At 64.2% G+C, this 47,806-nt stretch carries 52 protein-coding genes; 26 read left to right on the forward strand and 26 right to left on the reverse strand.

From position 1 onward, the window contains the following. The first annotated feature begins 258 nt into the window (after positions 1-258). From RFM41_RS31535 to RFM41_RS31545, 3 genes are read left to right on the forward strand one after another with little or no spacing between them, the layout of a single operon-like run. A complete protein-coding gene (locus RFM41_RS31535) occupies positions 259-774 on the forward strand; it encodes a TIGR00645 family protein (protein WP_320253259.1) in 516 nt (171 codons plus the stop codon). A 58-nt stretch (positions 775-832) separates the two neighbouring features. Continuing rightward, positions 833-1,069 (forward strand): type II toxin-antitoxin system ParD family antitoxin, encoded by a 237-nt coding sequence (locus tag RFM41_RS31540; protein ID WP_140541416.1) that lies wholly within the window; start codon positions 833-835, stop codon positions 1,067-1,069. Further along, the gene (locus tag RFM41_RS31545; RefSeq protein ID WP_320253258.1) at positions 1,066-1,359 is read left to right on the forward strand and encodes a type II toxin-antitoxin system RelE/ParE family toxin; all 294 of its coding nucleotides are present in this window, start codon (positions 1,066-1,068) and stop codon (positions 1,357-1,359) included. Before RFM41_RS31540 ends, RFM41_RS31545 begins: the two co-directional genes overlap by 4 nt. Before the next feature lie 98 nt (positions 1,360-1,457). On the opposite strand, the gene RFM41_RS31550 is transcribed toward RFM41_RS31545, so the two are convergent. From RFM41_RS31550 to RFM41_RS31560, 3 genes are all read right to left on the reverse strand, one after another. After that, positions 1,458-2,324, reverse strand: a complete 867-nt coding sequence (locus RFM41_RS31550) for an SDR family oxidoreductase (protein WP_320253257.1) — start codon at positions 2,322-2,324, stop codon at positions 1,458-1,460. Positions 2,325-2,445: 121 nt separating this feature from the next. Next, complete coding sequence (locus RFM41_RS31555; protein WP_320253256.1) at positions 2,446-3,090, reverse strand: response regulator transcription factor; 645 nt, start codon at positions 3,088-3,090, stop codon at positions 2,446-2,448. Between the two features lie 8 nt (positions 3,091-3,098). Continuing rightward, positions 3,099-3,974, reverse strand: a complete 876-nt coding sequence (locus RFM41_RS31560; protein ID WP_320253255.1) for a S1C family serine protease — start codon at positions 3,972-3,974, stop codon at positions 3,099-3,101. 168 nt (positions 3,975-4,142) lie between these two features. On the opposite strand from RFM41_RS31560, the gene RFM41_RS31565 reads away from it, so the two are divergent. Next, a complete protein-coding gene (locus tag RFM41_RS31565; protein ID WP_320253254.1) occupies positions 4,143-5,090 on the forward strand; it encodes a S1C family serine protease in 948 nt (315 codons plus the stop codon). 14 nt (positions 5,091-5,104) lie between these two features. Here RFM41_RS31565 and RFM41_RS31570 read toward each other — a convergent pair whose 3' ends face one another. Next, the gene (locus RFM41_RS31570; RefSeq protein ID WP_320253253.1) at positions 5,105-5,530 is read right to left on the reverse strand and encodes a VOC family protein; all 426 of its coding nucleotides are present in this window, start codon (positions 5,528-5,530) and stop codon (positions 5,105-5,107) included. Positions 5,531-5,595: 65 nt separating this feature from the next. Between RFM41_RS31570 and RFM41_RS31575 the strand changes: the two genes are divergently transcribed. Beyond that, complete coding sequence (locus RFM41_RS31575) at positions 5,596-6,216, forward strand: TetR/AcrR family transcriptional regulator (RefSeq protein ID WP_320253252.1); 621 nt, start codon at positions 5,596-5,598, stop codon at positions 6,214-6,216. On the opposite strand, the gene RFM41_RS31580 is transcribed toward RFM41_RS31575, so the two are convergent. After that, complete coding sequence (locus RFM41_RS31580) at positions 6,155-7,108, reverse strand: LysR family transcriptional regulator (RefSeq protein WP_320253251.1); 954 nt, start codon at positions 7,106-7,108, stop codon at positions 6,155-6,157. The genes RFM41_RS31575 and RFM41_RS31580 overlap by 62 nt on opposite strands. 114 nt (positions 7,109-7,222) lie before the next feature. Between RFM41_RS31580 and RFM41_RS31585 the strand changes: the two genes are divergently transcribed. Continuing rightward, positions 7,223-7,861, forward strand: coding sequence for an FMN-dependent NADH-azoreductase (locus RFM41_RS31585; RefSeq protein ID WP_320253250.1), 639 nt, complete (start codon positions 7,223-7,225; stop codon positions 7,859-7,861). Positions 7,862-7,933: 72 nt separating this feature from the next. Here the strand turns inward: RFM41_RS31585 and RFM41_RS31590 are convergent, their stop codons facing one another. The 3 genes from RFM41_RS31590 to RFM41_RS31600 form a co-directional block, all read right to left on the reverse strand. After that, positions 7,934-9,109 carry an ROK family transcriptional regulator gene (locus tag RFM41_RS31590; protein ID WP_320253249.1) on the reverse strand — a complete coding sequence of 392 codons (1,176 nt, stop codon included), beginning with the start codon at positions 9,107-9,109 and terminating at the stop codon, positions 7,934-7,936. Positions 9,110-9,263: 154 nt separating this feature from the next. After that, the gene (locus tag RFM41_RS31595; RefSeq protein WP_320253248.1) at positions 9,264-10,283 is read right to left on the reverse strand and encodes an SIS domain-containing protein; all 1,020 of its coding nucleotides are present in this window, start codon (positions 10,281-10,283) and stop codon (positions 9,264-9,266) included. A 29-nt stretch (positions 10,284-10,312) separates the two neighbouring features. Next, positions 10,313-11,230: a BadF/BadG/BcrA/BcrD ATPase family protein gene (locus RFM41_RS31600; RefSeq protein ID WP_320253247.1), complete on the reverse strand. Its 918-nt coding sequence runs from the start codon at positions 11,228-11,230 to the stop codon at positions 10,313-10,315. 154 nt (positions 11,231-11,384) lie between these two features. Between RFM41_RS31600 and RFM41_RS31605 the strand changes: the two genes are divergently transcribed. From RFM41_RS31605 to kce, 4 genes are read left to right on the forward strand one after another with little or no spacing between them, the layout of a single operon-like run. Then, the gene (locus RFM41_RS31605; RefSeq protein ID WP_320253246.1) at positions 11,385-12,635 is read left to right on the forward strand and encodes a sugar ABC transporter substrate-binding protein; all 1,251 of its coding nucleotides are present in this window, start codon (positions 11,385-11,387) and stop codon (positions 12,633-12,635) included. A gap of 1 nt (position 12,636) precedes the next feature. Further along, a complete protein-coding gene (locus tag RFM41_RS31610; protein WP_320253245.1) occupies positions 12,637-13,572 on the forward strand; it encodes a carbohydrate ABC transporter permease in 936 nt (311 codons plus the stop codon). After that, positions 13,569-14,399 carry a carbohydrate ABC transporter permease gene (locus RFM41_RS31615; protein WP_320253244.1) on the forward strand — a complete coding sequence of 277 codons (831 nt, stop codon included), beginning with the start codon at positions 13,569-13,571 and terminating at the stop codon, positions 14,397-14,399. Before RFM41_RS31610 ends, RFM41_RS31615 begins: the two co-directional genes overlap by 4 nt. 50 nt (positions 14,400-14,449) lie before the next feature. Continuing rightward, on the forward strand, positions 14,450-15,382 hold the full coding sequence (gene kce / locus RFM41_RS31620) for a 3,5-dioxohexanoate:acetyl-CoA acetone transferase (RefSeq protein WP_040989481.1): 933 nt from the start codon (positions 14,450-14,452) through the stop codon (positions 15,380-15,382). Positions 15,383-15,420: 38 nt separating this feature from the next. On the opposite strand, the gene RFM41_RS31625 is transcribed toward kce, so the two are convergent. Beyond that, entirely contained in the window at positions 15,421-15,714 is a 294-nt protein-coding gene (locus tag RFM41_RS31625; RefSeq protein WP_320253243.1) for an HlyU family transcriptional regulator, read from the reverse strand. A 52-nt stretch (positions 15,715-15,766) separates the two neighbouring features. Further along, complete coding sequence (locus RFM41_RS31630; RefSeq protein ID WP_320253242.1) at positions 15,767-16,408, reverse strand: TetR/AcrR family transcriptional regulator; 642 nt, start codon at positions 16,406-16,408, stop codon at positions 15,767-15,769. A gap of 172 nt (positions 16,409-16,580) precedes the next feature. On the opposite strand from RFM41_RS31630, the gene RFM41_RS31635 reads away from it, so the two are divergent. Next, the gene (locus RFM41_RS31635) at positions 16,581-17,258 is read left to right on the forward strand and encodes a PspA/IM30 family protein (protein WP_320253241.1); all 678 of its coding nucleotides are present in this window, start codon (positions 16,581-16,583) and stop codon (positions 17,256-17,258) included. Positions 17,259-17,316: 58 nt separating this feature from the next. Further along, the gene (locus tag RFM41_RS31640; protein WP_320253240.1) at positions 17,317-17,577 is read left to right on the forward strand and encodes a YiaA/YiaB family inner membrane protein; all 261 of its coding nucleotides are present in this window, start codon (positions 17,317-17,319) and stop codon (positions 17,575-17,577) included. A 75-nt stretch (positions 17,578-17,652) separates the two neighbouring features. Here the strand turns inward: RFM41_RS31640 and RFM41_RS31645 are convergent, their stop codons facing one another. From RFM41_RS31645 to RFM41_RS31670, 6 genes are all read right to left on the reverse strand, one after another. After that, on the reverse strand, positions 17,653-18,321 hold the full coding sequence (locus RFM41_RS31645) for a PadR family transcriptional regulator (protein ID WP_320253239.1): 669 nt from the start codon (positions 18,319-18,321) through the stop codon (positions 17,653-17,655). 138 nt (positions 18,322-18,459) lie between these two features. Continuing rightward, positions 18,460-18,840 (reverse strand): thiol-disulfide oxidoreductase DCC family protein, encoded by a 381-nt coding sequence (locus tag RFM41_RS31650; RefSeq protein WP_320253238.1) that lies wholly within the window; start codon positions 18,838-18,840, stop codon positions 18,460-18,462. 163 nt (positions 18,841-19,003) lie between these two features. Beyond that, positions 19,004-19,297 (reverse strand): GYD domain-containing protein, encoded by a 294-nt coding sequence (locus RFM41_RS31655; protein WP_042646984.1) that lies wholly within the window; start codon positions 19,295-19,297, stop codon positions 19,004-19,006. 204 nt (positions 19,298-19,501) lie between these two features. Continuing rightward, on the reverse strand, positions 19,502-21,529 hold the full coding sequence (gene rpoD, locus RFM41_RS31660) for an RNA polymerase sigma factor RpoD (RefSeq protein WP_320253237.1): 2,028 nt from the start codon (positions 21,527-21,529) through the stop codon (positions 19,502-19,504). A gap of 428 nt (positions 21,530-21,957) precedes the next feature. Beyond that, on the reverse strand, positions 21,958-23,904 hold the full coding sequence (gene dnaG, locus RFM41_RS31665) for a DNA primase (protein ID WP_320253236.1): 1,947 nt from the start codon (positions 23,902-23,904) through the stop codon (positions 21,958-21,960). A gap of 143 nt (positions 23,905-24,047) precedes the next feature. After that, positions 24,048-24,410: an RcnB family protein gene (locus RFM41_RS31670; RefSeq protein WP_320253235.1), complete on the reverse strand. Its 363-nt coding sequence runs from the start codon at positions 24,408-24,410 to the stop codon at positions 24,048-24,050. A gap of 362 nt (positions 24,411-24,772) precedes the next feature. Between RFM41_RS31670 and RFM41_RS31675 the strand changes: the two genes are divergently transcribed. The 3 genes from RFM41_RS31675 to RFM41_RS31685 all read left to right on the forward strand — a co-directional run bounded on the left by RFM41_RS31675 (position 24,773) and on the right by RFM41_RS31685 (position 28,051). Then, complete coding sequence (locus RFM41_RS31675) at positions 24,773-26,437, forward strand: Na/Pi cotransporter family protein (RefSeq protein ID WP_320253234.1); 1,665 nt, start codon at positions 24,773-24,775, stop codon at positions 26,435-26,437. Positions 26,438-26,531: 94 nt separating this feature from the next. Further along, positions 26,532-26,741 carry a DUF2061 domain-containing protein gene (locus RFM41_RS31680; protein ID WP_320253233.1) on the forward strand — a complete coding sequence of 70 codons (210 nt, stop codon included), beginning with the start codon at positions 26,532-26,534 and terminating at the stop codon, positions 26,739-26,741. A 125-nt stretch (positions 26,742-26,866) separates the two neighbouring features. Further along, the gene (locus RFM41_RS31685; RefSeq protein WP_320253260.1) at positions 26,867-28,051 is read left to right on the forward strand and encodes an MFS transporter; all 1,185 of its coding nucleotides are present in this window, start codon (positions 26,867-26,869) and stop codon (positions 28,049-28,051) included. 30 nt (positions 28,052-28,081) lie between these two features. On the opposite strand, the gene RFM41_RS31690 is transcribed toward RFM41_RS31685, so the two are convergent. Continuing rightward, a complete protein-coding gene (locus RFM41_RS31690) occupies positions 28,082-29,458 on the reverse strand; it encodes an aminotransferase-like domain-containing protein (protein WP_320253232.1) in 1,377 nt (458 codons plus the stop codon). A 116-nt stretch (positions 29,459-29,574) separates the two neighbouring features. Between RFM41_RS31690 and RFM41_RS31695 the strand changes: the two genes are divergently transcribed. Then, complete coding sequence (locus tag RFM41_RS31695; RefSeq protein WP_320253231.1) at positions 29,575-29,961, forward strand: DUF983 domain-containing protein; 387 nt, start codon at positions 29,575-29,577, stop codon at positions 29,959-29,961. Positions 29,962-29,979: 18 nt separating this feature from the next. Here RFM41_RS31695 and RFM41_RS31700 read toward each other — a convergent pair whose 3' ends face one another. Next, positions 29,980-30,537, reverse strand: a complete 558-nt coding sequence (locus RFM41_RS31700; protein ID WP_320253230.1) for a GNAT family N-acetyltransferase — start codon at positions 30,535-30,537, stop codon at positions 29,980-29,982. Between the two features lie 45 nt (positions 30,538-30,582). Further along, entirely contained in the window at positions 30,583-31,293 is a 711-nt protein-coding gene (locus RFM41_RS31705) for a DNA helicase (protein WP_320253229.1), read from the reverse strand. 284 nt (positions 31,294-31,577) lie between these two features. Between RFM41_RS31705 and RFM41_RS31710 the strand changes: the two genes are divergently transcribed. Beyond that, positions 31,578-32,576, forward strand: coding sequence for a hypothetical protein (locus RFM41_RS31710; RefSeq protein ID WP_320253228.1), 999 nt, complete (start codon positions 31,578-31,580; stop codon positions 32,574-32,576). 142 nt (positions 32,577-32,718) lie between these two features. Here the strand turns inward: RFM41_RS31710 and RFM41_RS31715 are convergent, their stop codons facing one another. After that, on the reverse strand, positions 32,719-33,165 hold the full coding sequence (locus tag RFM41_RS31715) for a GatB/YqeY domain-containing protein (protein WP_320253227.1): 447 nt from the start codon (positions 33,163-33,165) through the stop codon (positions 32,719-32,721). 263 nt (positions 33,166-33,428) lie between these two features. Here RFM41_RS31715 and carA point away from each other — a divergent pair, with 263 nt between their 5' ends. Beyond that, positions 33,429-34,634: a glutamine-hydrolyzing carbamoyl-phosphate synthase small subunit gene (gene carA, locus RFM41_RS31720; protein WP_320253226.1), complete on the forward strand. Its 1,206-nt coding sequence runs from the start codon at positions 33,429-33,431 to the stop codon at positions 34,632-34,634. Positions 34,635-34,649: 15 nt separating this feature from the next. Here carA and RFM41_RS31725 read toward each other — a convergent pair whose 3' ends face one another. The 3 genes from RFM41_RS31725 to mntR all read right to left on the reverse strand — a co-directional run bounded on the left by RFM41_RS31725 (position 34,650) and on the right by mntR (position 37,743). After that, on the reverse strand, positions 34,650-35,918 hold the full coding sequence (locus RFM41_RS31725) for a TCR/Tet family MFS transporter (RefSeq protein ID WP_320253225.1): 1,269 nt from the start codon (positions 35,916-35,918) through the stop codon (positions 34,650-34,652). A gap of 158 nt (positions 35,919-36,076) precedes the next feature. Further along, positions 36,077-37,006, reverse strand: a complete 930-nt coding sequence (ypfJ, locus tag RFM41_RS31730; protein ID WP_320253224.1) for a KPN_02809 family neutral zinc metallopeptidase — start codon at positions 37,004-37,006, stop codon at positions 36,077-36,079. Between the two features lie 284 nt (positions 37,007-37,290). Next, entirely contained in the window at positions 37,291-37,743 is a 453-nt protein-coding gene (mntR, locus tag RFM41_RS31735) for a manganese-binding transcriptional regulator MntR (protein ID WP_320253223.1), read from the reverse strand. 225 nt (positions 37,744-37,968) lie between these two features. Here mntR and RFM41_RS31740 point away from each other — a divergent pair, with 225 nt between their 5' ends. The 4 genes from RFM41_RS31740 (at position 37,969) to RFM41_RS31755 (ending at position 41,754) form a co-directional block, all read left to right on the forward strand. Further along, positions 37,969-39,327, forward strand: coding sequence for an Nramp family divalent metal transporter (locus RFM41_RS31740; RefSeq protein ID WP_320253222.1), 1,359 nt, complete (start codon positions 37,969-37,971; stop codon positions 39,325-39,327). A gap of 37 nt (positions 39,328-39,364) precedes the next feature. After that, positions 39,365-40,207: a protein-L-isoaspartate O-methyltransferase family protein gene (locus RFM41_RS31745; protein WP_320253221.1), complete on the forward strand. Its 843-nt coding sequence runs from the start codon at positions 39,365-39,367 to the stop codon at positions 40,205-40,207. Between the two features lie 154 nt (positions 40,208-40,361). Then, positions 40,362-41,012, forward strand: coding sequence for a dihydrofolate reductase family protein (locus RFM41_RS31750; RefSeq protein ID WP_320253220.1), 651 nt, complete (start codon positions 40,362-40,364; stop codon positions 41,010-41,012). A 91-nt stretch (positions 41,013-41,103) separates the two neighbouring features. After that, entirely contained in the window at positions 41,104-41,754 is a 651-nt protein-coding gene (locus RFM41_RS31755) for a glutathione S-transferase family protein (protein WP_320253219.1), read from the forward strand. Between the two features lie 12 nt (positions 41,755-41,766). Here RFM41_RS31755 and RFM41_RS31760 read toward each other — a convergent pair whose 3' ends face one another. Continuing rightward, on the reverse strand, positions 41,767-42,633 hold the full coding sequence (locus tag RFM41_RS31760; protein WP_430691590.1) for a LysR family transcriptional regulator: 867 nt from the start codon (positions 42,631-42,633) through the stop codon (positions 41,767-41,769). 95 nt (positions 42,634-42,728) lie between these two features. Between RFM41_RS31760 and RFM41_RS31765 the strand changes: the two genes are divergently transcribed. Then, on the forward strand, positions 42,729-43,328 hold the full coding sequence (locus RFM41_RS31765) for a LysE family translocator (RefSeq protein ID WP_320253217.1): 600 nt from the start codon (positions 42,729-42,731) through the stop codon (positions 43,326-43,328). Between the two features lie 187 nt (positions 43,329-43,515). On the opposite strand, the gene RFM41_RS31770 is transcribed toward RFM41_RS31765, so the two are convergent. Continuing rightward, positions 43,516-44,310: an SDR family NAD(P)-dependent oxidoreductase gene (locus RFM41_RS31770; RefSeq protein ID WP_320253216.1), complete on the reverse strand. Its 795-nt coding sequence runs from the start codon at positions 44,308-44,310 to the stop codon at positions 43,516-43,518. A gap of 189 nt (positions 44,311-44,499) precedes the next feature. Here RFM41_RS31770 and RFM41_RS31775 point away from each other — a divergent pair, with 189 nt between their 5' ends. Then, positions 44,500-44,964, forward strand: a complete 465-nt coding sequence (locus RFM41_RS31775; RefSeq protein WP_320253215.1) for a MarR family winged helix-turn-helix transcriptional regulator — start codon at positions 44,500-44,502, stop codon at positions 44,962-44,964. 33 nt (positions 44,965-44,997) lie between these two features. On the opposite strand, the gene RFM41_RS31780 is transcribed toward RFM41_RS31775, so the two are convergent. Next, positions 44,998-46,176, reverse strand: coding sequence for an MFS transporter (locus tag RFM41_RS31780; protein ID WP_320253214.1), 1,179 nt, complete (start codon positions 46,174-46,176; stop codon positions 44,998-45,000). A gap of 195 nt (positions 46,177-46,371) precedes the next feature. On the opposite strand from RFM41_RS31780, the gene RFM41_RS31785 reads away from it, so the two are divergent. Further along, positions 46,372-46,728, forward strand: a complete 357-nt coding sequence (locus RFM41_RS31785) for an ArsR/SmtB family transcription factor (protein ID WP_320253213.1) — start codon at positions 46,372-46,374, stop codon at positions 46,726-46,728. Positions 46,729-46,834: 106 nt separating this feature from the next. Continuing rightward, positions 46,835-47,644, forward strand: coding sequence for an SH3 domain-containing protein (locus RFM41_RS31790; RefSeq protein WP_320253212.1), 810 nt, complete (start codon positions 46,835-46,837; stop codon positions 47,642-47,644). The last annotated feature ends 162 nt before the right edge of the window (positions 47,645-47,806 follow it).

The raw sequence follows: 47,806 nt of genomic DNA on the forward strand, positions 1-47,806 counted from the left end.
AGTCTTGGTCATGGTGGCGTTCCTTCGCGGGAATCGGTGACGTGAACAATCACCAGCCTGCCATGACCGCCCTCTCTCGGCGAATTTGCAGAACTCTCAGCACACTACCTGATTCGGCATAGGGCGTTCCCTGCCCTGTCCCGACTCCAGCGGGACACACTGAGCCCCGCCGGGTCCCCTCCCCGGCGGGGTTTTTTGTCTTGAAAACCGGCCCCGTCTGGCCGAAATACCCTCTATCGCAATTCGATCGGAGCCTTCATGAAGCGTCTCGAACTCGCCATCGAATCCGTCATCCTGGCCTCGCGCTGGCTGCTGGTTGCCTTCTATCTCGGGCTCGGCGTGGCGCTCGCGACATATGCCTTGTCCTTCGGCAAGAAGCTCTACGAGTTTGTGTTCAGCGCCTTCACGCTCGGCGACACCGACACGATCCTGAAAATGCTCGGTCTGATCGACGCAGCCCTTGTCGCCTCGCTGGTGGTGATGGTGATCATCTCGGGCTACGAGAATTTCGTCAGCCGCTTCGACGAGCAGGACGGCGAGGTCCATTGGCTGGGAACGATCGATGTCGGCTCGCTGAAGGTCAAGGTCGCCTCGACCATCGTCGCGATCTCCTCAATCCACCTGCTGCAGGTCTTCCTCAACCACGCTTCCTACACGACGGAGCAGCTGATGTGGCTGACCATCATGCACTTGGCCTTTGTCTTTTCGGCGCTGATGCTTGCCTATATCGACCGGGTGATGGCGCTGGCGAAAGGCAAGAAGGTGGAAGAATAGGCTATTCTTGTCAGCTTGACCGCGTCTTGATACCATCTATTGGTATTGGAGATGAGAAATGCCCAAAAACACCTCCGTGACTCTTGGCGATCAGTATGATGCTTTCATTCAACGGCAGATAGCGAAAGGCCGCTTCGGCTCGGCGAGTGAAACCGTTCGTGCCGGTCTTCGCCTTCTCGAAGAGCAGGAATTGAAGCTCGAGCAGTTGCGTGCAGCTATCGACGAAGGAGACATGTCGGGCAACCCCGAGCCGTTCGACATTGAGGCGTTTCTCAAGGCAAAGAAACGTGGGTGAAAAGAACGGTCCGGTTTTCGCCAAAGGCGAGGCGGGACCTAGATGGTATCTGGGACTATTCGCTGAGTCAGTGGGGCGCAGAGCGGGCAGAGGCCTACATCCGCTCCATCCATTACACGATGAATTTAATAGACCAGTTTCCGGCGATAGCGCGAAACGCTTCGGATATTCGACCCGGCTTGCTGAAATATTCGGTCGGCTCTCACGTGGTGTATCTGCGGATGAGTGACCAATCCATCGATGCCGTGCGCATTTTACATCAACAGATGGATTACCCCAGACACCTCTAAAGCATGTCTCCCGAAAGTGGGAACCGGTTTCGGGATAAAGACATGCGTAAATCAAAACCTAAAGCGCATGGAGCGAATCTGAAAGATCGCGACGCGCTTTAGACGGCTCGTCTTATGTTCGTGTCCGAACTGGCGAACACCTCGTCCGGCACAAAGAAATCGCCGGCAAGTGCCCCTTTGGCGCCCGGCGCATAGACCGAAAAGTCCGTGACGCCCTCGGCGCGCAGAACCTCTTCGTCGATGTAGAAATTGCCGGTCGCCTCGCGCGACGGGCGCAGGAAGATCGCATGCGCGGCATCGGCCATGATGTCGGGCGAGCGGCTCATCGCCGCCACCGTCGCCCCGCCCAGGAGATTGCGCACCGCGGCCGTGTCGATGGTCGAGATCGGCCACAGCGAATTAACGGCGATACCGGCTCCGGCGAACTCGGCGCTCATGCCGAGCGTGCACATCGACATGCCGAACTTGGCCATCGTGTAGGCGACGTGGTTCTTGAACCACTTGGCCTTCATGTCGAGCGGCGGCGCCAGATTCAGGATGTGAGGGTTCTTGGCCAACTTCAAGTGAGGAATGCACATTTTGGAGACCAGGAAGGTTCCACGCGTGTTGATCTGGTGCATCAGGTCGTAGCGCTTCATGTCGGTCTCCAGCGTGCCCGTAAGCTGGATGGCGCTGGCATTGTTGACGCAGATGTCGATGCCGCCGAACTTCTCGACGGTCCTTGCCACCGCATCGGCGACCTGGGCCTCGTCGCGAATGTCGCAAAGCACCGGCAGCGCCCTGCCGCCGGCCTGCTCGATTTCCTCGGCCGCCGTGTAGATCGTGCCCGGCAGCTTCGGATGCGGCTCGGCGGTCTTGGCCGCGATCGTCACATTGGCGCCGTCGCGCGCCGCGCGCAGCGCGATCGCGAGGCCAATGCCGCGCGATCCACCCGACATGAACAGCGTCTTGTCCTTGAGCGACATTTCTCGCCTCCCTCTTCAACGTGGGAGGCAACTTGCGCGGGGGACAGGCGTGGCGCAAGGCCCAAGGCACCGAAACGAGATTACGCTGCGTCGTCCTGAAAAAGGAAGCCGCTGTGGTGGCTCAAACCAATACCAGCCCCTGTCGCATGGCAATCGCGATCGCATCGGTGCGGTTGGCGGCGCCGAGCTTGATCAGGATGGCGGCGACGTGGAACTTCGCCGTGTGCACGGAAATGTTGAGCCGCCGGGCGATCACCTTGTTCGGCGCGCCTTCGGCCAGCAGCGCCAGCACTTCCGCCTCGCGCGGCGACAGGGCTGGATGCGCCTGATTATCCTCCGGCACGTCCTCTTCGGCGAGGCCATCATGGAAATCGCCATGCGCGACCTCGGACTGCGCTGCCCTGCTGACGCGATAGCCGGAAGCGGCCAGCCGCGCCGCGGCGACGACCAACAGGCTATCGGCCGACGGCGGCAGCACGGCGACCACGTTACCGGGAAGCCGCTCGTGCCCGCTACGGCGGGACAGCAGGACAACGGGCGTCGTCGAACCGACGGCCCGGCTTTCCAAGGCCGCATCGTCGGTCACCGCGACATCCGTTGGCTGGCCGGTGCTGCTCCCGGCCAATGTCGGCAGCAGATCGTCGCTCGCAGCCAGCGCATCGGCAAGCTGCTCGGCGCGCTGGGTATCGCCGAGCGCCACCAGCACCGTCAGCCGGTGGACTGACGGTTCTGGTCTCGCAATCGTTTGTGCCGTGCTGCTGGCCATCGATCCTCTCAGCTCAGCGGCTTCTCGCCGATGGTGATCGACACCTCGCGCTCAGCGCCACCGCTCGAAACGCCGAGAGTCACCGTTGTGCCGGCGCTGTCCGGCCCGAGCTTGCGGATCAGCTCGCGCGGCCCATGCACGGCCTCGCCGTTCCAGGCGACAACGATGTCGCCGACATGCAGGCCGGCTGCCTTGGCCGGACCGTTGTCGTCGAGGCTCATCACCATGGCGCCTTTGGTGTCGCCATTACGGATCGGATGCAGCCCGGCGCCGAGATAGCCGCGCGCGACGTGACCCTTCTCGCGCAGCGTTGCCACCGCGCGCTCGATCGTCTCGTAAGGCATCACCAGCGCGCGCCCGCGCGGTCCGAACAAAAGCATGCCGATCAGACCACCCTTGGCGTCGAGCACCGGCCCCCCCTCGAAGCGCCCGCCGGTGTTGATGGCGAGGTTGATGCGCCGGTCGATCGTGCCGCCGCGCATCGAGCGCCAGGCCGGACCGACCTCGCCTACCGTGCCGAACACGGCAAGCGCGGCGCCATCGCTGTTGCCGACGGCGATCGCCAGATTGCCGGGCCGCACGGCGCCTGCCCGGGCGAGTTGCGGCAGACCGGCGGAAGCGGAAGCCGGCTTCAGCAGGGCAACGCCCGTCGACGGATCGCGGCCGACGAGTTCCGCCTTGGCGGTTTCGCCGGACGCCAGCGTCAATTCGATCTCTTCGCCGGCCTCCACCGCTTCCTCGGCGGTGACAAGAAAGCCGTCGCCCCAATGGAAGGCGCTCGCGGTGCGATGGTGATGCGTGACGAAACTCGCCACCGCTGGGGCAGCGGTGGCCGCGACATCGGCGATCGCGTCGGACAAGGCACTGAGATTGAAGTCGCTCATAAGACTGTCTCCTGGGTTCGGTGACCCAGATATCGCTCCGGAACGGCGCCGCGGGTACTCGCCTGACGGCTAGTCGCCGGCTGGACTGGCCACATGGTCAGGTCGCGGCTGTCGAGCCCGCTCCGCACATATAGTCATCATTCCGCAAGATCACGAGGGAACACGCCGATGGCTTTCGCCGCCGAAAAACTCCAATCCGACGACACCTTGCTCGATGCCTACTCGGCATCCGTTGCCGACGCCGTCGACCGCATCGGGCCGGCCGTGTGCCGCATCGAGCGCATCGGCGCGGGCGGCCACGGCTCCGGCTTCGTCATTGCGCAGGACGGGCTGGTCGTCACCAATTTCCATGTCGTCGGCGATGCGCGCGCCGTGCGCGTCACCATGCCGGACGGCGCCTCACGCGAAGGCCATGTGCTTGGCCGCGATCCCGACACCGACATCGCCCTGGTGCGCGCCGACGGCAGTTTCGCCGACGTCGCGCCGCTCGGCGATTCCAAGCGCCTGCGCCGCGGCCAGATCGCGATCGCTATCGGCAATCCGCTCGGCTTCGAATGGACCGTCACCGCCGGCGTCGTCTCGGCGCTCGGCCGTTCGATGCGCGCTTCGACCGGCCGGCTGATCGACGATGTCATCCAGACCGATGCCGCGCTCAATCCCGGCAATTCTGGCGGACCGCTGGTGTCGTCGGCGGGTGAGGTGATCGGCGTCAACACCGCCATGATCCATGGCGCGCAGGGCATCGCCTTCGCGGTCGCCTCCAACACCGCCAATTTCGTCATCTCCGAGATCATCCGCTTCGGCCGCGTGCGCCGCGCCTTCATCGGCGTCTCGGCCGACACCACCAACCTGCCGCGACGGGCGGCGCTCTTGTCGCAGGTCACCACGAACACGGCGGTGCGCCTGCGCAGCGTCGAGAAGAACGGCCCCGCCGCCAAGGCCGGGCTGAAGGAAGGCGACATCATCGCGGCGATAGACGGCCGGCCGGTGACCGGCGTCGACGACCTCGTGCGCATGCTCGACGCCGAGCGCATCGGCCGCGAGACGCTCTGCACCGTCGTGCGCCGCACCGGCGTCAGCCAGGTAGCGGTGACGCCGGTAGCGCGGACGAACTGAGATCGCCGTCCAGCCTAGCTGCCGGCCGCCCCTTCGGCGTATTGCGCCAGGAATTCCTCGCTTGGGGGGACCGGCTTGATGACGTCGATGAGCACGCCGTTGGGATCCCTGGTGATGAAATGGCGCTGGCCGAAGGGCTCGTCGCGCAAGCTGCGCAGGATCGGCAGGCCGGCGGCGACGGCGCGGGCATAGACGGCGTCGGGATCGCGGACCTCGAAATTGATCAAAAGGCCCGACGTGCGTCCCCGCCCTTCTTCCGGGATTGTCTCATGGTCGCCTTGCACGATGCCGAGATTGACGCGCCTGTCCTCGGCCGACTGCAAGTGCACATACCAGTCGCTCTCGAAGAGCGGCTTGAAGTGGAAATGCGCGACGTAAAAAGCCGCAGTGCCTGCGACATCGTCCGTCATCAGCACCGGATAATAGCTCGTCGTCTTCATCTTTCCTTCTCCTCTCATTCAACATACAGTCTGTATGTAAGCGCATTAACATACAGGCTGCATGTATGCAACAAGAGTCCGGACGCCGCTCCAACCGCGACCGCACCGAGGCGACGCGCGCCGATCTGATCCGCGCGGCGCGAAAGCTGTTCACGGAAAAATCCTATGCCGAGACAGGCACGCCGGAGATCGTCGCCGAAGCCGGCGTCACCCGCGGCGCGCTCTACCATCACTTCGCCGACAAGCAGGCGCTGTTCGCGGCGGTCATCGAGCAGGAGGCGGCGGCCGTGGCGGCGGAGATCGAGCAAGCCTCGCCGCCCCCGCTATCCGCGCGCGACGCGCTGATCGCCGGATCGGACGCCTATCTCAAGGCAATGCATGCCCCCGGCCGCACGCGGCTTCTGTTGCTCGACGGCCCGGCCGTTCTCGGCCGCGCTGCCATGGACGAGATCGACAACCGCCACGGCAACCGCTCGCTGCGCGAGGGCCTGGTCGCCGCGATGCGCGCGCAAGCGATGACCAGATTGCCGGCCGAGGCGCTGACGGCCCTGCTGGCGGCCGCCTTCGACCGGGCGGCTTTGGCCATCGAGGCCGGCGGCGCCGCCGAGGATTATCGCGTAGTGCTCATGTCGCTGATTGATGGATTGGCTCCGGCTCGGGCACCGGGCCCGGCTCGAACTCGTTGAAACAGCCGAGCTCGCGCTTGAACTGATCGATCAGCCACGCAGCCACCGGTTTCGGGCTGCGATCGTTGCGGTGCATGGCAAACAGTGGGGCGCTCGTTTCCCTGTAAGGTTCGAGATCGAGTTCGACCAATCGACCGCTCGCCAAATCGTCGGCGATCAGCCAGCGCGGCAAGCCGCCCCAGCCCAGTCCAGCCCGCATGAGCGTGTGCTTGGTGCGCATGTCGGTGAGCCGCCAGGTGCGGTAGGCAAAGACGCCGTAGTCGCGTCCCTTGGTGCGCTCCGACTGGTCGGTGACGACAAGCTGGGTGTATTCGCGCACGTCTTCGAGCGCCACCGGCTTCGGCAGTCGCGCCAGCGGATGGTTGGGCGTGGCCGCCGGCACCATCGACATGGAACCGATGGCAACGAGATGCACGTCGACGACCTCGCCCAGCAGGCCGCCGATGCCGAGATCGGCCTGGCCGCTCAGGACATAATCCGGGATCAGGCCGAGCGAGCCGACATGCAGACGTAGCATCACCGTCGGGAATTGCGCTTCGAACGCCCTTAGCACCCGCACCAGCACCGGCGATGGCAGCGCCACGTCGACGGACAGCGCGACCTCGACCTCGAGTCCCTGATTGTAGCCGTCGACGCGTGAGCGGATGCGCTGCAGGACGCCGATCATGCGCCGCGCGTCCTCCAGCATCGCCTTGCCGACATCGGTCAGCTGCGGCTCGCGCGTGCCTTCGCGTTCGAACAATTTCAGGCCGAGCTGCGCTTCGAGATTGGCGATGCCGTAGCTCACCACCGACTGCGCCCGGTTAAGCTTGCGGCCCGCCGCCGAGAAGCTGCCGGCATCGGCCACGGCCACCAGGATTTGGAGCTGATCCAGGGTCGGGTTTGGTTGCATGGTCGATCCATCCATTTTATTGATAGATTGTATCCATATTATACCAGTTATCCTGATGGAATGGAATCCCATATTGGCGGGGAAAGTTCAATCCAACCCCAAGGGGACACCGCCATGTCTATTCTTCTCGTTACGTCCAGCCCGCGCGGCGACGCTTCGCACTCGACCCGCGTCGCTACAGATCTTGCCCAGAAGCTCGTTGCCGCCGATCCGTCCAACACGCTCGTCGTGCGCGACCTGGTCGCCAATCCTCTGCCGCATATCGATCCTGATTACGCCACCGGCATCTACACGCCGGCCGAAGCCCGCACGCCGCGCCAGGCCGAGGTCGTCGGCGTTTCCGACGCCGTGCTCGACGAGCTTTTCGCCGCCGACACCGTGATCCTCGCCACCGGCTTCATCAACTTCAACATCTCCTCGACGTTGAAGTCCTGGGTCGACCACGTCGCCCGCTCGGGCAAGACCTTTGCTTACGGTGAGAACGGCCCGAAGGGGCTCGTCAACGGCAAGAAGGTCTATATCGTGCTTGCTTCCGGCGGCATCTATTCCGAAGGCGCCGCGGTTCATATGGACCACGCTGTTCCGTATCTGCGCAGCGTGCTCGGCTTCCTCGGCATGACCGACGTCGAGGTCATCCGTGTCGAGGGTGTCGGCATGGGCGCTGACGCGATCACCGCAGCACTCGCCAAGGCCACCGCCAAGGTTGACGCCATCGCGGCCGCCAATGCCGATCAGGTCGCGGTCGCGGCCTGATCACTGATGCCAGGAAATGAAAGAGGCAGGCGCCCGCCAGCGCCTGCCTCTTTTTGCGTTTCGGCCCTCGCGCTACAACGGCGGCAGCACCACGGCCGGATGGCGGTCCTCGCGCAGGATAAGCCCAAGGCTGTAATCCAGCGCCAGCTTCATGGCGCCGAGCGCGGTCCCGACATCTCCGAGCGTGCTGACCGCGATCGGCGTCGGCCAGGCCAGCTCGCCGGCCACCCGCTCGACCTCAGCCGTCATCAGTGCATTGCGCCCGACGCCGCCGCCGAGCACGATCAGGCCTGGGTCGAACATGCCGATGCAGCCGGCCGCGAGCCGGCCGATGTCGGCCGCATGGCGCGACACCGCCTCGGCGGCCGGGCGCGACCCGGCCAGCGCCAGCGCGAACAATTCCTTGGCCGAGCTCGGCGGCGCCCCCTCTTCCGCCGGCCAGGTCTGCTGGCTGCGCTCGACCAGCGCCCGCGAGCCGAGATAGTGCTCCAGCCCTTCGCGATAAGGCACTTCGCTGGCCGACCACGGAAAAGGCATGCGGCCGACTTCGCCCGCAGCGCCGCCTGCACCACGATAAAGCCGGCCTTCATTGATGAGGCCGAGACCGACCCGTACGCCGACCTGCAGGAAGGCAAAGGTCTGGTGGCCCTGCGCCGCCCCGAAATGCATTTCGCCGATCGCCGCGCAGTTGACGTTGTTCTCCAGGATGATCGGCACGTCGATCTTGCGGAGAAGGGTGCGGAGCACGGCGTCCGGCCCATTGCCCTGGCCATTGCCGAGACGACTGTGCGAGACGATGCGCGGCACCGCGACCGCGATGCTGCGCAGGATCCGGAACGTCTTGCCGACCTTTGCCGGGATCGATTTGGCGACCGACAGAATGACCGCGCCGATCTCGTCGGTCGTCGCCCTTTCCGGAATGCTCTCCTCCACCGTCGCCAGGGGCTGGGCATCCATCGAATAGGCGACGGCGCGCACCTGTGCAGCGCCGACATCGATGCCCACCACATAGCCGGCACCAGGGCCGATGCCATAGATGGTGGCGGTCCGCCCGATGGCGCCGCGCTCCGTCCCGCGCGACGCGACGAGGCCGAGCGCGCTGAGCTCGGAAACGGCGGCCGACATGGTCGGCTTGGATAGCTCCAGCATCGACCCTAGCTTCGGCCGGGTCACCGGCCCCTGCGACGCCAGCAGCCGCAGCACGGCGCGGGCGCTTTCCGTCAGGCTGGGGATTTCGGATGGAGCCATTTGCGACGTTTGTTCCGCCTTCATCCTCTCGGCGCTCGGCAAGGCGCGGCGGATCGCATATCACGAATCAACCGCGACAATCGCCATTGTGATGCGTTTCGGTGGATTGCGCGAATGCCCCCTACTGAGGAACAAGTCTGGCGGCCAGAGAAAGCTAAAGCTCCGTCGGCGACCACGGCTTCAGCTTGGTGTCGGTCTGCCGGTAGCGGAAGGTGATATCGGTCAGGCCGGCCTCATCCTGCATGTCTGCGACGATCATCTGCAGCGCGATGATCTCCATTATGCCGTCCGCGATCGCATTGCCCAGCGCCGGGATGACGATCACGGCGAGCTTTTCCGTCGACGCGACACCGGTCCTGCGCGTGATCAGCACCGAGGGGCAACCGAAGCCGGCGACATCCTGCGCGATCTTGACCTCGCGGTCGTCGCCGAAGGCGATCAGGCCGGTGGCCGCGTCCTGCGATTCCATCGGACCGTGCAGGTAGTTCAGCGTGTCCCAGCCGGAGGCTGGAACCCGAACCGCCTCGCGGATCAGCATCGCCGCCTCGCCCGCATTGGCAAAGCCGATGCCAGCGCCGACAATGTCGATGGCGGCGCGACCGGCCAGCAGCCTTGCTGCCCGACCTGCACCCTCCCAGCCATCTGCCAGCAGGCGCTGGACCGCCCTGGGCAGTTGTCCCCAATCGAAGCCGCCGCCGGCGATCCTGTCCACCAGCATGCCGAGCGCGAGCAGGGTGCCGGTATAGCCGGTCGAACTGGCGCCATTGTCGGCGCCCGAGTCCATGGCGATCACCGCGCCGGTGATATCGGCCAGCGGATTGTCGGCGCCGCGGCAGATGGCAAGGCGGGGATAGGCTTTGGCCTCCAGCATCACATCGGCGATTTCCCGGCTCTGGCCCGAGGCCGACAGAGCGACAAAGGCGTCCGCCGCTGCATCCGTCCGGCCATAGAGCTCGGTCGGCAGGAAGGCTAAGCCCCGCCTGCCGGACTGACGCAGATAAAAGGCCCCGGCGAGCGCCGCCTGGTAGCTGGCGCCGATGCCGGCAAAGCCTACAGTGCCACCGGCAAAGCCAGACAGGTCCAAAATGTCAAGCGCCCGCGCCACGGCCTGCCTGCCGACTTCCAGGCTTTCGGCCTGGCGTGACACCGCGGGGCGGTAACCGATACGCTTCATCTTCGATACTCCATCAACATCGGCGGTCACTATGCGCGGCCACGGGACTGAGCTTCGTCCGCGACAAGGCGCGCGGCCAGCGCGACCGCGCCAATCACCGGCGGCTCGCGCAGCAGGATCACGCGGCTTGCCGGCGACAATGACGCCATGGCCTCGACGAAAGCGTCCATCAGCATCGGCTGCTCGGCAATGACGCCGCCGCCGGCGACGACCAGCGAGGCATTGGCGCCGCGTTCGATCAGCAGTTGCACAAGTGCCGCAAGCCCCTCCCCGCCTTCCTTGATGACGCGGGACGCAAGCGGAGAGCCAGCATTAGCCGCATCGAAGACGGCGTTGGCATAGCGGCCCCAGGCCGCGGCGCCCCTCGTCTCGTTGAGCAATATGCCGAGCTTGGTCTGGTCGTCGGTGCCAATCTCGCGCATCAGCATGGCAATCAGCGGATCGCCCTCTTGGCCGCGATCGAGCGTCCGGCGGATCGCCTTGGCGGCTTCGCGCACAAGCGCTGCCGCGCTTCCTTCGTCGCCCAGGATCCAGCCCCAGCCGCCGGCGGCAAGCATCTTGCCATCAGCGGTGCGGGCGACCGCGATCGAGCCGGTGCCGGCCACGACGCCGATGCCGTCATCATAGCCGGCGGCGGGCACCATCAGCTCGGCGTCGTTGACCACCTGCACGCTCGTCTTGAGATGGGCCGACAGCAGCGCCTGAAACCGCCGGCATTGTTCGTCGGTATCGCAACCATGCGCGCCGACGGCCATGGCAGCCGGCGATGATCCCCCGCACAGTTCCGCCACGATGGCCGCCAGTTTCGCCGCATCGACCTCCATCTGGCGGATCCGCCATTCGTCGGTCACGAGCGTCTTGTCGAACAGCAAGCTGCTCCCTCGGCGCCCCATGATGCGCGTCTTGGTGCCGCCTATGTCCACGCCCGCCAATAGGTTCTGATCCACGAACATTCCCTTCGTCGGACGGGCCACTGAAGCCGCGCACAACGTTCCAATCACATTAGTTAGGAAACTTTACAAACTATCTTTCCAGACGGCAAGAACTATGATTTGGTAATTCCCGTCAAAGCGCATGCAGGCGCACTGGGAGATTATGAAAATGAGCAGGAGAAGGATCGGCCTGGCCCTCGCGGCCGCCTCTTTCGCATGGGGATTCGCATCAAGCGTGGCGCATGCCACCGACATCTCGTTCTGGACCTGGCGCCAGGAAGACAAGGCCGCCTACAACGAACTTTTCGCCGATTTCACCAAGGCCAATCCGGACATCCACGTGAAGTTCGAGTCGTTCCCGGACGAGAATTATCCGACCATCGTCTCGACGGCGCTGGCCGGCGGCAAGGGTGGCGACGTCATCCACACCCATGCCTATGGCTGGCTCGAGCAGTTCGTGAAGGCCGGCTATTTCGAGCCGCTGGACATGACAACGGTGCCGTCGCTCGCCAACCAGTCGGCGGACGCCTTGGTGTCCGGCACCTACCGCGCCGACAAGAAGGTCTATTCGCTCCCCTTCGCCTCGCAGACGCTTGGCCTGTTCATCAACAAGGACGTCTTCGCCAAGGCCGGCCTGACGCCGCCGACCACCTGGGACGAGTTCATCATCGTCAGCAAGGCGCTGAAGGAAAAGGGCATCTATCCGCTGGCCAACGGCATGGGCACCAGCTGGTTCAACGAGATGTTCGTGGCCATCTTCACCAACCCGTTCTTCGGCCAGGACTTCGTCAGCGACCTGACCAGTGGCAAGACCACCTTCAAGGATCCGCGTTATGTCGCGGCGCTCGGCAAGCTGCTCGAATTGCGTCCCTATATGCCCGACGGTTTCGAAGGCATCGACTATGATACGGCTGGGCAGCTGTTCCTCAGCGGCAAGGCGGCGATGCTCGCCGGCGGCAGCTTCGACATCGCCACCTACCGGTCGCAGAACCCATCCATCAACATGGACTTCGTCGCCCCGCCGATGGCCAAGGCCGGCGACACGCCGCAGGCCACCAAATTCTTCGACGGCGGCTATGCGGTCAACTCCAAGTCGGCCAACAAGGAAGCCGCGCTAAAGCTGGTCAACTGGATGGGCACCAAGGAATTCGGCGACAAGTTCTCCGCGCTCCTCGGCAACATCTCGCCGATCAAGGGCGTGGTCATCAAGGACGAGTTGCTTTCGCATGTCGCCAAGTTGAACGAGACGGCGATGCCGCATATCAATGTCGTCTATTTCCGCTTCGAAAAGCCGACGGGATCGGAACTGCTGCAGGGCGACATCACCAAGATGATGTCCGGCTCGATCACGCCGGACCAGCTTGCAGCCGACCTCACCGACGGCCTCGCCAAATGGTACAAGCCGTTCCAGGGCAAGTAACATGACAGCCGGCTGGCGCCACACCGAAAGACCTTTTCCGTGGCGCCGGTCGCTCTGGATTGCCGCGCTGCTGACGCCGGCGCTGATGGTCATGGTGCTGTTCGTGCTGTGGCCGCTTCTGTCGGCCTTCCGCCTCGCCTTCTATGAGTTCAACGGCCTGCGGCCGTCCGGCTTCATTGGGCTCGAAAACTTCCGCCAGGTCCTGTTCGAAAAGCCATACAGCGACTGGACCTACAATGCGCTGAAGCACAATGTCATCGCCTTCGTGGCGCTGATGGTCTTCGAGAACGGCACCGCCTTCCTGATCGCCTTCGCGTTGCTCAAGGCGCTGCCGGGGCGCCGCGTTCACCAGGTCATCGTCTTCCTGCCGGTGGTTCTGTCGGCGGTGATCGTAGGCTTCCTGTGGAAGCTGTTCCTGCATCCGCTGTTCGGGCTGGTGAACCAGCTCCTTGGCCTGGTCGGGATCGGCGCCATTCCGTGGCTGGGAAACGAAAACACCGCGCTCGGCAGCATCCTCTTCGCCAACATCTGGCACTGGCTCGGCTTTCCCACGCTGGTGCTGCTCGCCGGCATGCAGCGCATCAGCAAGGACGTGCTGGAGGCCGCCCGCCTCGACGGTGCGGGCGACTACGCGCTGATGACCAAGATCGTCTGGCCGTTGATCGCGCCAAGCGTCACCATCGTCACCATCCTGACCTTCATCGGCAGCTTCAACTGGTTCGAGATCCCCTATGTCATGGCCGGCCTGACCGGTTCGCCGGGCGGCTCGACCGATGTGCTCGGCCTGTATTTCTACCGCACGGCCTTCGGCAGCACGACCACCGGTATCCAGGATTTCGGGCAGGGCAGCGCGCTGGCCGTGCTGATGTTCATCTTGGTCGCCGGCGTCACCGCCATCGCGCTGCGTTACCTGCGCCGCCGCGAGATCGAGCAGTGAGGGATCGCGGCGAGACTGTCAGGAACGGCGCCATCCAGCTCTTGCTGGCGGTCAACGCCGTCATCATGATCTATCCGCTGTTCGTCATGGTGACCTCCTCGTTCAAGACCAACGCCGAGATCTTTTCCTCACCGCTTTCGCTGCCGACGCATTTCTCGACCGCCAATCTGGAAAAGGTGTGGACCGAGACCAACTTCGTCCGCTATCTGGCAAATTCGGTCGGCATCACCGCCGCGTCGGTCGCGCTGATCCTTCTGTTCAGCACACTCGCCGGCTATGCCATCGCGCGCTACCGGTTCAAACTGAGCTCGCTGGTCCTGATGTTCTTCCTGAGCGGCATGACGGTGCCGCTCAAGCTGGCGATCATCCCGCTGTTCATCCAGCTCGACACGCTCGGCCTCGTCGACAGCTATCTCGGGCTGGTGCTGGTCTATGTGGCGATGGGCATCCCCTCGGCCGTCTTCATTATGACCGGCTTCCTGCGCACCTTGCCGCGCGAGCTGGAGGAATCCGCCCGCATGGATGGGGCCAGCGAGCTCCGCATCATGTGGTCGATCATGCTGCCGCTGGCGCGCCCGGCGCTGGTGATCGTCGCGATCCAGAACGCGGTGCCGATCTGGAACGACTTTTTCTTCCCGCTGGTCCTGATCACCTCCGACAATTTGAAGACACTGCCGCAAGGGCTGACCGTGTTCGTCGGCGAATTCACCACCGACTGGGGGGTGCTGTTCACCGGGCTGACACTGGCGGCGCTGCCGATTACGCTGCTCTACGTCGTGCTGTCGAAGCAGTTCATTTCCGGCATCACGCAAGGTGCGGTCAAATAGGGCGCGGTCAAATAGGCGCGATCAAACAGCGAAGAGATCGAGGATCATAAGTGGCGAACCAGAACAAGATCATCATCACCTGCGCCGTAACCGGCTCGATCCACACGCCGTCAATGTCGCCGCATCTGCCGGTGACGGCTGAGGAGATCGCGACCGCAGCCATCGAGGCGGCCGAGGCAGGTGCCGCGATCGTCCATCTTCACGCGCGCAATCCGGTCGATGGCCGCCCCGACCAGTCGACCGAGGCATTCGCCCCGTTCCTGCAAGTCATCAAGCAGCGCTCCAACTGCGTCGTCAACATCACCACCGGCGGTGCAGCGACGATGAGCGTGGAGGAACGCGTCAGGCCGGCGAAGGTATTCGCGCCCGAAGTGGCGTCGCTCAACATGGGCTCGATGAATTTCGCGCTGTTCCCGATGCTCGAGCGCTTCAAGACCTTCGAGCATGATTGGGAGCGGCCTTATCTGGAATCCTCGCGCGACCGCATCTTCCGCAACACCTTCGGCGACATCGAGCACATATTGCGCACCTGCGCCGACAACGGCACGCGCTTCGAGATCGAGTGCTACGACATCGGCCATCTCTACACGCTGGCGCATTTCGTCGAGCGCGGCCTGGTCAAGGCGCCGTTCTTCGTCCAGAGCGTGTTCGGCATCCTCGGCGGCATCGGCACGCATCCGGAGGATGTCGCCCACATGAAGCGCACCGCCGACCGCCTGTTCGGCAACGACTATCACTGGTCGGTGCTGGGCGCCGGTCGCCATCAACTGCCGATCGCCACGCAGGCGATCGCGCTCGGCGGCAATGTGCGCGTTGGCCTCGAGGACTCGCTCTGGATCGGCAAGGGCAAGCTCGCCCGCTCCAGCGCCGAACAGGTGACCAAGGTGCGCCAGATCATCGAAGGCCTCGGCGCCTCGATCGCCACGCCCGACGAGGCCCGCCAAATCCTGCAGCTCAAGGGCGGCGACAAGGTCGCGTTCTGAGCAAGGAGAAGCTGGCCGGCGCAGCCGAAGCTGGGCAGCTAGCCGAACATCCTTTCGCCCTGCTCGTCGACGAGCTGAATGCCCTTCTTGATCGAGATGTCGACGGCGTCGTCCAGCCCGGCGAAACGGTCGGCGCGGATGAAGCGGTGCTCCTTCATGACGCCGTCCACTTCCTTCGAGACGACGCCGCAGGTCTGGTACTGGCCTTCGGCCTTGTAGGGCGTCGCGCTGATCAGGAATCCCTTGTGCTCGACCTGCTTGGCCGGCTTGGCACCGCCGGTCTCCGCAGCCTCGCCACCGCCGCCGCCGAAAAGCTTTTTCAGAAAAGACATTTTTCAAAACTCCATTTCACGCGGGCACCGGAGGGTACACGGGTGCCCCTGTTCATTCAGACTTTGTCTCAGCATGCGCGAATGCGCCGCCGTGTTCCAGTCCCTTGACGAAAACGCCGACCAGAAGCTCGATCTGATGCCAGATTTCCTCGGCCTGGCGGTTGTTCGAATTCGCGACATAGCCGCTGGTCACGATGCCATGCACGCTTGACCACAAGGTCCGCGCCGCAAGCGCGCGGCGCTTGTCGTCGAGGCCGAAATCGCCTGCCTTGAGCACGCCGGCGACGATGTCGAAGAGCGCGTCGAGCAGCGCATCATAGGCGTCCGGGCCGGGCCGCGTCGCGCGGCGCCGGTTGAAGGCAAGCACCGCCGGCCAGCTGCCGGGATGCGCCTCGACGAAACGCACATAGGCGGCCGCCATCGCCAGGATGCGGTGCTGGACATCGGTCACCCCTTGCCTTTCGAGATCGGCCATCGCCGCTAGGCCTGTCGCGCCGAGCCGGTCGAGCAGCCGCATGTTGACGGCGCGATGCACCTCGTCGAGATCGGTGAAGAGGTTGTAGACGGATCCGACCGAAATGCCGGCCTGCTCGGCAATGGTGCGCGCTTTCAGGTTCTCGGCGCCGCCCTCGTTGAGCAGCGCCTCGGCGATGGCGAGCACCTTCTCGCTCATTTCTTCCTTGTCCAGCGCCATGCTCTTTCTGTCCTTGTCTTCGGAGCCAGCGCCCCGGCCCGGATTCATTCCATTTGCCTGCGTTTACCATGTCCAACGCCTCATGAACAGCGTTCAAATTACTACTTGAACAATGTTCATTTCCTGTTATGTTGGTTTCGTGAACATCGTTCACATCAACAGGGAGAAGACCATGCTTAGCCTGATCAAGACATTGCTGGACGGCGCCAGCGCACGGGCCGAGGACAATCTGAAGGATCGTTTCGCCATCGACCTCCTGGCGCAGCGCATCCGCGACGCGGAGGCGGGCCTCGCCGCCGCCAAGCAGACGCTCGCCTCGCTGATCGTGCGCCAGCGCGCCGAGCAGACCAGCCTCGACCAGCTCGACCGCCGCATCGCCGATCTGGAGAGCCGCACGCTGAGCGCGCTCTCGGCCAACAACCAGGCGCTTGCAGAAGGCGGCGCTTCCGCAATCGCCGAACTGGAGAACGAGCGCGAGGTCCGTCGCGCCACGGTCAACAGCCTCGGCGAGAAGACCTTGCGGATGCGTCTATCCGTTGAACAGACGCACCGCCGCATCGTCGGCCTGAACCAAGGCATGATTTCCGCCAGGGCGATCGATGCCGAACGCAAGGCGCAGTCGCGCCTCAACCGCTCGATCGGCCGCACGGCGAACATCAACGAGGCGGAGGAACTGCTCGCCCGCATCAAGGAAAGCAGCGACCCGTTCGAGGAGGCCTCGATCCTCGACGAGATCGACGGCGAATTGCGCCACGAGGCGATCCGTGAGCGCCTCGCCGACGCAGGCCACGGACCGGCCACCAAGGTGCGCGCCGAGGACGTTCTGGCACGCCTGAAATCGCTGAACTGAACCCGCAATTCCCAGACAGATCAAATCCTCTAAACGGATCAAACCAAGGAACACGACGATGAACGGCAATCAGACCTACATCCTCTTCAACACCATATCGGTAGGCGCCGCCTACTTCATGCTGGCCTTGTCGCTGTGGCTGGCGCCGGTCGACCTCTCGACCAAGGGCTATTGGGGCATGGGCGTGCTGTTACTCACCGGCAGCCTGGTGAACCTGGTCAAGTACCGCACCGACGAGCGGATCGCGGCCGAGACCACCGCCAAGATCGAGAAGGCGCGCAACGACAAGCTGATCAGCGAGTATGTCGGCAAGGATTGATCGCGTCCCGGTCGATAACGAAAGGCCCGGATCGCTCCGGGCCTTTTGCGCTGAACCGAAGAACTGCAGGCAGCATTAGCGCCGTGCCAATGCCTCGATCGCCTCGGCGGCGTCTTCCAGGATGCTGATCGCCTCGGCCTGCTTGTCTTCCGGCGCGTCGGCGATGTCGCCGAGCGCGGCGCGCAGCCGGTGGCGCAGCGCGCGGAAGCGGTCGCGCGTTTCCGAACGGCCGCGGCGCCCCTCGTCCTTGTCGTCGCCCCAGCCGAACCATTCGCGCGCCGCGGCCATCTTGCGGCCGAAGCGCTCGAGATGGTCAAGCACGCTGTCGATCATCTCGCGGTTCTCCTCGAGATGCGCCCTGCCGGCCTCGGTGATCGAAAACACCTTCTTGTTGCCTTCGCTGGACGACACCGCGTAGCCCGCCTCCTCCAGGAAGGTCAGCGTCGGATAGACCACGCCCGGGCTCGGGCTGTAGATGCCACTGGTGCGCTCTTCCAGCGCCTTGATGATGTCGTAGCCGTGGCGCGGCGCATCGGCCAGAAGCGACAGCGTGATGAGCTTGAGATCGCCGTCGGCCAGCATGCGTCCGGCGCGGAACATGTCGCCCGGGCCGCCGCGGCCGCCGCCCCTGCCGCCATGGCCGAACGGGCCGAAGCCGCCGCCGCGGCCGCCGAATTTGCCAGCCATATGCATGAACATGCGTTCGCCGAAATGATTGTGCCCTGATTGGTTATGTCTGTGCATTGATTGCTCCTTAAGTTATATCTTACGATACATCGTAAGTAAGGCGCGCCGCTCGCGAAGTCAAGATATATCTTACGATGTATCGCAGAATGCGCCAAGACCCCTGCATCGCTGCAATTTGGGAAGTGGAGTTGCCGCCTACCAACGGCCTTTGCGCCGGTTCCAGGCGTAGAGGAGGTCGGCGAAACGGTCATAGGCTATGCACGTCCAAGGCAGCGCGACAGGGTTGCCGAACAGGGACGCCAGCCACCCCTCGCTCGGCGTGAGCCGCCAGACCGCGACCGCAACATCGGCGCCGACCAGCAGCCGTCCTTCGGCATCGGTGGCATGCAGGCGCCGGCGGATATCCTCGAGCGAGGCGCCGAAAGCCGAAAGCGCTTCGGGCTCGAAATTGATGTCACGGAATTCGATGCGGCCCGCCTTGACCGCCTCGATCAGCCGTCGCTTCTGGTGATTGATGCCGGCGTCGCACACCGGACAGCGCGTGTTGTACCAGACGGTGAGCAGCGGCTTGGGCATGACGCGACTATCGGGAATGCGGCGCGGCTTCGCAACAGCCGCGCCGGTCCCTAAAGCATGTCTCCCGAAAGTGGGAACCGGTTTCGGCATAAGACATGCGTAAAATCAAAAACCTAAAGCGCATGGGGCGAATCTGAAAGATCGCGACGCGCTTTAAGTCACCCTATCCCAGCGAGCTGATGATCTCGCGGTAGGCGAACTCCGGGAACGCCTTCATCGTCCGCGTCTTGACGTTGCCGCCCGACGACAACAGCAGCGCGAAGCGGGCGAGCACCGCATCGTCCGGGGCTTCGACGATGGCGACCATGTCGCATTCGCCCATGGTCAGGTAGAACGACTTGAACGAGCCGCCCATTTCCCCCAGCAGCTTCTTGGCGGCATCGAGCCGTTTCGGCGACTCCCGCACATTCCTGGCGCCCAGTTCGGTCCAGTTGATAAGCACGATGTAGGTTGTCATGGCACACCTCCCACCGGGAGCCACGGAGCGCGACGCCGTTACGACCGGCGCCGGGGCGGGCATCCGGCTTGTCGCCCACAAATGCATCCGACCCTGAAATTATCCTCCTGTCGGGCGAACCCGGCAAGGCGGCATGAGAGGTGGCCGGAAACGAAAAAAGGGCGCCGGAGGCGCCCTTTGGATCTTGGTATATTTGCGTTCAGCTCAGCTGTCGAGGAAGCTTCTCAGCTTGCGAGACCGGCTCGGATGCTTGAGCTTGCGCAGCGCCTTGGCTTCGATCTGGCGGATACGCTCGCGCGTCACCGAGAACTGCTGGCCGACTTCCTCCAGCGTGTGGTCGGTGTTCATGCCGATGCCGAAACGCATTCTGAGAACGCGTTCCTCGCGCGGGGTGAGCGAGGCCAGCACGCGCGTCGTCGTCTCGCGCAGATTGGCCTGGATCGCCGCGTCGATCGGCAGGATCGCCATCTTGTCCTCGATGAAGTCGCCGAGATGCGAATCCTCCTCGTCGCCGACCGGCGTTTCGAGCGAGATCGGTTCCTTGGCGATCTTCAAGACCTTGCGCACCTTTTCTAGCGGCATGGCGAGCTTCTCGGCCAGTTCCTCCGGCGTCGGCTCGCGGCCGATCTCGTGCAGCATCTGGCGCGAGGTGCGCACGATCTTGTTGATCGTCTCGATCATGTGCACCGGAATACGGATGGTGCGCGCCTGGTCGGCGATCGAGCGGGTGATGGCCTGCCGAATCCACCAGGTGGCGTAGGTCGAGAACTTGTAGCCGCGGCGGTACTCGAACTTATCGACCGCCTTCATCAGGCCGATATTGCCTTCCTGGATGAGATCCAGGAACTGCAGGCCGCGGTTGGTGTATTTCTTGGCGATGGAGATGACCAGGCGCAGGTTCGCCTCGACCATTTCCTTCTTGGCGATCGCGGCCTCGCGCTCGCCCTTCTGCACTTGGTTCACGATCTTGCGGAACTCCAGGATCGAGATCGCCGTTTCGGTGGCGAGGTTCTGGATCTCGGCGCGCAGCTCCTTGATCGAGTCCTTCTCGTTCTTGGTGAATTCCTTCCAGCCGCGCGAGGTGAGATTGGCGATTGAGCGGGTCCAGTTCGGATCAAGCTCCGAGCCCTGATACTCCTTGAGGAATTCCTCGCGGCGCACGCCGTAGCTTTCGGCGAGGCGCAAGAGCTTGCCCTCGTTCTGCACCAGGCGCTTGTTGATGTCGTAAAGCTGCTCGACCAGCGCCTCGATGCGCGCGGCATTGAGCGACAGCGACTTCACCGCCTTGATCAGCTGGTCCTTCAGCTCCTTCAGGCGGCGGTCCTGGCTGGGCGAGAGCGTGCCGGCCGCGGCCAGGCGGTTCTCGACCTGCTGGTCCTGCAGCTTGCGCAGCTTCTTGTAGGTGTCGGCGATGACGTCGAGCGTCTCCATCACCTGCGGGCGCAGTTCCGCTTCCATCGCGGCCAGCGACAGGCTTGCCTCGTCCTCGTCGTCTTCCTCTTCTTCCAGCCCGCGCGTATCGCCACCGACATTGGTGATGTCGTCTTCTTCCTCGCGTGCCGCCGCGCGGCCGCGCGGCTTCTCTTCGGGCTTGGGCGTCTCCTCGATCCGTTCGACGACGGGCGCCTGCTTGGCCTCGGGGCCGGCATAGGTCGCCTCGAGGTCGATGATCTCGCGCAACAGGATCTTCGATTCGTTGAGCTCGTCGCGCCAGATGATGATGGCCTGGAAGGTCAGCGGGCTTTCGCACAGGCCAGCGATCATCGTCTCGCGGCCGGCCTCGATGCGCTTGGCGATCGCGATTTCGCCCTCGCGCGACAGAAGCTCGACCGAGCCCATCTCGCGCAGATACATGCGCACCGGATCGTCGGTGCGGTCGGTCGGCTCTTTCTTGGTGGTCGTGGCGGCAACCGCGGTGCCGGTCTGCTCGGCAAGCTCGTTGGCGTCTTCCTCGCTGTCGGCAGGCGCTTCGGCTTCGCTCTCTTCACCCTGCTCGTCGTCCTCGACGACATTGATGCCCATGTCGTTGAGCATCGCATTGATGTCTTCGATGCGGTCCGGATCCGTCTCTTCCGAGGGCAGCACCGCATTGAGCTCGTCGAGCGTGACATAGCCGCGTTTCTTCGCGGCCTTGATCATCTTCTTGACAGCATCGTCGGAAAGGTCGAGCAGAGGGCCATCGGTGGCGCCTTCACGTTCGGTCTCGACCTCTTCCTTTTCCTTTGTCGCCATTCTTTGTCGTCTCCAAGCGGCCGTATATCGAGGCCGCGTAAACTGCCGGACCGGTCATGCCGGACGCGCTCGCACCAGAACGCTTTCTACCGGCTCACCAACCGCATCATCTCTTTTGTTTTGTGCATCTCGTTTGCCCCAAACCGGTTTCCACTTTTGGGCGACATGCATTAAGTCCAGATTAACCCTGATATCTGGAGCAGGCATTCTGCCTGTCCAGCCGTCACCGGCACCTCACATCGCTCAAATTTCCCGCCGACGCCGGGGCACGGTTAACGTTTCGAATCGTCCTGATTCCGCCAATCTGCCAGAAGGTCAAGCGCCTCTGGCATGATTCGCATGAAAAAAGCGAATCAATTACCCGACTTAAAGGCGTCGATTCGACGCGCCGCGCATTCCACTTCACTTCCAATGGGCGGTGTTCGGCCTTAAACGCGGCCAACCCTGCCCGACGAAACGCCGAACCCTTCGATCAGCGCTTCCGTTGCCTGCACATCGTTGAATTGCGCTTGAATCTCGACGAGATGCCGGAAATTTTCGTCCGAAGGGTCTGCGTCGAGCGCCGCCTGCGCCTGTTTCAGCTCTCTATGTAATGTGCGGGCGCTGCGCTGCAAGTGCAGCGCCTGGTTGAAGGCGTCGCGGGCATCGTCGAGCGCGGCGGTCTCCAGCGCCGGCCATTGCCGCGCGCGCTTGATCAGCTCCACCGCCCGCTCCCAGATGCCGCCGCATCCGGCACGCTCGATGGTGGCGATGACCGCGCCGCGCTCGTCGGCCGCGTCATGCGCCATGGCGTCGAGAATGGCCGCGTGGAGTTTCAGCAAATCCGAATTGGCGAGGTCGAGGAATTCGACATGCGCGAAATTCTCGTCGATCAGCGCCGGATGGTTGACCAGCGCCACGATGATCGTCGCCTCGCGCACTGACATGCCCTCGCCGCCGCGCTTGACCAGCGCCGACTGTCCAAGGCTTTCGGTGATCGCGATGCGGCCGCTTCCGCCCTTGGCGAACTGCCCACCGGGCGCCGCGGCCTTGCCCTGGCCGCGCTCTCCCGGCCGGCCGCCATCCTGGCGACCCTGCCGCGTGTCGCGCTGCGAGCCGAAGAAGCTCCGCACCCGCTTACGCATCTCCTGTTGATATTGATAGCGCGTGCTTTCGTCGCGGATGCGGCTGGCGAGCTCTCCCACCGTCTTTTGCAGCCCCGCCCGCCGCTCCGGCGTATCGAAGACGCCACCCGCCGTCTCGCGCATCCATAACAGATCGACAAGCGGCCGCGCTTCCGAAAGCACCGCCCGAAACGCGTCCGGCCCCTCGGCCTTGACCAGATCGTCAGGGTCCTTGCCTTCCGGCAGCAACGCGAAACGTGCCGAGCGCCCGGCCTGCACCGAAGGCAGGGCCAGATCAGCGGCCCGCCATGCCGCCTTCAGCCCGGCCTTGTCGCCGTCGAAGCACAACACCGGCTCCGGCGCCATGCGCCACAAAAGCTCGAGCTGGTTTTCGGTGAGCGCCGTGCCGAGCGGCGCCACGGCGTTCTCGAAGCCGGCCTGCGCCAACGCGATCACGTCCATATAGCCTTCGACCGCGATCACCGTGCCGCCCTTGGCGAGCGCCTTGCGGGCCCGGGCGAAATTGTAGAGCACGTTGCCCTTGTGGAAGAGCTCCGTCTCCGGCGAGTTCATGTATTTGGCTAAAGCATCAGGCGCCAGCGCGCGCCCGCCGAAAGCGATGATCTTGCCGCGCGAATCCGGGATCGGGAACATGATGCGGTCGCGGAACCAGTCATAGGAGACCGGAATGTCGTCGCCATGCCGCACCAGGCCGCAAGCTTCTATGTCGGCCTTCGGCACGCCCTTGGCGGCGAGATGTTCCTTGAGCGCGTTGCGGCTGTCGGGCGCATAGCCCAGCCGGAACGACTGCTGCGTCGCCGGCGTCAGCCCACGATCACGCAGATACGCGCGGGCTTTGGCACCGTCGGCGCTCTGCAGCCGCTCCTGGAAGAAGGCGGTCGCCATCTCCATCACGTCGGTCAGACTGGCGCGTTCCTTCTCGCGCCGTTCCTCCCGTTCGTCCCGCACCGGCATCGGCACGCCGGCCATCTCGGCGATCTTCTCGACCGCCTCGGGGAAACTCATGCCGTCGAGCTCGGTGAGGAACTTGAAATGGTCGCCCGAAACCGAACAGCCGAAGCAGTGGTAACGGCCCTTCTTGTCCTCGCAATGGAAGGACGGGCTTTTCTCGCCATGGAAAGGGCAGCAGGCCCAGTAGTCGCCGCGCGACGTGTTGGTCTTCTTCCTGTCCCATGCGACGCGCGCGCCGATGACCGATGAAATCGGCACGCGGTCGCGTATCTCGTCGAGGAAGGCGGGCGGAAATCGCATCGGGAAAGCTCGTTTGCCCTCCATATAATCATAATCAAGCCGCCTGGGCAGGGCGACTCCGTCCGCCCCATCGTACCCGCTTTTCACAGACGAAAAGAAGGCGGCCGGGCGGCCGCCTTCTTTAATTTCCGGATTGCCGCGATTTACTGCGCGGCGATGGCGCCGAAGATGATGCCGGAAAGGATGCTGACCAGCACATAGTCGTTGCCGACGCGGATCCACTCCTGGCCGGGGCCGGGACGGCGCAGGCCGTAGCGGTTCCAGTCGCGGATCGGCTGGTGACGCTTCCAGTTGGAATAGCGCTGACCGTTGCGCCAATGGCTGCGCCTTTCCACCTTCTTCTTGACGATGAAGCGCTTGTCGACATGCCGGTCGGGCTTCTGCCAGTCGACCTGGGTGTAATTCGACTGCGGCGCGCTCGGCTGGGCGAGCGGCGCGGCCTGGCCGGAGAAGGCCGAGGCGGCCAGCATCGAGGCGGTGACGGCGGAAAGTATGAGACGCTTCATGGTCGGTACTCCTTGTTGTCGATAGGCGGAGGAGTAACCGCCAATGGATGAACCGAAACTGAACGCCAGAATTACAATTCTGTAATGGTTTCCGGTGCTTGTGCAAGCTGCTTCAACAACGCTTCGGATCGCTTCCGGTCACGCCGCCGGGCGTTGGTCAGTATGAGACGAAGCGCCGCCGCCAGGCGCATGCAACCAATGCTTCCTCCATTCATTTCCGACATGCGCCGTCGAGCCGAGACGATCATCGCATCAGAAAAATCTATTATTCGGCTAATCTTAATTGGTATATTTCGACGCGTTGAAATGGCTAAGAATCGTACTCCTCTCCTCGTCGCCGGAGCCAACTCGCGAGGTCGGTTGTGAGCGGCTCCGTCGTCCTCCTGCACCTTGCCGGCGCGGTGGCGCTGATGTTGTTCGCCACCCGCATGGTGAAGACAGGGGTCGAGCGCGCCTATGGCGACGTCCTGCGCCACAGGCTGCGCGCCACCATGCGCAATCCGGTCATGGCGGTGCTGGCCGGCTGTGGGCTGGCGGTCGCGCTGCAGAGCTCGACCGCGGTGACTCTGCTGGTCGGCTCCTTCGCCGGCGCCGGCATCGTTTCGGGCGCCGCCGGGCAATTGGCGGTGCGCGGCGCCGAGATCGGCTCGGCGCTGGTGGCCAAGCTGCTCACCTTCGACCTCACGCTTCTGGTGCCGCTCTGCCTGATCGCGGGCACCGTCATGTTCATGGCCACCGAGCGGCGCGACTGGCGGCAACTCGGCCGCATCCTGATCGGTGTCGGCCTGCTGATCCTGTCGCTGGAGATGATCGGCCAGGCATCGGAGCCGCTGCGCAACAGCCAGTTGATGCCGCTGATCATCAATTATTTCTCAGGCGACTCCATCACCACCTACCTGTTGGCCGCGCTGGTCACCTGGCTGTTCCAGTCGAGCATCGCCGCCGTGCTGCTAATGGCCACCCTGGCGGGTCGCGGGCTGATCACGCCGGAGCTCGGCGTGGTCCTGGTGCTTGGCGTCAACCTTGGCTCGTCGCTGATTGCGCCGATGCTGACGCGGTCGGCGCCGCCGGAGGTGCGCATCGTGCCGGTCGGCAATCTCCTGATGCGCGGCCTCGGCTCGCTGATCATGCTGGTCCTGATCATGACCTTCAAGCCGGATGTCGCCTTCCTCGGCGGGACAGCGCCGGATCAGATCGTCAACGCCCACATCCTGTTCAACGTGCTGATCCTGCTGGCCGGATTGCCGCTGGCCGGCCTCGTCTACCGCGCTTCGGAAAAGATCGTGGCGCTGGGCACCAAGCCTCAACCCGCCGCCACGCTCGAGGTCGTGGAGCTTTCGGCGCTGAACGAGAGCGCCCTCGACACGCCGAGCCAGGCGCTGGCCAACGCGACGCGCGAGGTGGTGCGGGTCTGCGAGACGGTCGAGATCATGCTGAAGCGCATCATCGAGCTCTACGAGGATGCCGATCCCGCCAAGATCAAGGCGCTTGCAGCGCTCGACGACCGCGTCGACAGGAAGCATGCCGCGATCAAGCTCTACCTCGCCAAGATCACCAGGAATCCGCTGACCGAGGACGAGGCGTTGCGGTGCCAGGAACTGATCGGCGCCTGCGTCAAGCTGGAGCAGGTCGGCGACATCATCGTTCGTAACATGCTGGTGCATGTGAAGAAGAAGCTGGAGCGCGGCCTGGAGTTCACACCGGAAGGCTGGCAGGAGCTTTGCGCCTTCCATACCTCGGTGCTCGCCAATGCGCGGCTCGCCTTCAACGTGTTGGTCTCGCGCGATCCGGAAACCGCCACGCAATTGGTGCTGGAAAAGGATCTGTTGCGCGAGCGCGAGAAGGAAACCAGCGCCAGCCATTTCCTGCGCCTGCGCGAAGGCACCGCCAAGAGCGTCGAGACGAGCTCGATCCACCTCGACACCATCCGCGACCTGAAGCAGATCAACTCGCTGCTTGCCTCGATCGCCTATCCGGTGCTCGAGGAGCGCGGCCTGCTTGGCGGCTCGCGGCTGAAGGCGAGTTGAGGCGATCGGGGTCAGCCTGAAAAATTAGTCTTTGCTCATCCTCGCTTCCGTCGGCTAAGGATCGCCCGAGGACCTGTTGGGAGATGATCGGTCGATGGACACGCATTCGCGCAGCTTCGCCAAGGCGCTTTCGTGGCGGGCCACCGGCACGATCGACACGATGATCATATCGCTGGTGGTCACGGGAAGCGTCAAGCTCGCGGCCACCATCGGGCTCACCGAAGTCGTCACCAAATCGCTGCTTTACTATCTGCATGAGCGGGCTTGGCTGAAGATCCCGTATGGACGCAAAACCCCTGCGTAGTTGGGGCGGCAGGCCGGCTTCGATCGGTCCAGTCAAGAAAAGCTAAAGCGCCATCGCCAATTTCTGCATTGCCGCGCCCGCCCGGGCGTGGTTTGAGGCCATGCATTTCCTCGCATATGTTTTGAATCATGCTGCCGCTCATTGCCCTTTTCCTTGCCGCCTTCGCCTTCGGCACCACCGAATTCGTCATCGCCGGCGTGCTGCCGGAGGTGGCGCAGGGTCTCGGCGTTTCGGTGCCGGCCGCCGGCTATCTCGTCTCCGGCTATGCCTGCGGCATCGCCATCGGCGGCCCACTGCTGGCTTTGGCCACCAGCAAGGTCTCGCGCAAGACGCTGCTGATCGGCCTGACGATCGCCTTCACGCTTGGCCAGGTGGCCTGCGCGCTGGCCCCCGATTTCACCGCGATGCTTCTGCTGCGCATCGCCACCGCCGTGGCGCATGGCTGCTATTTCGGTGTCGCCATGGTGGTCGCCGTCAGCCTAGTGCGCGAGGACCAGCGCGGCCGGGCGGTCGCGGTCATTCTCTCGGGGTTGACGGTTTCCAACGTCATCGGCGTGCCCGCCGGCACCGCGATCGGGAGCCTGTGGGGCTGGCGCGCGACCTTCTGGGTGATGGGCGCGCTGGGTCTCATCGCGATCGTCGCTATGCTGGCGCTGCTGCCGCGAACGGCGGGCGCCGCCAACCGGCCGGCCGGGCTGGCGCGCGAAGTTCGTGTGCTCGGCCGCCAGCAGGTCTGGACCTCGCTGATCCTCATGCTGATGCTGATGATCGGCCAGTTTGCGCTCTTCACCTACATCACACCGATGCTTCTCGAAGTGACCGGCCTCGACGAGAGCCTGATCCCGTGGGTGCTGCTGCTCAACGGCGTCGGCGCCACGATCGGCGTTCTGGTCGGCGGCAAGCTCGCCGACTGGAAGCTGATGCCGTCGCTTATCGTCATGCTCGCCCTGCAGGCGGTGGCGCTGGGCGTCATCCATCTTGTCAGCCCCTACCCGGTGCCGATGATCGCCGCCATCGTCATCTGGGGCGGTCTCAACTTCGCCATCGGCGCGCCGATCCAGACGCGCATCCTCGCCTGGACGGCTGATGCCTCCAACCTCGCCTCCTCGCTGATTCCATCCGGCTTCAATGTCGGCATCGCTTTAGCCGCGTCGCTGGGCGCGGCGATGCTCAATGCCGGCTACGGCTATCGCAGCCTGCCGCTCGCCGGCGCCTTGGCCATGCTGGTGGCGGTGGTGGTGGCTGTCGCCTCGCAGGCCTGGGAATGGCGCAGCCGTGCGACGCCACCGCTGCCGGCGGCGGCCGAGTAACGGGCCGCGCCAAGCTTTCGGTTTGTTGCCTCAGACCTTTGGTCGCGAGGAGCCTGGCGACCCCGAAAGGATGGAAGCCAGGCTTTGAAGGCCTTCCTTCAACCGTTCGCGGTTGGGGGTAGCGCCCAGCGCCAAACGGAAACCATTGGCGAGCTCTGCCCCGATGGCGAACTCTTCCGCGGGGCTGATGGCCAGTCCTCGACGCCGGGCGATGTCGGCCAGTTCGGCGGAGCGCAATTCGCTCTTCAGCGAATACCAGAGGTGCAGGCCGGCATCTGTTGCCGCGAGACCTTTGGAGAGGATGTTGCGGGCAATCTCTTGCCTGGCCTGCGCTTCGGCGCGCACGGCGGCGGTGATTTCCGCGGCAAGGCCGCTGCGCAGCCACTCGCAGGCGAGGCCCGTCATCAGCGGCGGCGCCATCATCGTTGTGCCGCGTATCGCTGCCGCGATGCGCTCGGCAGCCTGCGGGTCGGGCGCCGCCAGGAAGGCCGTGCGCAGGAAAGGCGAAATGCATTTCGCCAATGTCGCGACATGGAAAGTCCGCGCCGGCGCCAAGTTTAGAAATGACGGTGGAGGTGCCGCCAGCAGCCGGCTGTAGGGGTCGTCCTCGACGATGATCAGCTCGAGCTTGTCGGCCATGCGGGCAAGCTCGCGCCGCCTGCCTTCGGGCATGATAGATGCGGTCGGATTTTGCAGCGTCGGATTGAGGTAGAGAACGCGGGCGCCGTACCGTCGCGTCGCCTCTTCGAGATCGCCCGGCCGCATGCCCTCGCCGTCGCTTCGGACAGGGGCGAGCTTGCGTCGCGTGGCTTCGGCAAGCGCGATCAGCCCTGGATAGGTCAGCGCATCGGCAAAGATCGTGTCGCCCTCGCGGGTTTGAGACAGGACGATGGCTGTCAGCAACGCCTGCGCGCCCGAGCCGACAACGACCCTGTCGACCGGCAGCCTGTCCCCCGCTTCGCCGAGCCATGACGAGCCCACGGCGCGCTCCACGGGCGAGCCCGGGCCGGGATGATAGGATAGCAGCGCTTCCGCGCTGGAGCGCTTGAGCAGCCCTTCGACACCCGTCCGGATCAAGGCCGGCAGATTGAGGCCGGCGGGTGCCGGCGGAATGTTCATGCTGAGATCGAGGATCGGCTCTTCCGGTTCGCCGGGCGTGACGAAGGTGCCGCGACCCGCCGTCGCATCGATCAGGTTCCTGCGCCTGGCTTCGGAAAACGCCCGCGTCACGGTCGTAAGATCGACCCCGAGCAGCCGGGCGAGCTCCCGCTGCGGCGGCAACCGGTCTCCAGGCTGCAACCGGCCGCTCGAGCGGGCATCCGCAAGGGCGTCGACGATCTTCAGATAGACCGGCCGCGGCCCTGCCTCCAGGACCGGGAGCCAGCCCAGCTCACTTTCGCCGGTCATATATCGTCAATCCATACATTTTGTCGCATTGTATGCATACAAGTATGATATATGTATGTATCCGAGACCTCAAGGCCAGGCTGGCCGTCACGCGGGGTCCATTTGGAGCGACGATCATGGAAGACCATGCGCATTATCCACCTCTGGTACCTTGGCAAGTAGGGATCCGGGGCCGCTGTCCGCGTTGCGGTGAAGGCCACCTGTTCGAGGGATTCCTGAAATTGGCGCCGAAATGCGATGTCTGCGGGCTCGACTTTTCCTTTGCCGATCCCGCCGATGGCCCGGCCTTCTTCGTCATCTGCTTTGCCTGTGTGCCTTCGGTGCTGTTCGCGGTCTGGGCGCAGGTGACCTTCGAGCCCTCCATGTGGTTCCACGCTTTCGTTTCGATCCCGATCGTTCTCGCCAGCTGCATTCCGCCGCTCAGGCCGCTCAAAGGCTGGCTCGTGGCAAGTCAGTTCTACCACAAGGCGGAAGAAGGAAGGCTGGCAAGGCCCGGCGAGTAACCGCCGAACCGCTTCGATCTAAAGATCGATCCGATATTTGAGGCTTTCCGCGCCACCATAGGCGGCGACCTTGGCGAAGCGCCCGACAAGCATGCCGCCATTGGCGAGGATCACCTTCTGGGATGCAGGATTGTCGAGATCGGTGGTGATTTCGACATGGTCCAGGCCCACGGCCCTTGCCTCGTCGAGCATCAGCCGCAACGCGTCGGTGGCGTAGCCGCGCCCCTCCTTCCACGGCACCACCGCATAGCCGATATGGCCAAGCACATGTGGCGGCAGCGCCGATGTGCCTCTTTGCCAGCGCAGCCCTATCGAGCCGGCAGCCTCGCCATCCCAGATCCAGCGCCGAAAGCCGGGCAGGCGCGGCACGGTCGTGCCATCGGGCAAGGCGATGGGCGGCCCCTTGGCTTCGGGATCGTCAAGACCGGCTAGAAAGGCCACCGGATCATGCTCGATCGCCTCGAGCTGCTCGCGCGTCGCTTCGAGGAGCCGCACATTGTCGGGCGACCACCCGCGCTCGAGCGCCGCCTTGTAGGACGGCAAGTGTTGGAGCGCGGGTTTGACGATCTCGATCATGGTTTCGTCTCTGTTGAGACCACATAGCCGCCACGCGGATCGCTCTCAAGTCGCCTGGAACTGGATCTCGCCCTTGTTGAGGAAACAGGCCTTGTCGAACAGCGACAGATCGAGCGGGTTCGGCAGCCGGACATCGTCGATATCCGGGAACGGCTTCCGGGCGGGGTCGTACGACCTATGGATCTGCGAGATGAAGACCAGCACCAGCCCGCGTTCCCGGGCAAACGACCTCAGCGCGCGGATCTGGACCATGAGCTCGGGATTCTCGCGCCTCTGGTCGAGCAGTTGCAGATAGTCGATCACCGCCAGCGTTCCGCGCGGCGCCGACCGCAACGCCTCGATGATGTAGGAGGCGCTGATGGCGTCGGAATTGTCGAACTCGAACAGGTCGTCGAGACCGGCAGGGTCGACGCCGATGTCCCGGAACCGGTCGAGGATGTCGGCATGCGTGTATTCCAGGGTGAAGAATACAGCGCGACTGCCCTGCTTCATGGCCGCCACGGCAAGCTCGAGGCTCATCAGCGTCTTGCCCTGGCCGGGCCTTGCCGCCACCAGAACCATGTCGCCGGGCATCAGCCGCGCCAGCAGCCTGTCGCCCGGCGCAGCCTCGGCGGCCTTGGCCGCAAGCAGGCTCCAGTTGGCAAAGCCTTCCTTGGCGGCAACGCGGTCGAGCGCTGTGTGGAGTGGAACATTTTCCCGGCGGGACAGGAGCCTCGCCTGACGTTTCAGATGATAGACGGGTGCGGAAAGCCGCATCGAGAAACCTCCTGCCGCGAGCAATCTTGGCAACCCCTCCTTATGCCTGGCGCTCGAACAGTTGGTCGGGTGATCGACTGCCCTGCTTGAACGATGCTTTCCCGATGGAGGGAGGAGGCGTGGGCGCGCCGGAATCAGATCATAGCTCAATCGAAGCGAGCCGGAAATCCGACCTCCAAAAGGCGTCGCTAAACTAGATGTGTTTCGCCGATGGATGCGAGACCTTCTATGATCGGCACGGGTGATTCACGGGGACGAGACATTTGGACGGGAGGGGCAAAGGAGTGCGGTTGAGATCTGTTCCGCTGGGCGTGGCCATCTTCTGCCTTGTCGCGATCCTCGCCGCTTTGACGGCATCGGTCAGCTCATTCGCGGCCTTGCGGCCCTCTACCATTCCCGATTGGCTGCAGCGCCATGTCGGCGACGGCGAGGGCCAGATCTCTCAGGTCGTGCTGGAGCGGGCACGCGCGCTCTACCTGAAGAAAGTCAGTGAAGGTTCGGTCAGCAACCCCTGCTACTTCGCCATGGATGCCACCCGTCCCGGCGATCTCGGCAACAGCGTGCTTGGCCAGCGATATTACGTCATCTGTGAAGCCAAGCAGCTCTTCCGGGCGTTCTCCGCCGGTCATGGCGGCGGACGCAACCTCAAGGGTGTTGCCGATTTCTCCAACGGCAGGCGTTGCGCCAAGAACTTCGGCAACGCGATGGACTCCGAGCTGACGGCCGGCGGCGCCTATATGACCGCCGAGACCAAGACGTCCTTCAAGGGCTACTACCGTGTCGGCGCGCAGAACGCGGTGTTCATGCGCAGCTTCATCCAGTTCGATGGCGAAGGCGAAGCGGCGAACGCCAGGCAGCGCGTGATCGGCGGGCATCCGGCTGCCTTGCTCAGGGGCATGTGCATGCGCAAGGACCCGAGCAGCTCATACGCCGACCATGACGGCCTCGTCCCGTTCGGCAAGCTGGTGAATTATGCCGGCGGCCGCAGCAACGGCTGCACCAGTTGGTCGCCCGCCGATGCCGAGCAGATCATCCCGATCGTGAAGAACAACCCGACGACGCTCTACATCTATCCTGAATCGCGCGACATCGCCGCCGTTGCGCGCGCCAAGTCAGGCGGCCAGGCGCTCTCAGCCGCGGGCGTTTATTGGAACGCCTCCTGCCTGAAGGAGATCGGCACCCCCAAATTCTGGCCGAAGAAGATGCTGGAGCCGATCATCGCCCAGTACAAGAAGGATCATCCGGCGCCACCGCCGCAGCCGGTGCCGATGTGCAAGGATTAGAGCAATTCCAGGAAAAGTGAGAAGCGGTTAGGTTCGGCGCCTTCGCCGTAACCTTCCGTCCGGAATTGCGTAAAAACAAGAAGATAGAGCGGTTCGCCGTTTCCATGAAACGGTGAAACGCCCTAACGAAGCCGCCTCCCTACTAAAGCAGCCCCTTGATAATGGCGCTCGCCTTGGCGAAGTCCATCTGGCCGGCATATTTCTGCTTCAGCGCGCCGATCACCTTGCCCATGTCCTTCTGGCTGGCGGCGCCCGTCGCCGCGATCGCCTCGCGCGCCGCGGCCGTGATCGCCGCGTCGTCGAGCTGCGTCGGCAGGAATTCGCGGATGATCTCCATCTCGCCGCGTTCCTGCGCCGCCAGTTCCGGCCGCTTGCCGTCTTCGAAGGCCTTGGCCGATTCCTCGCGCTGCTTCACCATCTTGGCGAGTATCTGCAGGATCTCCTCCTCGCTCGCTGGCGGCTTGCCGGCGCCGCGATTGGCGATGTCGCGATCGTGGATGGCAGCCTGGATCAGCCGCAGCGTCGGCAGGCGGTGCTTGTCCTGCGCCTTCATCGCGCTCTTCATGGATTCGGCGATTTTCTCGCGCATCGTGCTTCTCCTTCGAATGCGGCGGACAATAGCTTTGCCGAACGGCCAACGCAAATCCCGGCAAGCCACTGATATTGCAGGACGAAAACAAATCAGCCGTGGCTCGTGGCCACCGCATTGACCGCTCCCGCGCCTTCCCCTATGTACTCGGTCCTGCATAAGACAATGAAACCGACGCGTGGGAGCTGAAATATCCAGCTCGCGCGCCTTGCCGCGCAAACGGTCCTGCCGACCGCTTTTGACGCGACAGACAGGAGTGCCGAATGGCCACGATCACCGCCCCCTGGGCCACCGAAAAGCCGACCGCCCTTCTGGTGCTCGCCGACGGCACGGTGATCGAAGGCCGCGGCCTCGGCGCCACCGGGTCGGCCGTTGCGGAAGTGTGCTTCAACACCGCGCTGACCGGCTACGAGGAAATCCTCACCGATCCTTCCTATGCCGGCCAGATCGTCACCTTCACCTTCCCGCATGTCGGCAATGTCGGCACCAATGACGAGGATATCGAGGACTTGCATCCGGCCGCCCGCGCGGGCGCCGTCGGCGCGATCTTCAAGGCCAATGTCACCGACCCGTCGAGCTATCGCGCCGCCGGCCATCTCGACCAGTGGCTGAAGCGGCGCGGCATCGTCGCGCTGTCAGGCATCGACACCCGCGCATTGACCGTGCTGATCCGCGAGAAAGGCATGCCCAATGCCGTCATCGCGCATGCGCCCGACGGCGTCTTCGACATCGAGGATCTGAAGCGGCAGGCGGCTGCCTGGTCGGGCCTGATCGGCCTCGACCTCGCCAAGGAAGTCACGTCGGGCCAGTCCTCGGTCTGGCGCGAGACGCCCTGGGTCTGGAACGAGGGTTACGGCGAGCAGGACGCGCCGTCCATGCATGTCGTGGCCATCGACTATGGCGTGAAGCGCAACATCCTGCGCCTGCTGGCCGGGCTCGGCGCCAAGGTCACCGTCGTGCCGGCCAAGACGGATGCTGAGGAAATCCTGGCCATGCAGCCGGACGGCATCTTCCTGTCGAACGGCCCGGGCGACCCGGAAGCGACCGGCGAATACGCCGTGCCGGTGATCCAGAACCTCCTGAAGACCGACATCCCGGTGTTCGGCATCTGCCTCGGCCATCAGATGCTGGCGCTGGCGCTCGGCGGCAGGACCGAGAAAATGCATCAGGGCCACCACGGCGCCAACCATCCGGTCAAGGACCACACCACCGGCAAGGTCGAGATCGTCTCGATGAACCACGGTTTCGCCGTCGACGCCGACTCGCTGCCGGAAGGCGTCGAGGAAACCCATGTCTCGCTCTTCGACGGCTCGAACTGCGGCATCGCGCTGACCGGCCGGCCGGTCTTCTCGGTCCAGCATCACCCCGAGGCCTCCCCCGGCCCGCAGGATTCGCACTACCTGTTCCGGCGTTTCGTCAACCTGATTCGCGAACGGCGCGGCGAGGAAGCGCTGGCGGAACGGGCCTGAGCCGAAACCGCCAGCCTAGGCAGCGTCTGTCACCGCCTCCTGCGTGTGCATGCGCTCGACTTCCTTCGGCGTCGGCCTGGCCACTTTCGTCACGAAGACGATGACCGCCAGCGTCAGGAAAATCGCGCCGAGCACATAGGGCGCGCCGCCGAACACGATCGGCGCGGTCGGGCTGGTGAACCAGGAAAAGATCGCCGTGTAGAGCAGCGGCGTGATGATCGAGGTGATCGAGAAGATCGAGGTCATCGCTCCCTGCAATTCGCCCTGTGCCGAAGGCGGCACCTTGGCGGCGGCGAGGCTCCTCAACGGCGGATCGGCCAGCGCTTCCAGGCAGCCGGCCACGATCACCGCATAGATCATCCAGCCTTGCGTCGAAAACGCGTAGCCGAAGGCGCTGAGCGCGGTGAATGTCAAGCCGATCGCCGCCGTCTTCCACTCACCGAACTTCACGATGGCCCGCGGCAGCACCGTCGCCATGATGATCGCACCGCACAGGCCGAAGGCGCCGAGCGAGAAGCCGATCTGCTGCTGGTTCCAGCCATAGCGATAGTTGGAGACGAACGCCCACACCGCCGGATACATCATGTGCCCGAGCGTCATCAGGAAGAACACCAGCCCGATCCAACCGATGCCCGGATAATTGCGCATCTGCATCAGCGTGCCGACCGGATTGGCGCGCTTCCACTCGAAGCGGCGGCGGTGCTGTTCGTCCAGCGTCTCGGGCAGGAACACCATGGCGATCAGGAAATTCGCGAAGGCAAGCGCGGCGGCGAAATAGAACGGCACGCGCGGCCCGAACGTGCCAAGCAGCCCGCCCAGCACCGGGCCGATGACGAAGCCAACGCCAAAGGCGATGCCTAGCAGGCCGAAATTCTTCGCCCGGTTCTCGTCGTTCGAGATGTCGGCGATGAAGGCCGACGTCGTCGAATAGCTGGCGCCGGAAATGCCCGCGAGCACGCGGCCGATGAATAGCATCGGATAGGACCAGGCGATGGCGCAGATCAAGTTATCGATCGAGAAGGTCAGCACAGAGGCAAGCAGGACCGGCCGGCGCCCGAAGCGGTCGCTCAGGCCGCCGATGATCGGCGCGAAGAAGAACTGCATCGCCGCATAGACAAAGAACAGCCAGCCGCCCTCGATCGCGGCCTCGCTGACGCTGACGCCGCTCAGTTCCTCCAGATAGGCCGGCAGCACCGGCATGATGATGCCGAAGCCGATGACATCGAGCAGCAGCGTCGTGAAGACGAGCGCAAGGCCCCGCTTGGCGGTTTTCGGGTCGATCATGACGATAAGCTCCTCATCCGCCTTGGGACACGGGCGGGACGGACCTTATAGGCGAGGTTGGCGGCAGGAACAATCCGCGAACGAAGGCAAACGTCTTATGCTGACATCACTTGCCAGCTGCCGCCGATCGTCACCCGGAAGGAAGCGGAAGCGCCGCCTCAGATCGGACCGCTCATCGTGTTGCAGTCGGACAGCTTGCCGCTCTTGAAGCCCCGCGCGAGCCAGGTCTGCCGCTGCTGCGAGGTGCCATGGTTGAAGCTTTCCGGCACGACATAGCCCTGCATCTTCTTCTGCAGCGTGTCGTCACCGATCTGCTTGGCGGCATTGAGAGCGCTTTCGATATCGCCCTGTTCCAAAATACCCTTTTGCTGGGTGAAATGCGCCCAAACGCCGGCGAAGCAATCGGCCTGAAGCTCGATGCGCACCGATAGCTGGTTGGCGTCGGCCTCGCTCATGCCTTGCCGCATCTGATTGAACTTGCCCATGATGCCGGTGAGGTTCTGCACGTGATGGCCGACCTCATGCGCCACCACATAGGCGCGCGCGAACTCGCCGGAAGCGCCGAACTGCTGGTCGAGCTGCTGGAAGAAGGTCATGTCGAGATAGACCTTGTGGTCGCCGGGGCAATAGAATGGGCCGGCCGCCGCCGAGGCGAAACCGCAGGCCGAACGAACCTGGCCGCTGAACAGCACAAGCTTGGGATCCTCGTAGGTCAGCCCCTGGGATTTGAAAATGCCCGTCCAGGTGTCCTCGGTGTCCGCAAGCACCGTGGCGACGAACTGTTTCATCTCGTCATTGGCTGGCGAATTGCCACTACCCTGCGAGCCGCTGTTGTCGGTGATCTGGCCGCCGCCACCCGGGAGCAGTCCGCCGTCGCCGCCACCCAGGATCTGGGACGGGTCGAAGCCGAAATACCATCCTGCGAGCACGACCAGGATAACCAGGAGGATGCTGCCGCCGCCGCCGGTACGGCCGCCGATCGGGATGCGGAACTGGCCGTCGCCGCCCAATCCGCCGCCAAGCCCGCCGCCGCCGTCGCTGCGGTCATCCTCGATGTTGTCGCTCTGACGACGGCCTCTCCAAAGCATGGCAACTCCTCGCAACGAGTATGTCCTGGAGGGACCGGCCCGCGACCGTCCCCTGCAGATAATTATCGCAACGGCTGGCCCGAGTCACAGAATTTTTCGCGCTCCGCAACGTCTGATGCGTAGGCAAACTCCAGTCATCAGGTAAATTTCCGCTGACTATAAACCGGCAAAAAATCTCAACTTTTCTGCCTGGCGCCGGCGCTCGCCGTCTGAACTTTTTGAATGTTCCTCGAACACGCCGCGCCTTCCTTGGGCGGATGGCCGGTCTAGGCCCCGGTCTTCCACTAGCGATGCGTCATCGCCCGGCGGAAAGCTTCCAGCGTTTCGGCGCTGACATGGTGCTCGATGCCTTCGGCGTCGATGCGCGCCGTCTCGGCGCTGACGCCGAGAGAGCGCAGGAAGGCCTCAACCGTCTGGTGGCGGATGCGGCTTTCCTCGGCGACCTTGCGGCCGGCCTCGGTCAGGAACACGCCGCGATAGGGCTTTCGCGACACCAGCCCATCGGAGCATAGCCTCGTCAGCATCTTTGCCACCGTCGGCTGCGCGACGCCGAGCCTTGCCGCGATATCAACCTGCCGCGCTTCGTTGCCATCCTCGATCAGATCGGCGATGAGCTCGACATAGTCCTCGACCAGCGCGCTGCGGCGCGCCTCGCGCGTGTGCCGGAAACCCTCCGAATGGATTTCGGCATCGGGAAGCGGCTCCTCGCGTCGAACCGGTTTGTTCCTCAGCGCCAATATGCGCTCCTCCTTGAATCGGGATCGCATCCATAACACGAACCCCAGATGGTCCGGCCGTTTATTTGCATTCCCGCGCAGGCGCAACCGGCGTTTGCGGCAACCCGTCGCCAGCCTTGCTCCGGTGCATCACGAAAGCATGATCAATGAAATATAGCCTATTGCATAATGTTGAGCCATGGCGTAGATAAAGGGTACATTCGATATATTCCCGCGGAAATCCCCATGTCCGATGCCGATGCAGCAACCGTAGCCCGACCCGCATGGCGTTTCGACAGGCCCGACGACGAGCAGCCGAGCCTGCGCGAAGTGAATGCCTCGATCGCGGTGCCGCGCACCGGCGCCTGGTTCCGCCGCCTCTTCGCCTTCATGGGACCGGGCTACATGATCTCGGTCGGCTATATGGATCCGGGCAACTGGGCGACCGACCTCGCCGGCGGCGCCCAGTTCGGCTACACGCTGCTGTTCATCATCATGCTGTCGAACCTGATGGCGATCCTGCTGCAGGCTCTGGCGGCGCGTCTTGGCATCGCCACCGGCCGCGACCTCGCCCAGGCCTGCCGTGCCTACTATCCGCGCCCCGTCAATCTGGTGCTCTGGATTGCCTGCGAGCTGGCGATCATCGCCTGCGACCTCGCCGAGGTAATCGGCACGGCGATCGCGCTGCAGCTCCTGTTCGGCATTCCGCTGATCGGCGGCGCCATCCTGACCGCGCTCGATGCCTTCCTGGTGCTTCTCTTGATGAACAAGGGCTTCCGCTATCTCGAAGCCTTCGTCGTCGCGCTGCTGATCATCATCTTCGGCTGCTTTGCCATCCAGATCTTCGTCGCCGCGCCGCCGGCCGGCTCCATCCTGCATTCGATGTTCGTGCCGTCGTCCGAGATCGTCACCAATCCGGCGATGCTCTACATCTCCATCGGCATCATCGGCGCCACGGTCATGCCGCATAATCTCTATCTGCACTCCTCGATCGTGCAGACCCGAGCCTATGAGCGCACCGACAGCGGCAAGCGCGACGCCATCAAATGGGCGACGACGGATTCGACCATCGCGCTGATCCTGGCGCTGTTCGTCAACGCGTCGATCCTGATCGTCGCGGCGGTCGCCTTCCACGACACCGGTCATCACGACGTCGCCGAGATCGGCCAGGCCTTCGAGCTCCTGTCGCCGCTGCTGGGCCTGAGCATCGCCTCGATCCTGTTCGCCGTCGCGCTGCTTGCCTCCGGCCTCAACTCGACCGTCACCGCGACGCTCGCTGGCCAGATCGTGATGGAAGGCTTTTTGCGGCTGCGCATCCCGCAATGGGCACGTCGCCTCCTGACGCGCGGCGTCGCCATCGTCCCGGTGGTGGCCGTCACCGCGCTCTATGGCGAGAAGGGCACGGCCGAGTTGCTTGTGTTCAGCCAAGTGGTGCTGTCGATGCAACTGCCCTTCGCCGTCATCCCGCTGGTGCAGTTCGTGTCGGACAAGAAGAAGATGGGCAGTTTCGCCATACCGCGTGCCGTCGCGTTCCTGGCCTGGGTGGTGGCCGCAATCATCCTCGTTCTCAACTTCAAGCTGCTCTACGACACCGTCGCCGGCTGACCGCGACATTTCAGCCGGACGCGCTATTCTTGGCGCCATGGCCGAACCGGACGAAGCCCGCAGATTCTACGCCAGGCTGATGGCCGCGCAGGCGCGGTCGGCCGACCCGCGCATCGAGGAGGTGTTCGCCTCGGTGCCGCGCGAGGCTTTCCTGGGCCCGGGGCCATGGACCGTCTTTGCCGGAGAAGGCCGGTTCGAGACGCCGAGCGCCGATCCTGGTTACATCTACCAAAATGTGCTTGTCGTGCTCGATGCCGATAAGGGCATCAACAATGGCGAGCCGCTCCTGCACGCCATGTGGCTCGCCAAGATCGAGCCGAGACCTGGCGAGCACGTCACCCATATCGGCACGGGCACCGGCTACTACACGGCGCTGCTGGCGAGGCTGGTCGAGCCGGGCGGCGGCGTCACCGCCTTCGAGCTGGAGGCCGGTCTCGCCGCGCGCGCCAAAGCGAATCTTGCCCGATACGCCAACGTCGAAATTATCGAGGGCAACGCCGTCGACAATCCGCTGCCGCTATCCGACATCATCTATGTCAATGCCGGCGTCGTCGCCCCGCCGGCAGCATGGCTGAAAGCGCTGAAACCCGGCGGCCGCATGATCTTTCCGTGGCGCCCCTCTGAAACCATCGGCCTCGCGGTCCTCATAACGCGACTGAAAAACGGCTTCACCTGCCGGCCCTTCATGGGCTCCTGGTTCATCCCTTGCGTCGGCGCTTCTACCGCCGAGCCGGGCGCGAAGATACCGACCCGCGAGCGCGCAGCGCGCACCCGCTCGATCTGGCTGAGGAAAGACAAGGCGCCCGACCGCACCGCGACCGCCATCTTCGGCGATGTCTGGTTCTCGTCACGCACCATTCGCGCTGACAACACGCGATAGAAATTCGCTGGGCGCTGTCGGAGAGCGGCCTTGCCGTTCGTCCTAGGAGCAATTCCAGGAAAGTGCGAAGCGGCTTTCCGTCAGGAATTGCGTCAACCACTCTAAGCAGAAATCCGGCCGCGACGGCGCGGACCAGCGAAAAAGGAGAAGACAGATGCGCAAGATCATCGCCGCCACGTTTGTCAGCCTCGACGGCGTCATGCAGGCGCCCGGCGGGCCGGAAGAAGACCCGGTCGGCGGTTTCAAATTCGGCGGCTGGACCTTCCATTACTTTGACGAGGTGGCGGGCACGGCAATGGAGGAGCTATTTTCCAAACCCTTCTCGCTGTTGCTCGGCCGCAAGACCTACGACATCTTCGCCGCGCATTGGCCGTATCAGAACGACGCCATCGCCGACATATTCAACCCTGCGGTGAAATATGTGGCGACGCATCGGCCGGATTCGCTGACCTGGCAGAACACCCAGTCGCTTGGGCCCGATATCGTTGCAAGGCTTAAGGAACTCAAGCAGGAAGATGGGCCAGACCTGCTCATCCAGGGCTCAAGCACTCTGATCCAGACCTTGCTCGCCAACGGGCTGATCGACGAGTCCCGGCTGATAATCTTCCCACTGGTGCTGGGCAAGGGCAAGCGGCTGTTCGGCGACAACGCGATGCCGGCGGCCTTCAAGCTCGTCAAATCGCAGGCTTCCACCACCGGCGTCATTATCGCGACCTATGAGCGCGCAGGCGAAATCCGCGTCGGCTCCTTTGCCCAGGAGAAGCCGTCGCAAGCCGAGCTCGAACGGCGCAAGAACTGGAAATAGTCAAAAGCGATCTCGCGGCGGGCTGGGCCTGCCGCCTATTCGCATTATGAAGCCGCTTTCGCAACGATGATGGAACGGTCAGGAGCCGCCGATGATCCCCACCATTACTGCCTTCGAACGCTCGCCCGATGGCGGCAGGGGGCTGGCGCGCGACATGCAAGTCCGTTGGGCACTTGAGGAAGTCGACCAGCCTTATGACGTTCGCCTCGTTTCGTTCGATGCGATGAAGCAATCCGCGCATCTTGCGCTCAACCCCTTCGGCAGTATCCCGACCTATGAGGAAGGCGATCTTGCTCTGTTCGAGTCAGGCGCGATCGTCCTTCACATCGCGGAGCGTCACGCCGGCCTGTTGCCGGAGGACGCGAACGCACGGCCGCGCGCGATTGCCTGGATGTTCGCAGCCTTCAGCACCATCGAGCAGCCGATCCTCGAGCGCGCGACCGCCGTGATCCAGGAGGGCGACGCGCCATGGCGCGACCAGCGCCTGCCCTTGGTCGACGACCGGATCCGCAAGCGGCTGGCCGAACTCTCCCGCTGCCTCGGCGACCGCGACTGGCTCGACGGCGCCTTCAGCGCCGGCGATCTTGTCATGGTGGGCGTTCTGCGCCGGCTGCAGAGATCGGGACTGCTGAACGAATTCCCGAACGTTGCCGCCTATGTCGCCCGCGGCGAGGCTAGGCCGGCCTTCAAGCGCGCTTTCGACGCCCAATTGGCGGTCGCCATGGCGGCGGCGAAGGGCTGACCGGCGATCGGCTCATGCCGCCTGGCGATAGCGGGAAAGACCCTCGCGGATATGGCTGGCAAAGGCCTGCGCGGCCGCCGGACCGGCATGTTTCGGCAGATGCAGGTTGACGGAAAAATTCGGCAGCGCCGGAAGGCCGGCATCGGACAGGATGTCGAGATCGGCCGGAACCGTCGAGGCAAGCCATGTGGTCACGGCAAGGTCCGACCGCACCGTCGCGGTCGTGGCATCGATGTTGCCGTTCTCGAACACGGTGCGCCAGTCGAGCCCATGCTCGGCGAGCGCGGCGAGCACCGCCGGCCGGAAGGCGCAGGTGTCGGCAACGATGGAAACCGGCAGTGGCCGCTTCATGCGGGCCGCCCCGCCTCTGGCGCCGACCCAGACCAGCCGATCGACGAGCAGGCATTCTCCGGTGGTCGGGCCGACGCGCTCTTCGATGACGGCAAGGTCGATCGTGCCCGCCGCCAGGGCCGCCGCGAGTTCCGGCGAGGAGGCGCAGACCAGCGAAATCTCCACCTGCGGACAGGCCTCGGCATAGGCCTTCAGCACCGGCGCGAGCAACGTGCCGACCAAATCATAAGGCACGCCGATCCGAACCTGCCCCGCAACCGCCCCGCCCCTGATCTCGGCAAGGATCTCGTCATTGAGCTGCAGCAGGCGCCTGGCCCTGTCGAGCAGCCGCTCGCCGGATCGCGTCAGCTTCAGGCCGCGGCGGTCGCGCTCGAACAGGCTTTGCCCCAGCACCTCCTCGAGCCGCTTAACCTGCTGGCTGACGGCGCCTTGCGTCAGGTGAAGCGCATTTGCCGCCGCCGTCATGCTGGCCTTGTCGGCCGTCGTGACGAAGGTGCGGATCAGGGTCGTGTCGAGGTCGCGGATCACAGACGGCATTATAATTCGTAATGCAAAACATATCAAACATTGCATTTACTGATGGCCGGCCATGTCTAGCATAACGCTTCCATAAGGAACGCGTCATGCTCCAGCCTATCCTGCCCCTCATCCTGTTCGCTTTCGTGGCCACCGCCACGCCCGGCATCGCCACCACCTTGTCCACCGCATCGGGCGCCCAATTCGGCTTCCGCCGGTCCGTGCCGCTGATGGCCGGCAGCGCGGCGGGCCTCGCCACGGTAACCGGCGCGGCGGCCGCGGGGCTGGCTGGCCTGCTGCTTGCCATGCCGTCTTTGCAGCTTGTGATGAAGATCGCCGGCTCGCTCTACCTCGTGTGGCTTGCAGCCAAGATCGGCCGTGCGGGGCCGCCCAATCTCGACGTGACCATGGCCAAGCCGAACAGTTTCTTCGGCGGCGCCGGCATCCAGTGGATGAACCCGAAAGGCTGGGCAGTGGGTCTGGGGGCGGCCGCTTCGTTCGCCGCATTGGCCGACGGGCCGGCGCAACTCGCTTTGCTGCTCGGCTCGACCTTCGGCCTCACCGCCGCGATCTCGCTGTCCATCTGGTGCGTGGCCGGCATGATCCTGGCGCGGCTGCTCAAGACGGAATGGCAATGGCGCGCGCTCAACGTCGCGCTGGCGCTCGTGCTGGCCGCCTCGATCGTGCCGATGTGGCGGCCGGTATAAACGCTGGTTCCTCGCCCCCACGAAGGTGGGGGAGAGGTGGCTCGGCGAAGCCGAGACGGAGAGGGGGACTGGCGCCCAACGCAACAATTGTCGGGCGGAGGGATTCGCCCTACGAAGGCCCCTCTCCGGCCGCTTCGCGGCCACCTCTCCCCCGCGTTGCGGGGGCGAGGAAGAACTGCCGCAACCCTCAGACGGCGTAGCGCGCCGCCGGCTTGCCGGAAAACAGGCTGCCGAAGAAGTGATCCCTGGCGCCGAGATAGGTGTTCAACTCGGAAGGATCGGCAAGGCCGGGCGCGGTGACGGTCTCGCCCTGGGCGAACCCGGCAAGTGCTGCGTCGACCAGATCTTCGGCGCTCATGATCCGGTCAGGATTGACCTTGTCGAGGCTGATGCCGGAGACGTCCCACAATTCGGTGCGGATCGGTCCGGGCACCACTGACTGGACTTTCACATTGGTGCCAGCGACTTCCTTCTGCAGCGCTTCCGTGAAGTTGGCGACATAGGCCTTGGTGCCGCTGTAGATACCGCCGACGGCAATGCCATAGGCGACGACCGAGGCGATGTTGATGATGGCGCCGCGGTTGCGCGCAAGCAGGCCCGGCAAAACCGCCCTGGTCAGCCTGGTCAGCGCCACGACATTGACCTTGATCATGCGCTCCGCCGTGTCGGCGTCGGCGTCGGCAATCGTCTCCAGGCCGGCCACGCCGGCATTGTTGACCAGCAGCGTCACGCTGTCGTCCGTCGACACCGCCTGCTCGACGCGGCGCAGATCGGCATCGACGGAGAGATCGGCGACGATCACCTCGACCTTGCGGCCATAGGCATAGGCGAGCTTGTCCGCCAGTTCCTGCAGCCTGTCGGCGCGCCGCGCCACCAACACCAGGTCGTAGCCCTGCCCCGCCAGCCGGTCCGCATAGACCGCGCCGATGCCCGACGACGCGCCGGTGATGACGGCTGTGCCCTTGTTGTCCTTCGTGCTCATTGTCCTGTTCCTTTGTTCGCTTCGATTGATCCGGCGCCGATGGTCAGTTCATCCGCCGAGCCTCTGATTTCAATTAGTGGCATATGCCACTTTTGTCGAAGTAGGTATATGCCACTATCTTGTCAACGGCAGCGGCGAAAACTATTTCTGCGGCAGGCTGGCGCATCTCTTCGCCAGCGAGGAGTGATTATGACCGAAGCTCGGAAGCCAGGATTCAGCGACTGCAACAACGCCACGCTGCGGCGCGCCGCGCGTAGCCTCGGCCGCTTCTACGACGATGCGCTGGCGCCCTCAGGCCTGAAGAGCACGCAGTTCGGCCTGATCTTTCAGATCCACATCAGCGACGAGCCGGCGATGGGCACCATCGCCGAGGCGCTGATCATGGATCTCTCAGCACTTGGCCACACCCTGAAGCCGCTGATCCGCGACGGTTATGTCGAGACTTTTGCCGACAAGGACGACCGCCGCGTCAAGCGCGTGCGGCTGACACCGCGGGGCCAGGCCAAGCTCGACGAGGCGCTCAAGCTGTGGAGCGTCGCCCAGCGGCAATTCGAGGACAAGGTCGGCGCGGAACAGGCCGCGAAGCTACGCGCAGCGCTGGACGCTGTGGCTGATCTGAACCTGGAAATGCCGGCGGCCGCTCCCTCGCTTTGAAGAAGCGGCCGCTATTGAGGTTTGGAGCTGCTTTTACTCAGCCGGCATCGCAACCGGCCGGGCCAACATCCGGCCGGCAAGCACCACGCCCAGACCGATGATCGGAAACACCGCGGCGATCAGGCCGAGGTCGGCCGGCGCGCCGAAGCGCAGCACCGCGGCGCCGACCACCGCGCCCAAGGCGACGCCGAGATAGAGCGCCGAGGCGTTGAGCGACAGGACGATGGGCGCGGCATCGGGCGCAAGCTTGATGATGCGGCTCGCCTGCGCCGGCGGGAAGGCCCAGCCGACGATGCCCCACGGCACCATCATGCCCATCAGCGCCGGCCCGGCAAGATGATGCGGCAGGAAGGTCGGGATCAGCGAGAAGGTGACGAGCATCGCGGCCGACAGCGTCAGCGACCAGGCGACGGTGCGGGTGGCGCCGAAGCGGTCGGCGGCCTGCCCGCCGGCGATGTTGCCGATGACGGCGCCGACGCCGAAGGCAAGCAGCATGCCCGGCAGCGCGATCGGGGAGAGCCCGCCGCCTTCGATAGCCAGGGGCGCGATGAAGCTGAACACCGTGAAGGCGCCGACCAGCGCAAGCGCGGTCGTCAGAAGGATCGGCATCACGCCGGGGCGTACTGCCGCCGCCAGCCTGCGCTTCAGCGGCAGCCTGGTGCCGATGATGCCGCGCGGCAGCCGCCACCACAGGATCGCGCCAGCGAGCGCGCCGAGCCCGGCGATGGCGAAGAAGGTGCCGCGCCAGCCGGCGATCGCCGCGACCAGCGCGCCGAGCGGTGCGCCCACCGCAACCGCCACGGTGGTGCCGCCGACGACGACGGCGATGGCGCGCGCCCGGTGATGGTCATCGACCAGGGCCACGGCCGTCCCTTGCGCGGTCGCGGCGAACAGGCCGGACGACAGCGCCATGACGATGCGCGCGATCAGAAGCAGCTCGAAGGACGAGCTCACCGCCGCGACCAGGTTGCCGATCACGAAGAACACCAGCGTCCACAAGATGACGCGCCGCCGGTCCCATTCGCCGGTCAGCGTCGCCAGCACCGGCGCGCCGATCGCATAGGCGAGCGCGAAGGCGGTGATCAGCGAGCCGGCGAGCGGCACGGATATGCCGGCATCGGCGGCGATATCGGGAAGAAGGCTGGAAATGACGAAGCCTTCGGTCGAGATCGCGAACGACCCGAGCGCCAGCCAGAAGATCCGCTTGTCCATGGGGCAACTGTCCTTAGTTCAAAAGTTATTGAACAATTGGACATAGCAGGGCATGATGTCAACCGAGCCTGGACAAAATAGCTGAACCCTGCTGACAGCCCTGTGTCAGGACCGGGCCGAAAGGAAAAGGCTATGTCTGTCGGCGGAAAAGGAAGCCGCGTTGAAGTTCGTGCCGTTTGTGCTTAATTCTGGGTCATGAGCCTGCCCCATCCAACCGCCGACCAGATCAGCCTGCCGATCGTGCTTGCCGTGCTCGGCGATCCGACCCGGCTTGCTATCGTGCACTATCTGGCAAGCAAGGAAGGCGTGCCGCTGAACTGCAGCAAGTTCCTCGACCTCGCCTCCAAGACCAATCTCAGCTACCACCTCGCCAAGCTGCGCGAGGCGGGCGTCACCCGCAGCGAAGCGGCCGGCACCAGCCGGCTGATCACGCTGCGCCGCGACGATCTCGACAAGCGTTTTCCCGGCCTGCTCGACAGCGTGATTGCCGCGGCAGAGGGCGACAAGGGTCTGCCGGCCGTCGGCACCGCCGAAGTCGAGGTTTCGGCCTGAGCGACATTTGCGCGCCTCGGGCCTCATAATCGCCGCTAAATTGAGGATGACATCCGGCAACCCCGCCGCCTATATCTGGTCGCGCCTTGGAAATTGCAGCTAGAAGATGAAGCGCAAAGCTACGCTCCGACTGACGCTGAAGGCACTCTTCGCCGTTCCCTTGCTGCTCGCCGCCCTGCCAGCCTTGGCTCAGGATGCGCCCGGAACAATCATCTCGATCATCGGCGGGCTTGCGCCGGACGATCTCCTCAACATCCGCGCCAGCGCTTCACCGGGTGGAAAGATCGAAGCACGCCTGCCTAACGGCGCGGCCGTGAAGAATTACGGCTGCAAGGCCGTCAACAATTATCCATGGTGCAAGGTCGAGGACACGCAGGACGCCCACATAACCGGCTGGGCGCCGGCCCGCTATCTCAGTCCCAACAACCCGGCGCCGCCCCCTGAAGACAGCGCCGCGCCGGCGACCGCCGATGTCGCATCTCAACCGCCTCCTGAGGAGCCGCAGCCGGATATAGCGGCGCGCCTGGGCGGCGGTGAGCCGGCCGAGCCGCCTTCCGCGACCGAGATCGGCAAGACCGCCATGCAGGATGCCTATGGTCTCGCTTTCGCGGCCGCGGCAAACGCCGAGTCCGATGCCCCTCCCCCCGATGCCGCCGCCGACATCCCCTGCGCTCGCCATGTCGGCCAACCGATGACCCGTTGCGAGATAAGCGTCGCGCATACAGGCGGCGACAGCGTCGTGACGGTGACCTGGCCGGATGGCGGCAGCCGCGTCATCAATTTCCGCGACGGCAAACCAAGCGGCTCCGACTCCTCCGACGAATTCCGCTTCACCCGCGAAGGCACCCTCAACATGATCCGCATCGGCGTTTCCGAACGCTTCGAGATCACGGATCAGGTGGCGCTGGGGGAATAGAAGCAGGGGAGTAAGGGAGTAAGGGAATAGGGGAGTATGTTCACAACGCGCGGTAGTGTGCTGAGAGTTCTGCAAATTCGCCGAGAGAGGGCGGTCATGGCAGGCTGGTGATTGTTCACGTCACCGATTCCCGCGAAGGAACGCCACCATGACCAAGACTGA

The organism is Mesorhizobium vachelliae (assembly GCF_033977325.1).
Classification (GTDB): domain Bacteria; phylum Pseudomonadota; class Alphaproteobacteria; order Rhizobiales; family Rhizobiaceae; genus Mesorhizobium; species Mesorhizobium vachelliae.

Coding starts and splice junctions, on each gene's coding strand:
- RFM41_RS31790 (WP_320253212.1), top strand. CDS start 46,835: ATGAAGCGCAAAGCTACGCTCCGACTGACGCTGAAGGCACTCTTCGCC.
- RFM41_RS31540 (WP_140541416.1), top strand. CDS start 833: ATGCCCAAAAACACCTCCGTGACTCTTGGCGATCAGTATGATGCTTTC.
- RFM41_RS31695 (WP_320253231.1), top strand. CDS start 29,575: ATGGAAGACCATGCGCATTATCCACCTCTGGTACCTTGGCAAGTAGGG.
- RFM41_RS31610 (WP_320253245.1), top strand. CDS start 12,637: ATGACAGCCGGCTGGCGCCACACCGAAAGACCTTTTCCGTGGCGCCGG.
- RFM41_RS31745 (WP_320253221.1), top strand. CDS start 39,365: ATGGCCGAACCGGACGAAGCCCGCAGATTCTACGCCAGGCTGATGGCC.
- dnaG (WP_320253236.1), bottom strand. CDS start 23,904: ATGCGATTTCCGCCCGCCTTCCTCGACGAGATACGCGACCGCGTGCCG.
- RFM41_RS31550 (WP_320253257.1), bottom strand. CDS start 2,324: ATGTCGCTCAAGGACAAGACGCTGTTCATGTCGGGTGGATCGCGCGGC.
- RFM41_RS31715 (WP_320253227.1), bottom strand. CDS start 33,165: ATGCGCGAGAAAATCGCCGAATCCATGAAGAGCGCGATGAAGGCGCAG.
- RFM41_RS31605 (WP_320253246.1), top strand. CDS start 11,385: ATGAGCAGGAGAAGGATCGGCCTGGCCCTCGCGGCCGCCTCTTTCGCA.
- RFM41_RS31775 (WP_320253215.1), top strand. CDS start 44,500: ATGACCGAAGCTCGGAAGCCAGGATTCAGCGACTGCAACAACGCCACG.
- RFM41_RS31755 (WP_320253219.1), top strand. CDS start 41,104: ATGATCCCCACCATTACTGCCTTCGAACGCTCGCCCGATGGCGGCAGG.
- RFM41_RS31650 (WP_320253238.1), bottom strand. CDS start 18,840: ATGCCCAAGCCGCTGCTCACCGTCTGGTACAACACGCGCTGTCCGGTG.
- RFM41_RS31555 (WP_320253256.1), bottom strand. CDS start 3,090: ATGGCCAGCAGCACGGCACAAACGATTGCGAGACCAGAACCGTCAGTC.
- RFM41_RS31690 (WP_320253232.1), bottom strand. CDS start 29,458: ATGACCGGCGAAAGTGAGCTGGGCTGGCTCCCGGTCCTGGAGGCAGGG.
- RFM41_RS31585 (WP_320253250.1), top strand. CDS start 7,223: ATGTCTATTCTTCTCGTTACGTCCAGCCCGCGCGGCGACGCTTCGCAC.
- RFM41_RS31785 (WP_320253213.1), top strand. CDS start 46,372: ATGAGCCTGCCCCATCCAACCGCCGACCAGATCAGCCTGCCGATCGTG.
- RFM41_RS31640 (WP_320253240.1), top strand. CDS start 17,317: ATGAACGGCAATCAGACCTACATCCTCTTCAACACCATATCGGTAGGC.
- ypfJ (WP_320253224.1), bottom strand. CDS start 37,006: ATGCTTTGGAGAGGCCGTCGTCAGAGCGACAACATCGAGGATGACCGC.
- RFM41_RS31580 (WP_320253251.1), bottom strand. CDS start 7,108: ATGCAACCAAACCCGACCCTGGATCAGCTCCAAATCCTGGTGGCCGTG.
- RFM41_RS31535 (WP_320253259.1), top strand. CDS start 259: ATGAAGCGTCTCGAACTCGCCATCGAATCCGTCATCCTGGCCTCGCGC.
- carA (WP_320253226.1), top strand. CDS start 33,429: ATGGCCACGATCACCGCCCCCTGGGCCACCGAAAAGCCGACCGCCCTT.
- RFM41_RS31590 (WP_320253249.1), bottom strand. CDS start 9,109: ATGGCTCCATCCGAAATCCCCAGCCTGACGGAAAGCGCCCGCGCCGTG.
- RFM41_RS31645 (WP_320253239.1), bottom strand. CDS start 18,321: ATGCACAGACATAACCAATCAGGGCACAATCATTTCGGCGAACGCATG.
- RFM41_RS31595 (WP_320253248.1), bottom strand. CDS start 10,283: ATGAAGCGTATCGGTTACCGCCCCGCGGTGTCACGCCAGGCCGAAAGC.
- RFM41_RS31625 (WP_320253243.1), bottom strand. CDS start 15,714: ATGTCTTTTCTGAAAAAGCTTTTCGGCGGCGGCGGTGGCGAGGCTGCG.
- RFM41_RS31630 (WP_320253242.1), bottom strand. CDS start 16,408: ATGGCGCTGGACAAGGAAGAAATGAGCGAGAAGGTGCTCGCCATCGCC.
- RFM41_RS31680 (WP_320253233.1), top strand. CDS start 26,532: ATGGACACGCATTCGCGCAGCTTCGCCAAGGCGCTTTCGTGGCGGGCC.
- RFM41_RS31700 (WP_320253230.1), bottom strand. CDS start 30,537: ATGATCGAGATCGTCAAACCCGCGCTCCAACACTTGCCGTCCTACAAG.
- RFM41_RS31725 (WP_320253225.1), bottom strand. CDS start 35,918: ATGATCGACCCGAAAACCGCCAAGCGGGGCCTTGCGCTCGTCTTCACG.
- RFM41_RS31565 (WP_320253254.1), top strand. CDS start 4,143: ATGGCTTTCGCCGCCGAAAAACTCCAATCCGACGACACCTTGCTCGAT.
- RFM41_RS31765 (WP_320253217.1), top strand. CDS start 42,729: ATGCTCCAGCCTATCCTGCCCCTCATCCTGTTCGCTTTCGTGGCCACC.
- RFM41_RS31740 (WP_320253222.1), top strand. CDS start 37,969: ATGTCCGATGCCGATGCAGCAACCGTAGCCCGACCCGCATGGCGTTTC.
- RFM41_RS31750 (WP_320253220.1), top strand. CDS start 40,362: ATGCGCAAGATCATCGCCGCCACGTTTGTCAGCCTCGACGGCGTCATG.
- RFM41_RS31570 (WP_320253253.1), bottom strand. CDS start 5,530: ATGAAGACGACGAGCTATTATCCGGTGCTGATGACGGACGATGTCGCA.
- rpoD (WP_320253237.1), bottom strand. CDS start 21,529: ATGGCGACAAAGGAAAAGGAAGAGGTCGAGACCGAACGTGAAGGCGCC.
- RFM41_RS31705 (WP_320253229.1), bottom strand. CDS start 31,293: ATGCGGCTTTCCGCACCCGTCTATCATCTGAAACGTCAGGCGAGGCTC.
- RFM41_RS31670 (WP_320253235.1), bottom strand. CDS start 24,410: ATGAAGCGTCTCATACTTTCCGCCGTCACCGCCTCGATGCTGGCCGCC.
- RFM41_RS31655 (WP_042646984.1), bottom strand. CDS start 19,297: ATGACAACCTACATCGTGCTTATCAACTGGACCGAACTGGGCGCCAGG.
- RFM41_RS31560 (WP_320253255.1), bottom strand. CDS start 3,974: ATGAGCGACTTCAATCTCAGTGCCTTGTCCGACGCGATCGCCGATGTC.
- RFM41_RS31780 (WP_320253214.1), bottom strand. CDS start 46,176: ATGGACAAGCGGATCTTCTGGCTGGCGCTCGGGTCGTTCGCGATCTCG.
- RFM41_RS31635 (WP_320253241.1), top strand. CDS start 16,581: ATGCTTAGCCTGATCAAGACATTGCTGGACGGCGCCAGCGCACGGGCC.
- RFM41_RS31575 (WP_320253252.1), top strand. CDS start 5,596: ATGCAACAAGAGTCCGGACGCCGCTCCAACCGCGACCGCACCGAGGCG.
- RFM41_RS31770 (WP_320253216.1), bottom strand. CDS start 44,310: ATGAGCACGAAGGACAACAAGGGCACAGCCGTCATCACCGGCGCGTCG.